The sequence below is a fragment of the Frigoriflavimonas asaccharolytica genome, assembly GCF_013294015.1.
Classification (GTDB): Bacteria; Bacteroidota; Bacteroidia; order Flavobacteriales; family Weeksellaceae; genus Frigoriflavimonas; species Frigoriflavimonas asaccharolytica.
The window spans coordinates 1-53422 of the sequence record NZ_JABSNO010000026.1 but is presented as its reverse complement, the minus strand read 5'-3'; the positions used below and the strand labels follow the sequence as shown (position 1 = coordinate 53422).

The 53422-nt window shown below is 33.1% G+C and carries 47 protein-coding genes and 2 pseudogenes; 33 read left to right on the top strand and 16 right to left on the bottom strand.

Features of this window, described 5'->3' with window-relative positions:
• The first annotated feature begins 171 nt into the window (after positions 1 to 171).
• Together HNQ03_RS13780 and HNQ03_RS13775 are read left to right on the top strand one after the other, a co-directional pair.
• Positions 172 to 705 carry a VanW family protein gene (locus HNQ03_RS13780; RefSeq protein WP_173780276.1) on the top strand — a complete coding sequence of 178 codons (534 nt, stop codon included), beginning with the start codon at positions 172 to 174 and terminating at the stop codon, positions 703 to 705.
• Positions 702 to 1289 (top strand): acyl carrier protein phosphodiesterase, encoded by a 588-nt coding sequence (locus tag HNQ03_RS13775; RefSeq protein WP_173780275.1) that lies wholly within the window; start codon positions 702 to 704, stop codon positions 1287 to 1289. The genes HNQ03_RS13780 and HNQ03_RS13775 overlap by 4 nt, the downstream gene beginning before the upstream one ends.
• Here HNQ03_RS13775 and HNQ03_RS13770 read toward each other — a convergent pair.
• Genes HNQ03_RS13770 through HNQ03_RS13760 form a run of 3 tightly spaced genes read right to left on the bottom strand, consistent with a single transcriptional unit; the run spans position 1273 to position 2296 of the window.
• Positions 1273 to 1773, bottom strand: coding sequence for a DUF6702 family protein (locus tag HNQ03_RS13770; protein ID WP_173780274.1), 501 nt, complete (start codon positions 1771 to 1773; stop codon positions 1273 to 1275). The genes HNQ03_RS13775 and HNQ03_RS13770 overlap by 17 nt on opposite strands.
• The gene (locus HNQ03_RS13765; protein ID WP_173780273.1) at positions 1770 to 2072 is read right to left on the bottom strand and encodes a hypothetical protein; all 303 of its coding nucleotides are present in this window, start codon (positions 2070 to 2072) and stop codon (positions 1770 to 1772) included. The genes HNQ03_RS13770 and HNQ03_RS13765 overlap by 4 nt, the downstream gene beginning before the upstream one ends.
• On the bottom strand, positions 2048 to 2296 hold the full coding sequence (locus HNQ03_RS13760) for a hypothetical protein (RefSeq protein WP_173780272.1): 249 nt from the start codon (positions 2294 to 2296) through the stop codon (positions 2048 to 2050). The genes HNQ03_RS13765 and HNQ03_RS13760 overlap by 25 nt, the downstream gene beginning before the upstream one ends.
• Positions 2297 to 2363: 67 nt before the next feature.
• On the opposite strand from HNQ03_RS13760, the gene HNQ03_RS13755 reads away from it, so the two are divergent.
• Entirely contained in the window at positions 2364 to 2942 is a 579-nt protein-coding gene (locus HNQ03_RS13755) for a HupE/UreJ family protein (protein ID WP_173780271.1), read from the top strand.
• Positions 2943 to 3008: 66 nt separating this feature from the next.
• Positions 3009 to 5381, top strand: coding sequence for a M1 family metallopeptidase (locus HNQ03_RS13750; protein WP_173780270.1), 2373 nt, complete (start codon positions 3009 to 3011; stop codon positions 5379 to 5381).
• A gap of 170 nt (positions 5382 to 5551) precedes the next feature.
• Here HNQ03_RS13750 and HNQ03_RS13745 read toward each other — a convergent pair whose 3' ends face one another.
• The 5 genes from HNQ03_RS13745 to ligA form a co-directional block, all read right to left on the bottom strand.
• The gene (locus HNQ03_RS13745; RefSeq protein WP_173780269.1) at positions 5552 to 7687 is read right to left on the bottom strand and encodes a S46 family peptidase; all 2136 of its coding nucleotides are present in this window, start codon (positions 7685 to 7687) and stop codon (positions 5552 to 5554) included.
• A gap of 359 nt (positions 7688 to 8046) precedes the next feature.
• Positions 8047 to 10002 (bottom strand): heavy metal translocating P-type ATPase, encoded by a 1956-nt coding sequence (locus HNQ03_RS13740; protein WP_173780268.1) that lies wholly within the window; start codon positions 10000 to 10002, stop codon positions 8047 to 8049.
• 10 nt (positions 10003 to 10012) lie between these two features.
• Complete coding sequence (locus HNQ03_RS13735) at positions 10013 to 11986, bottom strand: TonB-dependent receptor plug domain-containing protein (RefSeq protein ID WP_173780267.1); 1974 nt, start codon at positions 11984 to 11986, stop codon at positions 10013 to 10015.
• 45 nt (positions 11987 to 12031) lie between these two features.
• Positions 12032 to 12352, bottom strand: a complete 321-nt coding sequence (locus tag HNQ03_RS13730) for a hypothetical protein (protein WP_173780266.1) — start codon at positions 12350 to 12352, stop codon at positions 12032 to 12034.
• An 86-nt stretch (positions 12353 to 12438) separates the two neighbouring features.
• Positions 12439 to 14442: an NAD-dependent DNA ligase LigA gene (gene ligA, locus HNQ03_RS13725; RefSeq protein WP_173780265.1), complete on the bottom strand. Its 2004-nt coding sequence runs from the start codon at positions 14440 to 14442 to the stop codon at positions 12439 to 12441.
• A 173-nt stretch (positions 14443 to 14615) separates the two neighbouring features.
• Here ligA and HNQ03_RS13720 point away from each other — a divergent pair.
• The 4 genes and pseudogenes from HNQ03_RS13720 to miaE all read left to right on the top strand — a co-directional run bounded on the left by HNQ03_RS13720 (position 14616) and on the right by miaE (position 18576).
• A pseudogene (locus HNQ03_RS13720) lies at positions 14616 to 15963 on the top strand (ammonium transporter).
• Positions 15964 to 16015: 52 nt separating this feature from the next.
• Entirely contained in the window at positions 16016 to 16843 is an 828-nt protein-coding gene (prmA, locus tag HNQ03_RS13715; protein WP_173780264.1) for a 50S ribosomal protein L11 methyltransferase, read from the top strand.
• Positions 16844 to 16997: 154 nt separating this feature from the next.
• Positions 16998 to 17831: a BRO family protein gene (locus HNQ03_RS13710; protein ID WP_173780263.1), complete on the top strand. Its 834-nt coding sequence runs from the start codon at positions 16998 to 17000 to the stop codon at positions 17829 to 17831.
• Between the two features lie 157 nt (positions 17832 to 17988).
• Complete coding sequence (miaE, locus tag HNQ03_RS13705) at positions 17989 to 18576, top strand: tRNA-(ms[2]io[6]A)-hydroxylase (RefSeq protein WP_173780262.1); 588 nt, start codon at positions 17989 to 17991, stop codon at positions 18574 to 18576.
• Positions 18577 to 18650: 74 nt separating this feature from the next.
• On the opposite strand, the gene HNQ03_RS13700 is transcribed toward miaE, so the two are convergent.
• Entirely contained in the window at positions 18651 to 19874 is a 1224-nt protein-coding gene (locus tag HNQ03_RS13700) for a glycosyltransferase (RefSeq protein ID WP_317170379.1), read from the bottom strand.
• Positions 19875 to 20078: 204 nt separating this feature from the next.
• Between HNQ03_RS13700 and HNQ03_RS13695 the strand changes: the two genes are divergently transcribed.
• The 5 genes from HNQ03_RS13695 to HNQ03_RS13675 all read left to right on the top strand — a co-directional run bounded on the left by HNQ03_RS13695 (position 20079) and on the right by HNQ03_RS13675 (position 27191).
• Positions 20079 to 21662 carry an NAD(P)/FAD-dependent oxidoreductase gene (locus tag HNQ03_RS13695; protein ID WP_173780260.1) on the top strand — a complete coding sequence of 528 codons (1584 nt, stop codon included), beginning with the start codon at positions 20079 to 20081 and terminating at the stop codon, positions 21660 to 21662.
• A gap of 109 nt (positions 21663 to 21771) precedes the next feature.
• Positions 21772 to 22716, top strand: a complete 945-nt coding sequence (locus tag HNQ03_RS13690) for an endonuclease/exonuclease/phosphatase family protein (RefSeq protein WP_173780259.1) — start codon at positions 21772 to 21774, stop codon at positions 22714 to 22716.
• A gap of 80 nt (positions 22717 to 22796) precedes the next feature.
• A complete protein-coding gene (gene deoC, locus HNQ03_RS13685; RefSeq protein WP_173780258.1) occupies positions 22797 to 23783 on the top strand; it encodes a deoxyribose-phosphate aldolase in 987 nt (328 codons plus the stop codon).
• Between the two features lie 172 nt (positions 23784 to 23955).
• Positions 23956 to 24681 (top strand): ATP-grasp domain-containing protein, encoded by a 726-nt coding sequence (locus HNQ03_RS13680; RefSeq protein ID WP_173780257.1) that lies wholly within the window; start codon positions 23956 to 23958, stop codon positions 24679 to 24681.
• Positions 24682 to 24794: 113 nt separating this feature from the next.
• A complete protein-coding gene (locus HNQ03_RS13675) occupies positions 24795 to 27191 on the top strand; it encodes an aldehyde dehydrogenase family protein (protein WP_173780256.1) in 2397 nt (798 codons plus the stop codon).
• Positions 27192 to 27401: 210 nt separating this feature from the next.
• On the opposite strand, the gene dusB is transcribed toward HNQ03_RS13675, so the two are convergent.
• On the bottom strand, positions 27402 to 28394 hold the full coding sequence (dusB, locus tag HNQ03_RS13670) for a tRNA dihydrouridine synthase DusB (protein WP_173780255.1): 993 nt from the start codon (positions 28392 to 28394) through the stop codon (positions 27402 to 27404).
• 166 nt (positions 28395 to 28560) lie between these two features.
• Between dusB and HNQ03_RS13665 the strand changes: the two genes are divergently transcribed.
• Genes HNQ03_RS13665 through HNQ03_RS13655 form a run of 3 tightly spaced genes read left to right on the top strand, consistent with a single transcriptional unit; the run spans position 28561 to position 30454 of the window.
• A complete protein-coding gene (locus HNQ03_RS13665; RefSeq protein WP_173780254.1) occupies positions 28561 to 29391 on the top strand; it encodes a hypothetical protein in 831 nt (276 codons plus the stop codon).
• Between the two features lie 2 nt (positions 29392 to 29393).
• Complete coding sequence (locus tag HNQ03_RS13660) at positions 29394 to 29876, top strand: hypothetical protein (RefSeq protein ID WP_173780253.1); 483 nt, start codon at positions 29394 to 29396, stop codon at positions 29874 to 29876.
• On the top strand, positions 29873 to 30454 hold the full coding sequence (locus tag HNQ03_RS13655; RefSeq protein WP_173780252.1) for a hypothetical protein: 582 nt from the start codon (positions 29873 to 29875) through the stop codon (positions 30452 to 30454). Before HNQ03_RS13660 ends, HNQ03_RS13655 begins: the two co-directional genes overlap by 4 nt.
• Here the strand turns inward: HNQ03_RS13655 and HNQ03_RS13650 are convergent.
• A pseudogene (locus tag HNQ03_RS13650) lies at positions 30450 to 30581 on the bottom strand (tRNA dihydrouridine synthase DusB); the annotation flags it as partial. The gene HNQ03_RS13655 and the pseudogene HNQ03_RS13650 overlap by 5 nt on opposite strands.
• 206 nt (positions 30582 to 30787) lie before the next feature.
• Here HNQ03_RS13650 and yidC point away from each other — a divergent pair.
• Positions 30788 to 32605: a membrane protein insertase YidC gene (gene yidC / locus HNQ03_RS13645; RefSeq protein WP_173780251.1), complete on the top strand. Its 1818-nt coding sequence runs from the start codon at positions 30788 to 30790 to the stop codon at positions 32603 to 32605.
• A 99-nt stretch (positions 32606 to 32704) separates the two neighbouring features.
• On the opposite strand, the gene HNQ03_RS13640 is transcribed toward yidC, so the two are convergent.
• Entirely contained in the window at positions 32705 to 33289 is a 585-nt protein-coding gene (locus HNQ03_RS13640) for a ribonuclease HII (protein ID WP_173780250.1), read from the bottom strand.
• 129 nt (positions 33290 to 33418) lie between these two features.
• Here HNQ03_RS13640 and HNQ03_RS13635 point away from each other — a divergent pair, with 129 nt between their 5' ends.
• From HNQ03_RS13635 to argS, 3 genes are all read left to right on the top strand, one after another.
• On the top strand, positions 33419 to 36406 hold the full coding sequence (locus HNQ03_RS13635; protein ID WP_173780249.1) for a TonB-dependent receptor plug domain-containing protein: 2988 nt from the start codon (positions 33419 to 33421) through the stop codon (positions 36404 to 36406).
• A gap of 10 nt (positions 36407 to 36416) precedes the next feature.
• Positions 36417 to 38036 carry a SusD/RagB family nutrient-binding outer membrane lipoprotein gene (locus HNQ03_RS13630; RefSeq protein ID WP_173780248.1) on the top strand — a complete coding sequence of 540 codons (1620 nt, stop codon included), beginning with the start codon at positions 36417 to 36419 and terminating at the stop codon, positions 38034 to 38036.
• Between the two features lie 93 nt (positions 38037 to 38129).
• A complete protein-coding gene (gene argS / locus HNQ03_RS13625; protein ID WP_173780247.1) occupies positions 38130 to 39893 on the top strand; it encodes an arginine--tRNA ligase in 1764 nt (587 codons plus the stop codon).
• Positions 39894 to 39897: 4 nt separating this feature from the next.
• Here the strand turns inward: argS and nhaA are convergent, their stop codons facing one another.
• The 4 genes from nhaA to HNQ03_RS13605 form a co-directional block, all read right to left on the bottom strand.
• The gene (gene nhaA, locus HNQ03_RS13620; RefSeq protein ID WP_173780246.1) at positions 39898 to 41226 is read right to left on the bottom strand and encodes a Na+/H+ antiporter NhaA; all 1329 of its coding nucleotides are present in this window, start codon (positions 41224 to 41226) and stop codon (positions 39898 to 39900) included.
• A 103-nt stretch (positions 41227 to 41329) separates the two neighbouring features.
• On the bottom strand, positions 41330 to 41965 hold the full coding sequence (locus tag HNQ03_RS13615) for a carbonic anhydrase family protein (RefSeq protein WP_173780245.1): 636 nt from the start codon (positions 41963 to 41965) through the stop codon (positions 41330 to 41332).
• A gap of 46 nt (positions 41966 to 42011) precedes the next feature.
• Positions 42012 to 43610 carry a SulP family inorganic anion transporter gene (locus HNQ03_RS13610; RefSeq protein WP_173780244.1) on the bottom strand — a complete coding sequence of 533 codons (1599 nt, stop codon included), beginning with the start codon at positions 43608 to 43610 and terminating at the stop codon, positions 42012 to 42014.
• 140 nt (positions 43611 to 43750) lie between these two features.
• Positions 43751 to 44053: a hypothetical protein gene (locus HNQ03_RS13605; protein WP_226927523.1), complete on the bottom strand. Its 303-nt coding sequence runs from the start codon at positions 44051 to 44053 to the stop codon at positions 43751 to 43753.
• A gap of 297 nt (positions 44054 to 44350) precedes the next feature.
• On the opposite strand from HNQ03_RS13605, the gene HNQ03_RS13600 reads away from it, so the two are divergent.
• The 13 genes from HNQ03_RS13600 to HNQ03_RS13540 form a co-directional block, all read left to right on the top strand.
• Positions 44351 to 44680 (top strand): ArsR/SmtB family transcription factor, encoded by a 330-nt coding sequence (locus HNQ03_RS13600; protein WP_173780243.1) that lies wholly within the window; start codon positions 44351 to 44353, stop codon positions 44678 to 44680.
• Between the two features lie 40 nt (positions 44681 to 44720).
• Positions 44721 to 45185, top strand: a complete 465-nt coding sequence (locus tag HNQ03_RS13595; protein WP_173780242.1) for a DUF6428 family protein — start codon at positions 44721 to 44723, stop codon at positions 45183 to 45185.
• Positions 45186 to 45201: 16 nt separating this feature from the next.
• Positions 45202 to 45831, top strand: a complete 630-nt coding sequence (locus tag HNQ03_RS13590) for an arsenate-mycothiol transferase ArsC (protein ID WP_173780241.1) — start codon at positions 45202 to 45204, stop codon at positions 45829 to 45831.
• A gap of 1 nt (position 45832) precedes the next feature.
• On the top strand, positions 45833 to 46879 hold the full coding sequence (gene arsB / locus HNQ03_RS13585) for an ACR3 family arsenite efflux transporter (RefSeq protein ID WP_173780240.1): 1047 nt from the start codon (positions 45833 to 45835) through the stop codon (positions 46877 to 46879).
• Positions 46860 to 47918, top strand: a complete 1059-nt coding sequence (locus tag HNQ03_RS13580) for an ArsO family NAD(P)H-dependent flavin-containing monooxygenase (RefSeq protein WP_173780239.1) — start codon at positions 46860 to 46862, stop codon at positions 47916 to 47918. The genes arsB and HNQ03_RS13580 overlap by 20 nt, the downstream gene beginning before the upstream one ends.
• 113 nt (positions 47919 to 48031) lie before the next feature.
• Positions 48032 to 48595 carry a TetR/AcrR family transcriptional regulator gene (locus tag HNQ03_RS13575; protein ID WP_173780238.1) on the top strand — a complete coding sequence of 188 codons (564 nt, stop codon included), beginning with the start codon at positions 48032 to 48034 and terminating at the stop codon, positions 48593 to 48595.
• Positions 48596 to 48658: 63 nt separating this feature from the next.
• Positions 48659 to 49087, top strand: a complete 429-nt coding sequence (locus HNQ03_RS13570; RefSeq protein ID WP_226927522.1) for a hypothetical protein — start codon at positions 48659 to 48661, stop codon at positions 49085 to 49087.
• Positions 49088 to 49097: 10 nt separating this feature from the next.
• Positions 49098 to 49655, top strand: a complete 558-nt coding sequence (locus tag HNQ03_RS13565) for a carboxymuconolactone decarboxylase family protein (RefSeq protein ID WP_173780236.1) — start codon at positions 49098 to 49100, stop codon at positions 49653 to 49655.
• A gap of 64 nt (positions 49656 to 49719) precedes the next feature.
• The gene (locus HNQ03_RS13560) at positions 49720 to 50514 is read left to right on the top strand and encodes a haloacid dehalogenase type II (RefSeq protein WP_173780235.1); all 795 of its coding nucleotides are present in this window, start codon (positions 49720 to 49722) and stop codon (positions 50512 to 50514) included.
• A 142-nt stretch (positions 50515 to 50656) separates the two neighbouring features.
• Positions 50657 to 51976: an RHS repeat domain-containing protein gene (locus tag HNQ03_RS13555; protein WP_226927521.1), complete on the top strand. Its 1320-nt coding sequence runs from the start codon at positions 50657 to 50659 to the stop codon at positions 51974 to 51976.
• Positions 51963 to 52397 carry a hypothetical protein gene (locus HNQ03_RS13550; protein WP_173780234.1) on the top strand — a complete coding sequence of 145 codons (435 nt, stop codon included), beginning with the start codon at positions 51963 to 51965 and terminating at the stop codon, positions 52395 to 52397. The genes HNQ03_RS13555 and HNQ03_RS13550 overlap by 14 nt, the downstream gene beginning before the upstream one ends.
• A gap of 50 nt (positions 52398 to 52447) precedes the next feature.
• The gene (locus HNQ03_RS13545) at positions 52448 to 52735 is read left to right on the top strand and encodes a hypothetical protein (RefSeq protein WP_173780233.1); all 288 of its coding nucleotides are present in this window, start codon (positions 52448 to 52450) and stop codon (positions 52733 to 52735) included.
• A 116-nt stretch (positions 52736 to 52851) separates the two neighbouring features.
• Positions 52852 to 53422, top strand: a 571-nt coding sequence (locus tag HNQ03_RS13540) for an RHS repeat-associated core domain-containing protein (RefSeq protein ID WP_173780232.1), incomplete at its 3' end; no start/stop codon positions are given.

Genomic DNA, 53422 nt, shown 5'->3' with positions numbered 1-53422 from the left:
TGATAACTTTAACTTGGAATCAAAAATTCCAGAAAATATCAATATTAAAATTTTAGAAATTGAAAATCATAGTGTTTTTAAGCGCTGACTAATTATGCTAAAAATTATTCCGAAGAAGATTTGGGAATTTGTCAGTTTAAATTAATTCAGCCCATTAAAAAAGGACTTTTTTTGGAGAATAAAATTCATAATTTAAAATTGGTTGGAGAAAAAGTAAATAATTTAATCATAAAACCAAACGAAGTTTTTTCTTTTTGGAAATTAATAGGAAAACCGAATGACAAAAATGGTTTCAAAAAAGGCAGAAATTTAATCGATGGAAAAGTTTCTGATGATTTTGGTGGCGGCATTTGTCAGTTCTCATCTATTTTATATCATTTAGCTTTGCAAACGGGTTTTAAAATTATCGAAAGACATGCTCATTCTTTAGATATTTATGAGGAGCACGAAAGATTTACACCTTTAGGAGCATATGCTACCGTGGTTTTTGGGTACAAAGATCTTCAATTTCAAAATATTTATGATTTTCCGATACAATTTAAAAGTGAAATTTCGGAAGATGAAATTAAATTGAGTGCTTTTTCCGAAGATAAAATTCACATAAATGAAGTAAAATTTGATTATCACATTGTTGAAAATGGAGTAGAAGTACAAACTTTAGTTGATGACGAATTATTATTTAAAAATTATTATAAACGACTATGAATTACCTCGCACATTCTTATCTTAATTTTTCTGACGAACAAATTGTGGGGCAATTTTTAGAAGATTTTATTCCCAATAAAGACCGATTTTCCTACGATGAAAAGCTGCAGCAAGGCATCGTTTTGCACCGTGAAATTGATACCTTTACGGATGCTCATCCTGCAATTTCGGAAGCAAAGAAGATTTTTAGTCCTTTAGTAAGATTGTATTCTGGTGCTTTTGTAGATGTTTCTATGGATTACTTTTTGGCAAATTCTCTATCAGAAGAAGCCTTGAACAGGCATGCTTTGAATGTGTATAAGGCTTTGCGAAATTATGAACATATTTTGCCAGAAAGATTATTAAAAATGCTGAACGGCATGGAAAAAGACAATTGGCTGTGCAATTATAGAGCAGATTTTGGCATAAAATATTCTATGCAAAATGTCTTAAATAAAGCAAAATATTTAGAAAAAGACCTTCTGGTTTATGATGTTTTTTTGACAAATAAACCTCTGCTGCAAGATTGTTTTGATGTGTTTTTCCCAGAACTTTTGGCTTTTGCAAAATCTATCAACGCTCAATTTCCTAGAATTGATTCTTGAAATATTGATCTGGATAGGTAAGTTTTTGGCTTTTTCTAGTCCCATTTAGCACAAGATGAATAATGTTCATCTGATCATCATACAGATTGTAAAGCATGCTAACCGCAGTTTCTATTTTAGATGGATTGGTGATTTTTTCCGATTCTAAAAAGATGTTTACGCTTTCATTTTCTTCTTGATAGCCGATGTAATTTAGTTTTAAAATTTTACCATCTGCTTTTAATTTTACATTTTTCAAAGCATAATTTTTCAGAGCTTCATTCATTTCATTTTTAAATTTCGCATCTTGAAAGCGAACGATTTTTGAGTTGCCTTTATTCACAGCATTCTCTAAATCATCAATAAAAAATTTTTCAGAAATCTCAAAAGTCTGGGATTTTTTATTAAAATTAAATTCCACAGAACCTACATGGAAAGGATGAACTTCTTTGGTGAAAGAGGTTATTGTGAGGAATAGAATTAGTAGTAAGGATAGTTTTTTCATTTTAATAATTGAGCAATCTTTTTTGGGTCCTGCCTCATTTCAAAGAAAAGCAATACTCGAATCAGTTCTTCACTTTCTTTTCGAAAGTACATTTTTACATGTCGTTTTCCGATTAAAACAGAACAAATATTTTTCTTTTCAATTTTATAGTGTTGGAAATTTCCATTTTTCAAATTTTTCAAAACGATTTCAATATCAGATAAAAATATATCTAATTCAAAGGGTGTCCAAAGTCTTTTTAGAAATTTGATATTTTCTTTTAACGATGATTTTGCTATTTCACTGTAGATAACTTGCATCGTTCTTCTTTTATAAATTTTAAAAATTCATCATGTGATATACAATCTTCATCTTTCAAGGAATCTGCATAGTCACTCAATGCATCAAAAAATTCATCAGGCATTTCTACGTCTTCTACGGTTTCTATATTTTTCTCTAAAATCTTCACACCTTTTAAATTTTCTATTAGTTTTTTAATAAAAGGAAAATCTTCTTTATTTTCTATCTCAATCGTAATATTCATTTGGAGTGATTTTATACAAAGTTAAATTATTTTTCGTAAAATAGTGCATTCAAAAATTTAACCAAAAATGCAGGATTTTTTATTTTATTTTCAATTAGGTTGGGAGCACATCATTACAGATTTTGCCCTAGATCATTTGCTTTTTATATTAATTTTAGGAGTTGTTTTCAGCTTAAAAGATTATAAAAAATTGATGGTATTAATCACAGCTTTCACCATAGGACATTCTATTACTTTGATATTTAGTACTTTAAATTTATTGCAGATCAATAGCAAATTGGTAGAATTTTTAATTCCTTGCACAATTGCAATTACAGCTATTTCAAATTTTGTTTTAGTTGATAAGCCAAAAAAAGAAATAATTTACCAATATATATTTGCCTTATTTTTTGGGTTAATCCACGGTTTAGGTTTTGCAAATACATTGAAAATAATGATATCTAATGAGCAAGATTTGTTTTTACCCTTGCTCGGTTTCAATGTAGGGATAGAATTTGCACAAATAATGGTAATATTTTTTATTCTGTTGATTTTAGAGCTTATTATTAAATTTACTAGCATCACAAAAAAAAGCGTCGTCCTTTTTGTGTCTACTTTTGTTTTAATCATCGCAATTTACATGATGTGGATGAGATTTTATTTTTAAATTAATATTTCTCTGCGTTATTTTCTGTAAATTTGGGAACCTTTTATTATTAATTAACTTTATTTTATGAAAATCAAATTATCATTACTTTCGTTAATGGTTTCTTCCATTGCATTTGCACAAAATATTCAAAACAATCCGGAAAGTAATCACGGAAACAAATTTGAAATGCTTGGCACAATTCTTCCTACACCAAATGTGTATAGAACAGCTTCTGGTGCACCTGGACATCAATACTGGCAACAAAAAGCAGATTACAACATCAATGCTTATTTGGATGAAGATAAACTTAATTTAAAAGGATCAGAAACGATTACTTATCACAACAATTCTCCGGATGATTTAGAATATCTTTGGATGCAATTGGATGAAAATCAGCAATCTAATGTAAAAGATGCCAATTATCAATCTCCTTCATCTTTGCCAAATTCTAGCACAACAGATAGATTGAAAACAACCGATTTGCCTGAAAAAGACAATGGATTTGGTGTGAAAATAGAAAAAATTGTAGATGCAAATGGTAAAGCTTTACCGTACATCATCAATAAAACAATGATGCGCATAGATTTGCCACAAATATTGAAATCTGGCGAGAAAATTACCTTTAAAATAGATTGGAACTACAATATTCCTAATAGAATGAAGCAAGGTGGACGTGGCGGTTATGAATTTTTTCCAGAAGATGGTAATCATATTTTCACGATGACGCAATGGTATCCTAGAATGTGTGTTTATAGCGATTTCAAAGGTTGGCAAAACAATCAATTTACCGGAAGAGGCGAATTTGCTTTGGTTTTTGGAGATTTTAAGGTAAGTATGAATGTACCTGCAGATCATATTGTAGGTTCTACAGGAGAAAATGTAAATTATCAGTCGGTTTTGACGCCTGCACAATTTGCCAGATACAAAAGCTCAGAATCTTCTAAAGAACCCGTGGAAATTGTAACACTTGAAGAGGCAAAAAAATCTGAAAAGAATAAATCTAAAGAAAGGAAAACCTGGGTTTATGATGCCAAAAATGTGAGAGATTTCGCCTGGACATCTTCTAGAAAGTACGTTTGGGACGGAATGCAAACCGTAATTCCAGAAAATAAGCAGAAAGTAATGGCGATGAGTTTCTATCCAAAAGAAGCCTATGGTTTGTACAGAAAATATTCTACAAAAGCTATTGTACATACCATACAAACCTATTCAGATTTCACAATTCCCTATCCTTATCCAGTTGCACAGTCTGTAGAAGCTGCAAATGGAATGGAATATCCGATGATTTGCTTTAATTATGGAAGAACAGAAAAAGATGGAACCTATTCTGAAGCTACAAAAAACGGAATGTTAGGCGTTATCATTCACGAAGTTGGGCACAATTATTTTCCAATGATCATCAATTCAGACGAAAGACAATGGTCTTGGATGGATGAAGGTTTGAATACTTTCGTAGAATATCTAGCCGAAGAACTTTGGGATCCAAATTTCCCAAGCAAAAGAGGGCCAGCTCATACCATCGTAGATTATATGAAATTGCCAAAAGATCAATTGGAACCAATAATGACGAATTCTGAAAACATCAATCTATTTGGACCAAATGCTTATTCTAAACCTGCAACAGGCTTAAACATTTTGAGAGAAACCATAATGGGAAGAGAACTTTTTGATAAAGCTTTCAAAACTTATAGCAAAAGATGGGCATTTAAACATCCAGAACCTGCAGATTTTTTCCGCACAATGAATGATGCAAGTGGAGAAAATTTAGATTGGTTTTGGAGAGGTTGGTTCTACGGAACAGATCCTGTAGATATTGCTTTAACGAAAGTGAGTATCGCCGAAGCAGATTTTAATACAGATCCAAAACCTAGAGAAATAAGCTATACAGTAGATAAACCGCTGAAAAACGATTTTACAGATATTTCTAAAGTTAGAAACAAAGCCGACAAAAATATTACGTTCTACACAGATAAAGATAAAGAAACTCAAGATTTCTATTGGAGATACAATCGTGGTTTAGAAAAAGTAGATACCACTATCAAAAAATCTATCACCGTAGATAATTTTGAGAAAGCAAGCAAAAAAGACGAGGAAAGTTTAAAAAACATCAAAGCCTATCAATTAGATTTTGAGAATAAAGGTGGTTTGGTAATGCCAATCATTTTAGAATTTACCTTCGAAGATGGCAGCAAAAAAACGGATAAAATACCGGCTCAAATCTGGAGAAAAAATGAAAAACAAGTTTCCAAAACCTATTATTTCGACAAGAAATTAGTTTCCGTACAATTAGATCCAATGAAAGAAACTGCGGATATTGATACTACAAATAATTTCTGGGGAGGAACTTCTGAACCAGCTTCTAAATTTCAAGTATTTAAACAAAAAAATGGAGAAGTGAGTAGAGGTGCAAGTAAAGGAACTATAAACCCAATGCAAGCAGCTGGAAAAACAAAATAATATTTTAGACATTTCAAAATAAAAAGAGGAAACCGATTTGGTTTCCTCTTTTTTTTGTTGCTTTCATTATTGTAAGATTGCGCCTCAAAGCGCATTCTGTCAATCTATAGTGAAAAGACGCATTTAAATAAGTGTTTTTTTTCTCATAGAGTGCGCCTCTACACGCATTACTACTTCACAATCTTCATTTCATCAATAAGCCATTTACTATCGGCATATTTATCTATGATGAAAAGAATGTATTTAGTATCCACCATAATATTTCGACTGAAACGCGGGTCAAAATTAATGTCACTCATCGTTCCTTCCCATTGTCTATCGAAATTTAATCCAATTAAATTACCTTTTGCATCCAATGTTGGACTTCCAGAATTACCACCAGTTGTATGGTTGGTTGCAGTAAAATTTACTGGAACTTCACCGGTTGCATCTTTATAAATACCATAATCTTTAGCATTATACAAGTCCATTAGTTTTTTAGGAACATCAAATTCATAATCACCAGGAACGTATTTTTCCATTACGCCAGATAAAGTAGTTTGGTAGCCGTAATTTACTGCATCTCTAGGATTAGAACCTTTTACTTGTCCATAAGCTACACGTAATGTAGAATTGGCATCAGGAAAGAATTTTCTATCCTTATCTGTAGCCATCAGTTGCGCCATGTACGTTTTCTGTAGCACATCTATTTTGTCTTGGTAGTCATTGTATTTTCCATCCACATTTGTCATGTAAGATTTCTTTAAATCATTTGCTAAAATATAAAAAGGGTCTTTCTTTATTTCAGCTACAAATTTTGGATCATTCAAAATACCAGCCAGGTCTGTATAAGCCGTTTTTCCGTTTAGTTTTCCTCTACCAGAAATAATGGATTTTTTAGATAAAATTTCCATGCTTGCTAAATTCTTATTCGCATCAGAATATGCATTAAATTTAGCTGGAAGATAACTCGCGTTATTATTTTGCTGATATAAAGCTAAAACTTTTGCGGTTACTTTTGCATCTAATTCACCATCATAATCTTTGTAGAAATTAGATAAAATGTCTACATATCTTTTTTGTATGTCTGCAGTCATTTTGCCATCTTCTTTAGCTTCCACAAAGTTGATATAGTAATTTGCCAATCGCAATGTTTCTGCGTTTCTCGTTACTTCACCGTAGTAAGCATTATTTACAGCGTATGGCGATTGTGCTTCATACAAGCGATTCAATTCCGCCAAAGTAGCCTTCATCTCAGGATTTTTAGCTGTAAGCATTTGCTCATATTTTAGCTTTTTCCCAACTGCGTCAGATTTTTTCAAACCTTCCACTTCGCCAATCCATTTTTTCCAATAGTTGGCAACAGATGCATATTTAGACGCGTATTTTATTTTTGTTGCAGGATCTGCACGCATTTTTTCATCTAAAGTTTTTAGCGCAACATCTCTTACCGCAATTCTGGCAGGATCCGTATCTGTCATTACTTTATCAATCGCAATCGACGGCAAATATTCTGTAGTTCTACCTGGAAAACCGTAGATAAATGTGAAGTCATTTTCTTTTTTATCCTTCAAAGAAACCGGTAAGAAATGTTTTGGCGTGTAAGGCACATTATCTGGCGAATAGTCTGCGGGTTTATTATTTTTGTCTGCGTAAATTCTAAACATAGAGAAATCACCCGTGTGTCTTGGCCAAACCCAATTGTCTGTATCAGATCCAAATTTCCCGATGGATGTTGGCGGTGCACCAACCAAACGAATATCTTTAAAAGTTTCTATCACATAAGCGTAATATTTGTTGCCATAATAAACTGGCTTAATACTCACTTTTTGGTAAGATTCTGTTTTAAAGGATTTAGAAACAGCCTCAATATTACTTTTAATAACGTTTGCCATTTCCGCTTCAGTCATTCCAGCTGTATTTCCTAGAACTTCCTTGGTCACATCTTTTATATCCACTATAAAATCTACAGTAACACCTGGATTCGTTAATTCGCCTTGCATATTTTTCGCCCAAAAACCATCTGCTAAATAATCTTTTTCAACAGTAGAGTGAGATTGAATTTGCCCGTAACCACAATGGTGATTGGTCAATAAAAGCCCTTTTGGCGAAATGATTTCGGCTGTGCAACCACCGTTAAATTGAACCACCGCATCTTTAATGGATGGTTTATCTGTGCTCCAAATATCTTTTGCGGAAATTTTCATTCCCAGAGATTTCATTTCTTTCTCATTTATTTCTGTTGGAATCCACATGCCACCGTATTGTTGGGCGAATGCGAAAGCAGAATTAAAGAAAATTGCTGCGACTATAATCTGTCTTTTCATAAATTATTTTTGATTGGTCTAAAATAAGGAATTTTAAATTGTTGCTAAAATTTTAAATAAAAATCTGTATCTACAAATATTTTAGAGCTTATTTGGGCGCCATGAACTTCGTTCGTAAACTTCAATTAAAGCCTTCGCTTCAATTTCGTTTATGCCTTCCGTTCTCAAAACGAGGAACGAGTTTCGATGAATCAAATAAAAATTTATAAAAAAAACTGAATCAATCTTTTTTTTTCAAAATGTAAAAAAAAAGGATTTCCACTCAAGTCGGGGCGCAGATTTTCGCATATTTAAAGATTATTGATAAGTTCGAAGTAAATATAAATATTCTGTGATATCCGTGAGCTAAAATAGCAGAATTAAAACTTCATCTTCTGAATCCGCACAGCATTCAAAATCGCTAAAAGTGCCACACCAACATCCGCGAAAACCGCTTCCCACATAGTCGCCAAACCACCTGCACCAAGAATTAGGACAATGGCTTTTACGCCAAATGCAAGACCGATATTTTGCCAAACAATCTTTTTGGTTGCCTTTCCAATCTTAATTGCCATAGCAATTTTTGAAGGTCTATCGTCTTGAATTACAACATCTGCAGTTTCCACCGTGGCATCGCTTCCCAATCCGCCCATTGCAATTCCAACGTCAGAAAGTGCGACAACTGGCGCGTCATTTACACCATCACCAACAAATGCCACACTTTGTCCTGTAGCAATTATTTTCATCAATTCTGAAACTTTGTCTTCAGGTAAAAGACTTCCAAAAGCATTTGGAATTCCTAATATTTTAGCTACTTTTTCTACCACTGCAGTTTTGTCACCGCTCAACATGGTTACATTAATTCCTAGATTTTTTAGACTACTAATGGTTTCTTGCGCGTCTTCTTTTATCTGATCCGCAATCGTGATATAGCCGCTAAATTTCCCGTCAAAAGCTGTGGCAACAATTGTTTCGGGAATGTTTTCTAAATTTTTATCATAATCGATATTGAATTTTTCTAGTAATTTAAAATTACCCGCCAAAAATTCTTTTCCATCAAAAGTGGTTTGCAAACCATGTCCAGCAATTTCTGAAACTTCCCCGATATTTTGAGTATGATCAATTTCGCCGGCAAATTCATGAATTGCCGTTGCAATTGGATGGGTAGATTTACTTTCTATTAAATTTAATTTATTCAGAATATCTATTTGCTCAAAACCATCAGTAATTTTCACTTCCTGAACTTTGAAAACACCTTCCGTCATCGTTCCCGTTTTATCCATCACCACATGTTGAATATTTGCCAAAATATCCAAGAAATTGCCACCTTTAAATAAAATTCCATTCTTACTTGCCGCGCCAATTCCCCCAAAATAACCGAGCGGAATACTAATCACCAAAGCACATGGACAAGAAATTACGAGAAAAACTAATGCACGATACAACCAATCTCTAAACTGATAATCGGCCACAAAAAAGTAGGGTAGAAGCGTTATTAAAATTGCCAAGACAACTACAATTGGCGTATAAATTTTTGCAAATTTCGAAATAAAAAGTTCGGTTGGCGCTTTTTGCGATGAAGCATTTTGCACCATTTCCAAAATTTTTGAAAGCTTGCTATCACTATATTCTTTGGTAACTGCAACTTTGGAAACAGAATTCAAATTGATCATTCCGGCATAAACTGGATCGCCTTTTTTCTTAGAATCTGGTTTGCTTTCTCCCGTTAATGCAGCGGTATTGAATATCGCTTTTTCAGAAATTAATTCTCCGTCCAAAGCTAATTTTTCGCCTGGTTTTAATTGAATAAAATGACCAATTTTCGCATGTTCAGCTTTAATGACTTTAGGAATATCGTTTTCTAAAATAGTCACTTCATCTGGTCTTTGATCTAAAAGCGATTTAATATCTCCTTTTGCTCTTCGAACTGCTAGAATTTGAAAATTTTCACCAACGCTGTAAAAAAGCATTACTGCAACACCTTCTGGATACTCGCCAATAACAAAAGCACCAACAGTGGCAATCGTCATTAAGAAAAATTCTGAAAAGAAATTGCCTTTTCTAATGCTGAAAAAGGCTTCTTTTAAAACCGGAAAACCAACTGGAATATAGGCTATAGTGTAAAGAATTATTTTAAAGGTTTCTGTAAACCAGGCAGGTTTCATTACGTATTGTAAAAATAAACCGATTGCCAATAATACCGCGGAAATAATTGCAGGCAAAAATAATTGACCTAAACTACCATCTAAATTCTCGTGAGAATGATCGTGACCATCGTGGTTGTCGTGATTTTTATTTATTGGTTGCTCTTCTGTAGAGCAGCAAACTTGTGACATAATAACTGTTTTAAAATTTATATTTTATACCTCCATTTATAGTTCTGCCTTCTGTGTGAGTCCAAATATCATCAAATATTGGGCTAGAATGCGATCCTGAAACCACTGACTTGTATCTGCTTTGTCTCGTATCTGTGAAGTTTTCGAAATTAATAAATATAGAAAATTTATTAAAATATTTTTCAGCCATAAAACCCAATTCCCAAAAAGCTGGGCTTAAACTTCTATCGTTCAAAACTTGTTGATCCGTATAATAAGCTTCAAATCCTGCTTTAAATTTCCCTTCTTTTTCTGCAATTAGAGCTAAATTGACTTTACTTGTAGGTACAAAAGGAATTATTTGAGTGTCTGGCAAATATTCTGCCTGCGTATCTGTGTAGGTATAGCCCGCAAAAAGTTTAATAAAATCTTTATAAATAAATTTCGCATTAGTTTCAAATCCTTTGCTGAAAACATTTTTGTTGGTGTTCGTTAAAAATGGATTTGAAGAGGCATCAACATCCAAAACAATTGAATTTTTCAGCTGCGTATAATAAAACATTTGGTTAATACTAAAGTCGAAATTTTCTCCAATTTTTGTTTTAAAATTCACATCTCCAGTGGCGCCAATGCTTTTTTCTGAACTTACATTTTGCAAAGGTTTCAAATTTTGATATTGGAAAGTATCTGTCTGTTCCGTAAAAGACGTTGGTGTTTTATAGCCAAATCCACCCCCAATTCTACTGCTCCATTTAGAATCAAATCTATAAAGTAATGACGTCTTTGGAAGAAAAAATGCTTCAGATTTGCGGTAAAATTCATTTCCAAATTGCACAAAATCTGTACGTATTCCGTTTTCAATTTTAAAATTATCGGTAATATCTAAAGTATGCTGTAGATAAACACCAGAAGTTTCTGTAGAAAAACTTAGATCATTCTGCAGTTCAGAATTGTCTGCAAAATCATCTGCGATATAATTGGCGCCTGCCACAAATGATTGATTTTCTAAATTTTTGCTCCAAGATAAATCTGTATAAAAATTCTTGCTAAATCCTTCAAATTGATAACTCGGAATGCCTATTTTTCTATCAAAAAGTGACAAAGAACTGCGAAGATTAATTTTAGATTCATCTAGAAAAGTATAATCAAACTCAAGAGTTGTGGTATTTCTTACTGAATTATTTTTTTCAAAATATTCGTGGAATTGATCCGCATTTCCAGCAATTACATTTAAATCTCCGCCAGTTCTTTCCCCAGATGTGAAGGAATTTCCCAAAACAATTTTGGATTGATCAGAAAAATAGAAAAATAATTTTGGATGAATTGTGAAATCTAACGAACGTGGCAATTCCGTGAAATCATCATTATCTACATCATATTCCTTCTGAGAATTGAAAAGTCCTGTTATGGTATATCCGAAATTACGGTACTTTTTTGCCGCAAACATCCCAACGTTGACTAAATTGGTGTTGGCATAATTGGTAATAATATCAAAATTTTGCTGCTCTCTCGGTTCTCTGGAAATAAAATTAATCACACCCGCAATTGCGCCTGCACCATACAAAGTAGAAGATGGACCTTTTATAATTTCTACCTGTTTTAAATCTATTGGTGGAATTTCTAAAATACTCAAACCATTGGCAAAATTGCCAAAACTTGGAAAGCCATCTTTTAGAATTTGGGTGTATCGCCCGTCCAAACCTTGGATTCTTATACTTGGATTTCCAGAAGTAGCAGAGGTTTGCTGCACGGCAATTCCGGTACTTTCGTGCAAAATCATCGCTACATTGGCGGGTCGCATATTGGCTTTTTCGTCTATCTCTTCCAAACCAATTGTTTCTACACGAGTTGGCGTATTGGCAATGCTGCGGCTGGTTCTTGTAGATTTTAAAATCACTTCTTCTATTTCGCCTTCTTTTTCAGCTTCTATTTTTATGGTATCTTTTTGCGCAGATACAAGCGAACACAGCATCATGAATAATGCTGAAAATATTAATTTTTTCATTGAATTTTTATTTGTTAAACTATTGTTTTTGAACGGTCAAAAAGTCTAACAAATCTGTGGCGGTTGCCAAATACTTCCAAAATAATTGAAGTAGAAACTAGGGGTAAAATTGAATTTTAAAGCGACAAGTGCTTTTGGAAAAGTTTCAAAAGTGAAAATAGGTGCTAATTTTTCCAGCATAACAATTCTGCCGCAGCAATTGCAAATACAAAAAGATGAACAATCCTCATCTTGATGATTTTGATGATTGTCTTGTTGCCCAATTGTAGTATTTGTAAATTCTATATTATTTATTTCTACATCAGAACAAGACATGCACATAAGCACGATAAGGTAGAAAGTAAATATATAATTGAATAGTTTCACTCGTGCAAATGTAAGAATTTCCTTGATTAGAGTATTTTATTTAAAAGTGATTTTTACCACTTTATGGTGAAAATATAAATGAAATTCTATTTCAATAAATCCAAAAACTCTTGCTCATCTAAAATAGTAATACTTTCAATCGCTTGTGCTTTTTTCAATTTGCTGCCGGCTTTTTCGCCAACTACCAGATAATTCAAGTTTTTAGAAACCGCAGAGATGTTCTTTCCACCGTTTTTTTCTACCATTTCTTCTGCTGCTTCTCTGGTGAAAAGTGATAATTTTCCTGTGAAAAGAAAAGTTTTTTCGGCTAAAATGTTAGAATCTTTTTCTTCAAAATTTTCTGCTTTTTCCAATTGAATACCATATTCTTTCAAACGATTTATCATTAATAAATTCTCATCGTTTGCAAAAAATTCATGGATGCTTTCGGCTATTTTTATCCCAATATCTTCTACTTGAACTAATTCTTCTAAAGTGGCTTTTTGCAATTCTTCAATGGTGTTAAAATTCTTCACCAATTTCTTCGCAACAGTTTCGCCCACATGTTTTATCCCAATCCCAAACAATACTTTTTCAAAAGGAATAGTCTTAGATTTTGTGATGCTTTCTATGATGTTATTCGCAGATTTTTCCGCCATTCTTTCTAATGGTAAAAGCTGCTCTTTTGTTAATGTGTAGAAATCTGCAGGGTTTTCTACTAATTTTGCCTTATATAATTGTTCAATAGTTTCGCTTCCCAAATTCTCTATATCCAATGCTTTCCTGGAAACATAATGAATCATTCTTCCTACAACTTGCGGCGGACAATGCAGTTCATTTGGACAAAAATGATTCGCTTGGTCTTCAATTTTCACCAATTCTGTTCCACATTCTGGGCAATTTTTGATGTATTCTATTTCTCGTGAATTGCTCTCTCTTTTTTCTTCATTAATACCTACAATTTTCGGGATTATTTCGCCACCTTTTTCTACAAAAACAAAATCATGTTCATGCAAACCCAATTTTTTTATTTGATCTTCATTGTGCAAGGTTGCCCTTTTTACGGTAGTTCCAGCCAATAAAACAGGTTTCAAATTGGCGACTGGCGTTATTGCGCCTGTTCTTCCAACTTGATAAACTACGCTTTCTAATTTGGTTTCAACTTTTTCTGCCTTAAATTTATAAGCCATTGCCCAACGTGGCGATTTTGCAGTATAACCTAATTCTTGCTGTTGATTGAGGTTATTGATTTTCAAAACAATACCATCAATTTCAAAAGGTAAGTCATGGCGATTTTTGTCCCAATAGTTGATGAATTCTTTTACTTCTTCCAAATTTTTACAAACTTTTGCCTGGTCTGAAATATTGAAACCCCATGCTTTTGCCTTTTGAAATAATTCCCAATGGCTTTCTACAGGATAGTCTTCTGATATAAATTGATACAAAACTGCAGATAAACGACGTTTTCGAACTTCGCCAGAATCCTGCATTTTTAAACTTCCACTAGCGGTATTTCTTGGGTTCATAAAAAGATCCAATCCTTCTTCTTCGCGTTTTTCGTTGATGGAATTAAAGTTTTTTCGGGATAAATAAATTTCGCCACGCATGAAAAAACGTTCCGGAAAATCACCTTTTAAAGTTAACGGAATATCTGAAATCGTACGGATATTATTGGTGATTTCATCGCCTTGAAAGCCATCGCCACGAGTTACAGCTTGTATTAATTTTCCATTTTCATATAAAATAGAAATTGATGCGCCATCATATTTTAATTCAGCTACAAACTCTACATCTTCTTTTTCAAAACTTTTTTCAATCCGTTTTTCCCAATCTTCAAGATCGTCAAAATCGTAGGAATTATCCAAAGAATACATTCTAAACTGATGTTGAACTGTAGGGAAATTTTTAGTAATTCCACCACCAACTCTCAGAGTAGGGGAATTGGCATCAAAAAATTCAGGATTTTCTGTTTCTATTTTTTTTAATTCTTCTAATTTTTGGTCAAACTCAAAATCAGACATCAAAGATTCATCGTTTAAATAGTAGGCTTCATTTAATTGATGAAGTTCTTTTCGTAGATTTTCTATTTTGTGTTGAATGTTTTCAGACATTATTTTAAGTAATTTTTACAAAAATACGAAGTCGAATTTAAATAATATTATTTTTTTTATTTAAAAAATATTAAAATACTAAAAAAAGGTTGAATAATATGGGGGTGTTAACCAAAAAACAACAATTATTTAAAGATTTTACTTAATTTTGTGGGGGTAAAAAATAAAAAACTATGAAAATTGAAAAAAGATGGTTGTTTTCGTTTATGATTATTACCTGTATTGCAATTTTAGGATTATTTTGGAAATCTGAGATTGATCCAATAATCGCGAAAAATTTTTTAACTGAAAATGATATTGTTGGAGCAGATGTAGCGTGGATTTTGGCTGCAGCAGGTTTAGTTTTATTAATGACGCCAGGTTTATCATTTTTTTATGGGGGAATGGTAGGTAAAAAAAAACGTAATTTCCACAATGTTGCAGAGTTTTGTGGCTTTAGGAGTGATTTCAATTCTGTGGGTGGTCGTAGGTTTTAGTCTATCTTTTGGGACGCCTATCGGAATACAGGTTGATGGCGAAAAGTACGGAATTATTGGCAATCCATTAGATTATTTATTTTTTAATAATGTAAGCGTTTTGCCACATAAAGATTTAGCGAGCACTATTCCTTTTGTGCTTTTTGCTTTATTTCAAATGAAATTTGCTGTCATCACACCAGCTCTAATCACAGGTTCTTTTGCAGAAAGAGTTCGATTTATTTCTTATCTGGTATTCATGGTATTGTTTTCTTTGTTTATTTATATGCCGCTTTGCCACATGGTTTGGCATCCAGATGGATTACTAAATAAATATTTTGGTGTAAAAGATTTCGCGGGTGGAACTGTAGTACATATGAGTGCAGGTTTTGCAGCACTTGCAGGAGCATTATTTTTAGGAAAAAGGAAAAAACCACACCACGAACCTTCCAATATTTCTTATGTAATTTTAGGAACAGGTATGCTTTGGTTTGGCTGGTTTGGGTTTAATGCTGGTTCTGCTTTAGCTGCAAATGCAACTGCAGCGATGGCTTTTGGAACTACGACCATCGCTTCTGCATCTGCAATGATGACTTGGATTTTCTTTGATCGTATCAACGGAAGAAAAGTTTCTGCAATGGGAGCTTGTATTGGCGCTGTAGTCGGTTTGGTTGCAATTACACCTGGAGCAGGTTTTATAAGCATTGCAGAAAGTATATTTGTAGGATTTATTTCTGCAATTGTATCAAATCTCATGTTGAATTGGAAAAAATTAAAGAAAATTGATGATACTTTAGATGTTTTTGCTTGCCATGGAGTTGGTGGAATTATGGGAATGATTCTCACTGCTATTTTAGCACATGGTGAAAATGCCAGCCTATTGCATGGTGGGTTTGAAGTCTTTGCGCATCACATGATGGCTTTAGTTTTAGTTTGCATATTTTCATTTTTTGGTTCTCTACTATTATTTAAAATTACAAATTCAATCATTGAACTTCGTGTATCAGAAAATTCTGAAGAAATAGGTTTAGATGCTTCTCAACATGATGAAAGTTTGAATTGGTAAACATATTGAAGTCCAAAGTCTAAAATTTCGCTATTTTTGCAAAAATTTTACAATGCAAAATTATCTGGAATTCAATTTTAAAATAAATCCGCCAAAGCCTTGGAGTGAAATCTTAATGGCTGTTTTAATAGAAGTCGGGTTTGATAGTTTCACCGAAGAAACAGATGGGATTTTAGGGTATATTCAAAAAGATATTTTCAATGAAGAAGATCTAAAAAATTTAGAGATTTTCCATAATGAAGAAATCAACATAGAATATTCTTTCAGCGAAATGCCCAATATCAACTGGAATGAAGAATGGGAAAAGAATTTTGATCCCATCAATATAGAAGATAAAGTTTTGATACGTGCAGAATTTCATGAAAGCGGAGATTTTGAGCACGAAATCATCATTCAACCAAAAATGTCTTTCGGAACTGGCCATCATGCGACCACTTATTTGATGATTCAGCAAATGTTGGATATGGATTTGAAAAATAAAAAAGTTTTGGATATGGGTTGTGGAACTTCCGTTCTCGCCATATTTGCCAAACAAAACGGAGCTGCAGAAACTTTGGCAATAGATATAGACGAATGGTCTGTAGAAAATTCAATTGAAAATGCTGCCAGAAACGAGGTTGAATTAATAATTGAACAAGGAACTGCAGAAAATTTAGGCAAAGAAAACTTCGATATCATTCTCGCCAACATCAATAGAAATATTTTAATTTCGGATATTCCCACTTATGTTTCTGTATTAAATGCAGGTGGAAAATTGCTGCTTTCTGGTCTTTGCTTTTTTGATGTGGATGATATTTTGGAAGTTTGCACAGAAAACAATTTGACATTAGAAAAGAAAATTCAACGAGAAGAATGGGTTTCTTTGCTTTTGAGTAAGTAGTTTTTTTACAGTTATTTTTGTTGAAAACTGAAGGTGAATATTGATAAATTATTAAATTTTGTGCCTTAAATTTTGTAAATTGTAGGGGTGTTAATCGTTCAAATTCTCGTAAGAAGTTTGAAGATTATTTACTTTTAAATTTAATAAAACACAGATGAAAGCACAAAACGAAATAAAATTATTTGAATCTAAAAAAGTACGTACTTCTTGGAATGAAGATCAGGAAGAATGGTATTTTTCGATAATAGACATCATTGATACTTTGACAGAAAGTAGTATTCCAAAAAGATATTGGTCAGATTTAAAAAAGAAACTTCTAAAAGAAGGAAGTCAGTTGTACGAAAAAATCGTACAACTGAAATTTGAAGCAGCAGACGGAAAAAAGTATGCGACAGATTGTTTGAAAACCGAGGAGGTTTTCCGCTTAATACAATCCATTCCGTCGCCGAAAGCAGAACCGTTTAAACTATGGCTTGCAAAAATTGCAAATGATCGGATGAACGAAATGCAAGATCCAGAATTGACCATTGATCGTGCTTTGCAACAATATTTGAATCTTGGTTACAGCGAAAATTGGATCAATCAACGATTAAAAAGCATAGAAATTCGCAAAGAATTGACTGATGAACGGAAAAGATTGGGCTTGAAAGAAGGTCAACAATTTGCAAGTCTTACAGATATCATCACCAAAACTTGGAGCGGAAATACGACGAAAGAATATAAAATGCTGAAAGGTCTGAAGAAAGAGAACTTGCGGGATAATATGACCAATACGGAATTGATATTAAATATGCTTGCAGAAGCTTCTACAAAAGATATTTCTGAAGCCGTGAATCCGAAAAATTTTGATGAAAGTAAAAATATCGCAAAACAAGGTGGCAATATCGCAGGAAATGCAAGAAAAGAATTAGAATTAAAGACAGGTAAAAAAGTAGTTACAGAATTAAATGCGAAGACTTTTTTAAATGAAAGTAAAAAATTAAAATAGGCTTTTTAAACTTGAAATAGAAAGTAAATCAAAGCGAAACATTGCGCCCCGACTTGAACGGAAATCCTTTTTTTTGGTGGCTGAGCTTGTCGAAGCCAACAAAAAAAAGATTGGAAGTGGAAGGCGGAAATTGGCGCCCAAAAAATAAATTAAAATTATGTTCAAATTAAAACTACCCACAGATCCGAGATGGGCAAATATAGCAGAAGGAAATTTGGAAGAAATACTTTCTGATCATGCGTGGTGCGAGCAAAAAGCCGCCACAAATGCTACACATCTCATCATTCAAAATTCTGAAAAACCAGAGTTGGTTTCGGCAATGCTAGAAATTTCTATTGAAGAAATGGAACATTTCAAAATGGTGCACGATATCATTTTGGAGCGTGGCTACGAATTTAAACGAGAAAGAAAAGACGATTACGTAGGAGAATTGGCGAGATATATGAAGCAAAATTCCGATGGTAGCCGAGAATCTGGTTTGATAGAAAGATTGCTATTCGCTGCGATGATAGAAGCCAGAAGTTGCGAAAGATTTCGCGTACTTTCTGATAATATTGAAGATCAAAAATTGGCAAAATTTTACCGAGATTTAATGGAAAGCGAAGCGCAACATTACACAGTTTTCATAGGATTTGCAAGAAAATATGCAGAAACTATAGACGTAGAAAAACGCTGGGAAGAATGGCTAGAATTTGAAGCAGGCGTGATAAAAGGTTACGGAAACAAGGAAACAATTCACGGATAAATTTCCATTTCAAACCTTCAAGGATTTGGAATCCTTGAAGGTTTTTAAAAGGCATTTTTAATCACTTCCAACCTCTAATTCTTATTCTTTTCCGTAATCCACAAACTCATATATTTTGTGCTTTGCAAACTTTGATGTTGAAAAATTTGACCGAGGAAATTTCTGTCTCGGTGAGGTTTTAAATTTTTAGAAATTTCTTCAATTTTTTCTTTAAAACTTGCAGCAAATTCTACTTTCTGAAATCTGTTTTCCAAAAGTTTGTAGCCGTTTTCTTGTGCAATATTCCAACGGTTTTCATTTTTATATAAATCTATCGCTGCTACGCCAAATTGCTGAAAATCATCGGTGATTTCGCCATTCCACGGTAGAGTTCCATGCATTCCTTCTGCGCCAATTTCAGAGGTCACATTTGGCAAACCATACATCATGCTATCCAAAAGTTTTCCTTTTATTCCGGCACCAAAAGGAATCGGTGCTAGTAGAATTCTGCTTTTTTCAAAAATTTCTTGCACAGAATTTGCTCTGCCTTTTATCAGAAAACCTTCCTTTTCATTGTGCAATTGTTTGGCTTTTTCAGGAAGATAGGCGCCATAAATATTCAGCTTTGCTTCGGGAATTTTTGATTTTATACTGGGCCATATTTTCTTTAATTGTAAGACGGTTTGCCAATTCGGTTCGTGCAGAAAATTACCGATAGATACAAAATCTCTTCTTTCTGAAAATGGAATTGTAGATTTGTTTATTTCAGATACAAACATGGGAATATAATGCAGAATAGAAGCATCAAGCTTGAATTTTTCTGTTAAAAGTGTCATTTCGTAATCAGAAATTATCAAAGATAAATCACACCTAAAAATAGAAGCCATTTCTCTCTTAAAAACATCTGTAATGAATTCTACATGCTCTAAATTTCCATTTTTTTTGATTGAATTTTCTCTTGCTTTTCTTAAAAAATGCAGATCCACAGTTTCTAAAATCGTCATCGCTTCCGGACAAGATTTCGCAACGCGCCAACCGAATTGTTCTTCGGAAATATAACGATCGTACACAACGATTTCTGGCGAAATTTCTTTTAATAAATTATCAAAAGAATCATCATTCAATTTTATTGGAAGATACTCTACATCGTCATCATCAAACGGATGCGAAAATTCTGAAAGCGATGCAGCCGACAAAAATTTAATTTTAAAATCCATTTCCAGAAATAGATCAATCAGTTGCAACATTCTTGTTCCTGCTGCAGTAGAATTTGGTTCGGGAAATACAGTGCCGATTATTACTAAATTTTTCAACTTCATTTATTTCTGCTAAAATAAAAATTTAAATCTCAAAGTAACAAAAGTAGGGACTTAAATAATGATTTACTAAGAGAAAATAAGGTTAAAATCCATTATTTTTACTTAAAAGCGAATTTAGTTGCCTTATACTTTTGTTTCTCTCGTGCTTAAAAAATATTGGCAATTTCAAAATATTTTTTTTCATTTTAAACTATCTTTGCATTCATGAGCCAACTCGTTCAAATATCTATCCTACCCAATCAGCAAGATGATGAAGTTTTCATTTTAAAAACGGCTTTGAAAAAAGCAAATTTAAAAGAAACAGAAATCAGCGATTGGAGAATCCGCAAACGTTCAATTGATGCACGCCAATCTTACGTAAAACTCAATTTACAAGTAGAATTTTGGTCAACTACGGAAAAACGCGAAAAAATTTCCCCTTTCATTCCACAAAATGTAGAAAATAAAGAAAAAATATACATTATTGGAGCTGGTCCAGCTGGATATTATGCAGCTTTGAGAGCCATAGAAGCCGGATTGAAACCCATTGTTTTCGAGCGTGGAAAAGAAGTGCGAGACAGAAGAAGAGATCTTGCAAAAATAAATAAAGAACACATCGTAAATCCAGAATCCAACTATTGTTTTGGCGAAGGTGGAGCCGGAACTTACAGTGATGGGAAATTATATACCCGTTCCAAAAAACGTGGTAATGTGCTAAAAGCTTTAGAATGGTTTGTGCATTTTGGTGCAGATGAAGATATTTTGGTAGACGCTCATCCGCATATCGGAACCAATAAATTGCCACAAATTATCATCGCAATGCGAGAAGAAATTTTAAAATTTGGCGGAGAAATTCATTTTGATAGCAAACTGACCGATTTTAAAATAGAAAATAATGCCATTTCTGGAATTCAAATCAATAATGAAAATTGGATAGCTGCTGAAAATGTGATTTTAGCAACCGGACATTCTGCAAGAGATATATTTTATTTATTGCATGAAAGAAATGTAAAAATAGAAGCAAAAGCTTTTGCAATTGGCGTTCGTGTAGAGCATCCTCAAGAATATATCAATAAAATTCAATACCAAAAAGACGGAGGAAACCCATATTTGCCACCTGCTTCTTATGCCTTAGTTGAGCAAGTAGACGAAATGGGTGTTTATTCTTTTTGCATGTGTCCGGGTGGAATTATTGCGCCTTGTGCAACAGCGCAAGAAGAAGTGGTAACCAATGGATGGAGTCCCAGCAAACGCAATAATCCTTTTGCAAATTCTGGAATTGTAGTAAGTGTAGAACCCAAAGATTTACCCAATTATTCTGCAAATAATCCTTTCGTTTGCTTAGATTTTCAGGCAAAAGTAGAAAGAGATTGTTGGGAAGCAGCGGGAAGTACACAAAAGGTTCCAGCGCAAAGAATGATAGATTTTGTGGAAGAAAAAATTTCTAAAAACTTCCCGAAAACATCTTATTTACCAGGAATTTCTGCGGTAAATTTGCATGAAGTTTTACCAAAATTATTGAGTAAAAGATTACAAAAAGCCTTTGTAGAATTTGGAAAGAAAATGCCCGGATTTTATACCAATGAAGCTGTTTTGCACGCGCCAGAAAGCAGAACCTCTTCACCAATCAGCATCCCAAGAAATTCTGAAACCTTGGAGCACGTAGAAATTTCTGGTTTGTATCCGTGTGGAGAAGGTGCAGGTTATGCAGGTGGAATTATTTCTGCAGCCATAGATGGAATTAATTGTGTGGATGCTATTTTTTCGAAACTAGAACTTAATGCTCAGAAATCGCAAGTTAAAAATTAAGATTTTGTATTAGATCGTATTCAAAGTGTTAACATTTAAATTATTTTAATTACTTTAACCAACTCAAACAAAATTAAAGGATTTTAAACAAAATCAAACCAAATTTAAAATGACCAACCGTTCCGATTCTGAACTCATCTTTTTCTACAACACCGAGAATTTTTTTCTTCCAGATAATGATACTGCAATTTCTAAAGGTTCAAAGAATTCTGGGTTGCAAAATTGGGACGAAAGAAAATTTATACATAAATTAAACAGAATTGCCCGAGTTTTTCAAATGGTAGAAAATCAAGAAGGCAAACTTCCTATGCTTATTGGTGTAGCTGAGATTCAAGGCGAAAAAGTGCTGCAAGAATTGATAAAACTACCCCCATTTTTTGATAAATTTAAATACATACATTACGAATCTTTAGACGAACGTGGAGTAGATGTCGCGCTTTTGTATGATCCCGAAAAAATAAAAATCACCCATTCCGAACCTATCAGTTATCTGTTTGAAATTAATGAAAATAAAGACGAATATATAGATACCACCAGAGATATTTTGTATTGTCAGGCAGAATTTTCTGGAGAAAACTTACACCTTTTTGTTTGTCATCTTCCTTCAAAACGTGAAAAAGATGTGAACAAACCGAAACGCGATTACATCATCAACGATTTAAAAAAGAAAATTTCTGAAATTCCAAAAGATGAATTTATTCTGATAATAGGAGATTTTAATGAAAATCCAGATGACCTAAATCTCTTGAAACTTACCGAAAATGAAGGAGAAAATAATGCGCTGAAAAATGTATTTTCACCCTTATTTCAGCACAAAGAATTTTCTACTTATCATATCAAAGAAGGTTTGCTTTTTGATCAGTTGATCATTTCCGATGCATTTTTCAAAAGCGATTCTGCCCTTCGGTTTTCAAAAGCAAAAATTTTTAATCCACCAGAAATGTGCGATACGGAAAATAGTTCCATCAAAAAACCCTACCGTACTTTTGCTGGCAGAAGATATTTAGGCGGTTATAGTGATCATTTTCCCGTTTTTATTTCTTTAAAAAAGTAAAGTATTCTATAATTTTATTAATTCCGAATTCATTAATTTTGCAAATTATTATTAAAATACAATTCTGAAATTATCTATATATGTCAAAAAAATCAGAAACTATTATACAAACTGAAATTCACCCCCGAAACGAAGGTTTGCCTTTCAATACACAATATTTTGATGAAATATTGGTCAATAGAAGTGCGGTAGAAAGACGCGTAAAATCTCTTGGAGGAAGAAGAAGCGTGAAAAAAGAATATCAAGCAGCATGGCTTTTGAAGGCAATTTCTATGATCGATCTCACCACTTTGGCAGGAGATGATACCCAAGGAAATGTTCAAAGATTGTGCATGAAAGCCAGAAATCCAGTGCGCAAAGATCTATTGGAAAAATTAGGCGTTTCAGAATTAAACCTTACAACAGGTGCAGTTTGCGTCTATCACAGCTTAATTCCATTTGCAAAAGAAGCATTGAAAGGAACAAATATTCCAATTGCAGCAGTTTCTACAGGATTTCCGGCAGGAAAAAATTCATTAGAAGAAAAAATTGCCGAAATAAAAAAATCTGTAGCAGCAGGAGCAACAGAAATTGATATTGTAATAAGCCGAGCGTTGGTTTTAGAAAATAAATGGGAAGAACTCTACAACGAAATAAAATTGTGCAGAGAAGCTTGCGGAGATGCACACATGAAAACCATTCTCGCAACAGGAGAAATTCCAACCTACACCAAAGTTGCAAAAGCAAGTTGGGTAGCCATGTTGGCAGGATCTGATTTTATCAAAACATCCACCGGAAAAGAATCTGTAAATGCAACATTAGAAGTAAGTTTGGTAATGATGCGTTGCATCCGAGATTATTACGAATTAACCGGCGTAAAAGTGGGCTACAAACCAGCTGGAGGAATACAAAAAGCAAAACAAGCTGTAGAATTTCTCATATTATTAAAAGAAGAATTGGGCAACGATTGGCTTACACCAGATTTATTCCGTTTCGGTGCAAGTTCACTTTTGGGAGATATAGAAAGACAGTTAGAGCATTACGTTACAGGAAGTTACAGCGCGAGTTTCCGTCATCCAATGGCGTAAAAGAAACAAGAGTCGAGAAACAAGAGCCAAAATGAGGATGTCTTGTCTATTGAGCTTGTCGAAATATGGGCGCCAATTTCCGCCTTCCGTTCCCAATCTTTTTTTTGCAAAAAAAGGATTTCCACTCAAGTCGGGGCGCAGATTTTAGAATAAATGAAAGATTTATAAATTTATGAAAGCATATATTCAAATAGATGAAAATGGAGAATATCTTAATGTAAATACATATACAGCATCTGTAGGTTATAAAGCATTAGGTTTTCAGGTTTTCAAATATTTTGATGCTAATCAAGTTGAAGAAACAGAAAGAGAGGCAATTTTTGTAGGCGGAATTGGAAGTGTAAGAAAACGTTTGAAAAATCTCGGAATTCACGTAGAATATGAAATCGAGTATCCGCAAGAATTAAAAGAATATCTAAATAGAAATGTTTGGAATTCTACTTTAAAAGAAATTATAGCAAAAGAACAAACTAATATTTTTATAAAACCTGTTCAGACCAAATTATTTCAAGGAAAAGTTATTCATTCTTTTAAAGATTTAATAAGCTTAAATTATCAAGAAGAAGTTGATGTTTGGTGTTCCGAAGTTGTAGATGTGGTTACAGAATGGAGATGCTTTGTGAGATATGGAGTTTTATTTGACGTTCGATATTACAAAGGAAATTGGGATAGTAAACTTGATATCAATATTGTAAACGAGGCAATTTCGAAATTTAAAACTCAACCAGCATCATATAGTTTAGATTTTGGTGTAGATATTAATGGAAAACATTATTTAATAGAAGTAAATGATGGTCATAGTATAGGTTGTTATGGAATGGGACCTATTTCTTATGCGAAATTTATTTCTGCAAGATGGAGCGAATTAACAGAAACAGAAGACTTGCTTAATTTTTAAAATATAGTCAAACTCTATGCTCTTTAAAAATTTAAAATAAAAAACTTTTGTGACTTTGCGGTTTAAAAAAAGCAAAATAACAAATCAATTATCATTCAACAATCATAGAAATTATGGACATCAAAGAAATATACAACACCATGGAATACGGAACTGCACCAGAAAGCGCTTCTGCAGCTATAGAATATTTAGAAAATCATCAAAAAAAATTTAATCTTTTCATTGATGGAGAATGGCAAAAACCAATTTCTGAAAAATTTGAAAAAACCTATAATCCTGCCAATCAAGAATTTCTTGCAGAAATTGCAGAAGCAGGAGAAGCAGATGTAGATCTCGCCGTGAAAGCTGCCAACAAAGCTCTTCCAGAATGGGTGAAAATCGGTGGTTTTGAACGTGCAAAATATTTGTACGCAATTGCGCGTCAATTGCAAAAACATTCCAGATTGTTTGCGGTTTTAGAAACTTTAGACAACGGAAAACCCATCCGCGAAACCCGTGATATAGATATTCCAATTGCTATTCGTCATTTTTATCATCATGCAGGTTGGGCAAGATTGATGGATACAGAAATGAAAGATTATCAAGAAGTTGGCGTCATCGGACAAATAATACCATGGAATTTTCCATTGATGATGCTCGCTTGGAAAATAGCACCAGCTTTGGCAATGGGAAATACTGTTGTTCTAAAACCTGCAGAATTAACATCACTTTCGGCACTTCTTTTTGCAGAAATTTGCGAAAAAGTTGGTTTGCCAAAAGGTGTTGTCAATATTGTAACCGGAAGTGGAACTGTTGCAGGTTCAGCTTTGGTCAATCATGCTGATGTTCATAAAGTTGCGTTCACAGGTTCTACCAATGTTGGTAAAATTTTGAGAAGAGAAACTGCTGGTTCTGGAAAGAAAATTTCATTAGAATTGGGCGGAAAATCCCCATTCATCGTTTTTGAAGATGCGGATCTTGACGCTGCGGTAGAAGGTGTTGTAGATGCAATTTGGTTCAACCAAGGTGAAGTTTGTTGTGCTGGTTCTAGATTGTTGGTTCAAGAATCTGTTGCAGAGAAATTTTATGCAAAATTAAAAACGAGAATGGCGAAATTGAGAATCGGAAATCCTATGGATAAATCGATTGATATGGGAGCTATCGTTTCTAAAAATCAAATAGAATCCATTAAAAATTTAGTAAAAATAGGTGTAGAAGAAGGTTGCGAATTGTTTCAATGTGAAAACGAAATGCCAGAAAACGGCTATTTCTATCCACCCACTTTATTTACGAATGTTTCTACAACTTCCACGATTGCCCAAGAAGAAATTTTCGGACCTGTTTTGGTAGCGATGACTTTTCGTTCACATAATGAAGCAGTTGCGTTGGCAAACAATACAAAATATGGTTTGGCTGCAAGTATTTGGACAGAAAATATCAATATCGCTTTAGATATTGCACCAAAAATAAAAGCGGGAAGTATTTGGATCAATTGCACCAATCAATTTGATGCAAGTTCTGGATTTGGTGGTTACAGAGAATCTGGTTTCGGAAGAGAAGGCGGAAAAGAAGGTTTGTACGAATATGTGAAACCAAAATTGAATAAAGAATTTGCAGATCAACCGATTTTAGAAGCAAGAACGGAGAATCAAGAGCCAAGAGTTGAGAACCAAGACTCAAGATTTGAGGGTATTGATAAAACTGCAAAAATGTACATCAACGGAAAACAAGCGCGACCAGATGGTGGATATAGTTTGGATGTGATGGATTTTTACGGAAATAAAATTGGAGAAGTTGGCGAAGGAAACCGAAAAGATTTGAGAAATGCTGTAGAAGCTGCGAGAAATGAAAAATCTTGGAGCGGAATGACGGGACATTCTCGTGCGCAAGTTTTGTATTATTTAGCAGAAAATCTTTCTTATCGTGCTGAAGAATTTGCAAAAAGAATCGCTTCACAAACCAATCAAAGTTTGAAATCTGCGGAAGATGAGGTAGAAAAATCTATAGAAAGAATTTATTATTACGCTGCAATGGCAGATAAATACGATGGAAAAGCGCATTCTACCGTACAAAGAATGACAACGTTAGCAATGCCAGAAGCAATTGGAGTGATGGCAATTATTTGTCCAGATGAAAATCCGTTGTTAGGTTTTATTTCGGCAATAATTCCTGCAATTTCTATGGGAAATACAGTTGTAGTTGTGCCTTCGGAGAAATCTCCACTTTCTGCGACAGATTTTTATCAAATTTTAGAAACTTCTGATGTTCCAGCTGGAACGGTGAATATTGTTACAGGAAATCAAGTAGAATTAAGTACAGAATTGGCGAAACATTATGATGTAGATGGCATTTGGAATTTCGGAAATGGAGATTGCAAAACCATAGAGACTCTTGCCGCAGATTCTATGAAAAGATCTTGGTGCATGTACGGAAAATACCGAAACTGGATGCTTGCAGAACAAGGAGAAGGCGAAGAATTTTTGAGACACGCCACAGAAATTAAAAATATTTGGATTCCTTATGGAGCTTAAAAAATTCAATATATAAAGCAAAACCACTGAAAATTTCAGTGGTTTTTGTATTTGAAAAATACCATTATGCTGTAATTTAACCATTAAGAACAATGAAGAAATTAAGATCATTAAGAAAAAAAATCGAAGATTTTTTAAAATAAATTAGAAAAGATTGCTTAAAAAATTCTTAATACTCTTAATTCCTTAAAAAACTTAATGGTAAATTTTTTAGTGCATTTCAAACTCCCGATAAAATTCCATCGTTTCCCCAATCAAATCATTTATTTCATTTAAAGTCATCACTTCCAGAAATTTTCTGCGGTGATCTTTAAAATGCGGAATCCCACGGAAATAATTGCTGTAATGTTGACGCATTTCTATCAATCCTAATTTTTCGCCTTTCCAATCTGCACTCCATTCTGCATGTTGTTTCACGGCTTCCAAACGCATTTCTACAGTTGGTTCTGCTAATTTTTCACCAGTTTTGAAGAAGTGTTTTATTTCATTAAAAATCCAAGGATAGCCAATTGCAGCGCGACCAATCATAATTCCATCGCAAGCATATTTATTTTTGTATTCCAGGGCTTTTTCGGCAGAATTGATATCGCCATTGCCAAAAATTGGAATTTCGATGTTTGGGTTTTGCTTCACGGCAGAAATATAATTCCAATCTGCTTCTCCTTTGTACATTTGTGCACGCGTTCTTGCATGAATCGTCAATGCTTTTATCCCGCAATCTTGCAATCTTTCTGCAACTTCCATTATGTTGATAGAATCATTGTCCCAACCTAATCTGGTTTTCACCGTAACTGGTAAATGCGTGGAATTTACAACCGCTTTTGTCAAGCGAATCATCAAATCTATATCTTTCAAAACGCCTGCTCCAGCTCCTTTGCAAACCACTTTTTTTACTGGGCAACCAAAATTGATATCTACTAAATCTGGATTTACGGTTTCTACAATTTTTGCAGAAAGCGCCATCGCTTCTTCATCTCCACCAAAAATTTGAATTCCAACCGGACGTTCATAATCGAAAATATCCAATTTTTGTTTAGATTTCATGGCATCCCGAATCAGACCTTCCGAAGAAATAAATTCAGAATACATCATATCTGCTCCATGCATTTTGCACAATCTGCGATACGGCGGATCGCTCACATCTTCCATTGGTGCAAGCAAAAGTGGAAATTCTGGCAATTCTATGTTACCGATTTTTATCATGGGGCAAAAATAAACAATTTTGAATAAAAAGAAAAAGTAGATTTCATAGTGCTTTACGTTAGATTTAAAATTTTTTGGAAAAATTATTAAAAAAACTTGCATAATTTTAATTTTAATTATAATTTTAATTTTAATTTTATCTCAATAATTTTAAAAACAAAATATTATGAAAAATTTAATTGTAAAAGTTGGGTTAGTTTCTATGTTTTTAATTTCTTTAAATTGCAGTAGAAATGAAGTAGTTGCAGAACCGGAACATTTTGGTAAAAATTCGATTGAAAATTTTCAATCTAAACCTGAATGTGAAATAACTGTCAATCAAGATAATCCTTATAATTTTGTTGGGCAAATTCACAACGAAATTTTATATGATTATCTTGTTGAAAATGATGACAATGTAGAGAATGTTGACAGTTTAATATTTAAAGTCGAAAAAATAGCATTTGATAATAGTAATTTTCAAAATTACAATAATTCAAATTATACTTCACCAAATTCTGCAGCTTTAACTTACGGAGCAAGTGATTTCGTAAATGGATATTCTAACGTTATAGGTAATATGGCGATATCTTCTGCGGCAAAAACAAAAATGAGTGAATTAGTGGATTATTTTTTTGATAAAGTTAATAATAACACTGAACCGTCTTATGCAGATGTTAATTTATTTCTTAATAATTTTGAAAACAGTATAATAGTTGGTCCTAATAGTTTTACAACAGAAGAGAAAAAGGTTTTGTTTTCTGCAGTAGCAACAGCAAAATATTCTAATTGTTTTTGGTATAATTATTTAAATATTGCAAGTCAGAGTGAAGCAAAAGGTGAAGGTGGAAGAAAATGGTTTCATTGGTTGATAATTGGAGTATCTGATGCTTTGGGTGCGGCTGTTGCAGCAATCCCTGCTGCTGGTGCGCCTCCTGTAGGTGGTGCAATTATCGTTTCAGGTGCAGTTGCTGCAAGTGGATTAGCATATACAATGACATCACCAAAAAATAAGTAAATATGAATAAAATAGCGATATTATTTATATTTATATTTTCTATTAATATAAATAGTCAAGAGAAATTTATTTTAGATGCTGGAACGGGAATTTTAAGTGTGCAAAGAAATTCAGCTGCCTTATTCAATGTAGGGATGCATTACGATGTTTCTCAAAAAATAAGTATAAGTGGAAATACTGGTTATTCGCATTTTAATTTAAATAATAACGACGAAACTGATATATCAAAATATGATTTGGGAATAAATTATAAAATTTTAAACAGCAATACAGAAATTGCGTCCATTGCAAATTTTAATTACATTACAGATAAAAATGCTATTCTGTTCGAAAGAAAAAATAATTTCGGAATGGATTTAGGAATTTTAATAATGTTTAATCAAGAAAATAGATTCCAATACGGAATTAAGTGGTACAATACTTTCAGTACAACAGCAAGAGGAAGTATCATGTATAGTGGAGCTCAATTTTCTTATAGATTGTGAAAATATTATTTTCTTTTATATGTATCTTATGTTTGTTTTCATGTTCGCAAGAAAAAGAAAAATATATTTACATTTTAAGTCGATACTCTCAAAGTAAAGAAGGTGATTTGGTGTTAAAGTTTAACAATAATAATTTAAAAATTTCTCACATCGGACTTTCTTTGGATAACACTATTGATTCAAGAATTTACAATATTAGTTATAATGAAAAAAATAGTGAAGGATCATCATTACTACAAGAAAATCGAAAAAAATTTTGGAATTCACCAGATGTAAAAGATAATCGAATTTGGAAATTGAAAGTTAGTGCTACTGAATATAATAAGATTAAGATACGCCTTGATAGTATGACGCAAGTAAAGTATTATTTTGACTTAAATCCTAAAACATTTAATGGTTTGTATTGTTCAGAATTTGTTTATCAAGTTTTGGAGAATGCAAACCATTTAAAATTTAATCAAAATAAAAAATGTGTAAAATTGAATGTAATTGAAAGAATATTCGTTCAAGATTCAACTTTATGTTATTACGCCGCAGATTTTTTTCTTAAATATCAGTTAAAAGAAATCAAAAAATAAATTCATAATACATCATATCTGCACCATGCATATTACACAATCTTCGATAGGGTGGATCGCTCACATCTTCCATTGGTGCAAGCACAAGTGGAAATTCTGGCAATTCTATGTTACCGATTTTTATCATGCTGCAAATTTAAGGAAAATTAATTTTTGATCATTTTATATTTATCAGCTTTCATCTATATATAAGATCGCTATATTATTTATAATTAAAGTATCCTCAAAATTTCCAATGGATTCCAAAAATTTCAGTATTTTTGTCAACTGAAAATTCAAAGGTAGATATCAATTAAAATTAGTTTTACTTATTTTCATTATTAAAAATATAACATGCAGCAAAACAACGGATTAGATAAAAGTCAGATTATTAGTTTTATGCTTTTCACCATTATTATGGTTGGAGCGATGATCTACTTTCAAAGCAAAACGCAGAAAGAAGATGCACTTAAGCAGAAAGAAGTAGCCAAAACGGAACAAGTTTCTGCTAATAATACAAAAATTGCATCTGTAGAAAACGTGAATCCCAACATCAATGCTGCTTCTATACAAACGGTTCCTTTGCAAAATGAACAATTAAAATTAGAAGTTTCCACTTTGGGTGCGCAAATTTCTAATGTAGAATTGCCAGAATATAAAGCATACGATGCAAAGAGAGACGAATCTGATTTGCCATTATTATTAATTCATAAAAATTCTGCGAATTATGGTTTTGAATTTAAAGACAAAACCGGGAAAATTATTAAAACAAAAGATCTTGTATTTACGCCTTCCGTAAAAGGAAATGTAGTTACGATGACGCATCAATTAAATGGTGCAGTTATCCAATTTGTGTATACTTTGATGCCTAAATATACGGTAGATTTTAAAATCAGAACCAAAGGTTTGTCCCAAATTACAAGTGATAATGCTGCGAAATTTGCGTGGAATTATAACGTAAGAAATTTGGAGAAAGGTAGATCTCAAGAGCAAACGCATTCTGAGTTTTCTTATGCTTTTAATAATTACAAAGATTACGATTATGATGGCAACAAAGCCATGGACGAACCAGATGAAACTCTAAACTGGATAGGTGTAAAGCAACAATTTTTTAGTTCTGTGATAGAAGCAAAAAATGGTTTCACACAATCGAAAGGTAGTCAAGTAACTGTAGATGAGGGAGAGTATTTGAAAACCCTAGAGTTTTCTGGAAATGTAGCCATGAATGGTGCAGAATTAAACCAAGATTTCACATGGTATTTCATGCCATTGGACTTGCCATTATTAAAAGAATATAACAAGAATTTTGATGAAATTTTACCATTGGGTTGGTCTTTTATTGGCGCATTGAACCGTTGGTTTTTCATGCCAATGTACAATCTTATTGCAGGATGGGGAATTGCTGCTGGTTGGGTAATATTTTTGATGACGGTGGTTGTAAAATTAATTTTATCGCCAGTGATGTTTAAACAACATAAGTTGAGTGCGATGATGCGCGTTATCCGTCCGGAAATAGACGAAGTAAACGAGAAGTATAAAGATGGAGATGCAATGAAGAAACAGCAAGAAACAATGGCTGTTTATAGGAAAGCTGGCGTTAATCAGATGGCAGGATGTTTACCCGCCGTTTTGCAAGTTCCGATTTTCTATGCATTATTCAGATTTTTCCCAAATTTTATAGATTTACGAGGGAAGAGTTTTTGGTTTGCAAAAGATTTAACAGCTTATGATGATTTAATTAAATTGCCATTTCACGTTCCATTGTTAGGTGAGCATTTAAGTGTATTTGCTATTGCTTGTACGGCGGTTATTCTTATATATACAATACTTACAGCAGGAAATATGCAACAGCCAACTGCGCCAGGAATGCCAAATATGAAAGTGTTGATGTATATATTCCCAGTTACGTTCCTATTTTTCTTAAATACTTCTGCATCTGGTTTATCTTGGTATTATTTCGTTTCAAATGCGATTAATATTATCATTATTCTTGTGATTAAATATTTAATTTTAGACGAGAAAAAAATTCATGCTCAAATACAATCCAATAAAGAAAAACCGGCTAAAAAAGAAGGTAAATTTGGCAAAAGAATGAGAGAGATGATGGAAACAGCACAAGCGCAACAAGCAGCGCAAAAAGGAAATACTAAAAATATTAACAAAAAGAAATAATTTTTTAGATTTGAAGTCTGAAATCTCAAGTTAAAAAAAGTGGAAGTTGCAGCTTCCACTTTTTTTATTTTTTATTTTTAAAAATTATTGAAGAAAATCTTAATCTTCATATTTCAATCGAAAGGATTTCCGATGGTGCTTTGTAATTCCGAAGTTCTTTAAGGCTAATCTATGCGTTTTTGTAGCATATCCCATATTGGTATTCCAGCCATAATTGGGGAATTCCTCGTGCAATTTGAGCATCAATCTATCTCTATGGTTTTTTGCTAAAATGGAAGCTGCAGCTATAGAAAGGAATTTTTCGTCACCTTTTACGATGCATTGATGTGGAATTTCTGGGTAAGGATGAAATCTATTGCCATCTACTAAAATAAATTCTGGACGAATCTTTAATTGATCTACAGCCAAGTGCATCGCGTGAATACTTGCATTTAATATATTGTGCTCATCGATTAATTTTGGAGAAACTTCTGCAATTGCATACTCGATTGCGTTTTCTTTTATGAAAATTTCTAATTCTAATCTCGTTTTTTTGGTTAATTTTTTAGAATCATCAATTAATTCATGCATAAATTTCTCATTTATGATCACTGCGGCGGCAACCACTGGTCCGCAAAGACAACCTCTTCCAGCTTCGTCACAGCCCGCTTCTACTAGGTTTTTTGTAAATTTATTCTTTAACATTTAAGTATATCTCAATTATTTTTAACAACTAATGCCATATCTTATGTTGCAATTAACTTTTATTTAACAAAAGTATTGTTTTATTTAAGAAACTTTTGCAAATTTGTCTATTGAAAAATTAAAATTAATATGAAAAAATTAACAACTAGTATTTTGGCTGTTGTTCTTACCGCATCTTTTTCTATGCTTAGTGCACAAGTGAAAGATACTGTGAAAACCCAAAATATAGAGGAGGTAGTAATTACTGGAGCTCTCGGAATTAAAAAAAACTTGAACGCTGTTACAGCTGCAAGTCAGGTAGTAGGTACGAAAGAACTTACACAAGCGGTAAATCCTGATGCAATACAAGCCTTAACGGGTAAAGTATCTGGTTTGACGATTACAAATACTGATGTTGGAGTAAATGGAAGTAGCAGGATTGTTTTAAGAGGTTCAAGATCTCTTACGGGAGATGGACAAGCATTAATCGTAATTGATAATGTAATTTCTTCTACAGCAGTGCTGCAACAACTGCCACCAGATGCCATTGATAACATAAACGTAATTAAAGGATTGCAAGGATCTGCACTTTACGGTTCTCAAGGTGTGAATGGTGTAGTAATTGTGACTACAAAAAAAGGAACTGGAAGCGAAAAAATTCAGTTTAATCTTGTTTCATCTGTAGATATTTCTTCAGTGTACAAATTACCAGAAATTCAGACGAAATATGGACAAGGTGTACAAGATACTTCTTTCAGCAGTGTAGATTACAACGGGACAAATTTTGTGCCTTGGGAAAATACTTCATGGGGACCAGCTTACAATGATCCAACTATTGGTGGTACTTTAGTTCCTACTGGTTTGCCACAAGCTGATGGTAACTTTCTTCTAGCGCCTTATTCACCAGTGAAAGATCACTTTAAAAATTTCTTTAAAGAAGGTGTAATCTATCAAAATGGAATTTCTATGAATGTGGGTGGTGCAGATAGTTATGCATACCTTAATTTAAATAGAACTACCAATGAATTTATCGTAGAAGGAGATCAATCTTTGAAAAACTCTTTCTTATTTAAAGCAGGTAAGCGTTATGGAAAATTTAAAATAGATGGAGATTTTAATTATATCTTCAAAAATTCTACAGAAACAAGCCATGATCTCTACAGTGAGATGATACAAATGCCTTCTAATATCGATATTAGAAATTATAGAAACAGCCAACTTGAAGGAAATTATTCTATATACGCTTTAAATCCATATTGGACTACAGATAATGAAAGATACAACAACAAGAGTAACTTTTTATCAGCAGTTATAGGATTACAATATGATTTGACGAAAAACATTAACTTCACGTATCGTGGAAGTTTGCAAAATACTCAGACAACATCTTTAAGCTATAATAACGGATTTCAATTTTCAAGAGTTTATCCAAATGGAACTGGTTTAGATGGTACTATCTTTTCTGATTATGGAACAGGTGATGTAGTTTCATTTTTTAATCAAAGTACAAGTAGATCTAGCAACTTCTATGGTGATTTTCTTACCAACTTTAATTTTGACTTAACAAGTGATATTAACTTGAAAGCAAATGTTGGTTTTAACAATCAAGATCGTGATTTCAACATTAATTCTGTAGGTGGAGAGCAATTGAAAACTCCAGGTTTCTACAATATAAACAATGTTTTAAGTCCATATCCAGCTTACCAACTTAATAATACGACGATAAGATCTAGAAGTTTCTCTCTTTTAGGAAACGTAGATTTATCTTACAAAAATTATTTGTACGTAAATGGTACTTACCGTAAAGAATACAATTCTGTATTGTCTGTAAGACCTACAGATACAGGAATACAAGAAGTTAGAGATTACGATTATTTCTCTGCAGGTATGAACTTTATACCTACAAACGCTTTTGCTAGTTTGAAAGGAGATATTTTGAATTATGCAAAATTATCTATTTCTTATGCTAATATTGGTAATGCACCATTAAATCCGTATGCTACAGATCAAATTGGAGTATTTCCAACAGGATTTCCATTCGGTTCAAATTCTTCTTATATAGCAAACCAATCTCCTACATCTGAAAACATCCAAAGAGAAAAAGTAATAAGTAAAGAAGCATCTATTGCCTTAGGATTTTTCAGAGATAGAATTACCCTTGGTGGTAGCTACTCTCGTGTAGATACAAAAGATTTAATTACAAGAGCTACTGCATCTTCAGCTTCAGGTTTATCTAGTTTGCAAAATAATTTTGGTGAACTTAGAAATAATACCTACGAAGCAGATTTGGGAATTACACCAATAAAAAGTAGAGATTTTGAAGTAAACATGAGAGGTTTCTACTCCAGATCAGAAACTATCGTTGAAGATTTACCAGAAGGAATAGATGAAATAAACTTGTTGAGTTATTCTACACCTGCAGTTGGTATTTTTGCGATAAAAGGAGAAAGATTTCCAAAAATAAAAGGAACAAAATTCCAAAGAGATCCTAATGGGAACATTATTGTAGATGCTTCTGGAAATCCACTTTCTACTTCTACATTAGAAGTATTAGGAAATGCAACACCAGATTATACATTGGGCTTTAATATGAGTGTAAGAGTGAAAAACTTTACATTTGCAGGTACTGCAGATTACAGACATGGTTCTAGTTTTATCTCTTTAACTAAAAGATTACTTTTATTCACAGGTGCAGCAAACGAAACTGCAGATTACGACAGAAGCCAAGGATATGTAATCCCAGGATCTGTACAAAATGTAGGTACAGCAGCCAACCCAGTTTATGTAGCAAATACTACAGCTACAGGAAATAGTCCAGATTATAGTGGTGCTACTTCTTATTGGACTGGATCTGGTAGAAATGCTCCAGAAAATTTATTAGTAGACGGAACAGCATTCAAAATTAGAGAACTTTCTATGACGTACTCTGTGCCAAAAACAGTATTGAGCAGCACATTCATTACCTCTGCAAGTTTTGGAGTATATGCTAGAAATCCATTCTTTTTCTATGCAGATAATAACGAAAACTATAACGATCCCGAAACAGCAAGCTCTAACGGTCAAGCTGGTGGTGTAGCTGGAGATGGACAATATCCAAATTACAGAAGTTTCGGATTTAACGTAAACTTAACTTTCTAATAAAATTACAATGAAAAATAAATATTATAAAACTTTAAGAAATACACTACTGCTTGGTTCAGTATTGTTGCTTGCATCTTGCGATAGATATCTTGATATTAATGAGAACCCAAACAATATTCATATTGAAGAGGTAAGTCCAGATTTGCTTTTTTTAGGAGCAACTACACAATTGTATAGAACACAAGCAAACAACTTGAACATCTTTGGAAACTTGATGATGAATGGTTGGGCAGGAAATTCTTATGTATATGGCTCTCCTTATGTGAGAGAATTTAATCTTAATTCTGTAGACAACTCTTTCTACAATGCAATTTGGGATGGATTATATAGAAGTATGGGTAACTACAAATTAATTGAAGAATATCCTAATGCAAATGGTGCTCAAGATAACTATGTAGCGACATCAAAGATCATGAAAGCATTCTACATGCAGACAATTGTAGATCTTTATGGAGATGCACCATTATCAGATGCATTTAAATATCAAACGAATCTAACTCCAAAATATGATGATGATGTAGCAATATACCATACAGAAATTGAAGATCTAGAAAAAGCAATTGCGCTTATTGATGGTGTAAATGCTAATGCAATAGCACTTACTGCAGGTACAGATCCTGTGTTTAGTGGTGTAATGGCAGACTGGAGAAGTTTTGCAAATACCGTTAAATTAAGATATTTAATGAGAATGAGCAAACTTACTGGAGCGGAAGCAACATACAGAAATGCTAAATTGGCGGGACTTTCTAGTGCTACCTTTATCAGTGCAGACGTAAAAATAAACCCAGGTTACAATAGTTCTACAGATACGCAACAAAATCCATTTTATGGTACGTACATCAGAACTTCTGCGGGAAGTAGAGTTGGTCAAGCAGTTACAGTTTCTGAGCATCAAGCAAACGCTTTGAACGGAAATCCAGGAGCTGGACTTGTTCTTCCAGGAAATCCTACAAATATCTATGATAAATATACAGGATTGGTAGATCCTAGAAGATCTAGATTATGGACTACCGTAAGTGGTGCTCTAAAAGGTGTAAGACAAGGTGCTTTATCTGGTGAGCCAGGTGCTCCTCAATCGGGAAGTAATCCTGTTTCAAGAATTGGACTAGGTATTACTGGTGAACCTAATACAGGTAGCAGTGCAGCTACTGTAGCAGCGGGTTCGTCTAAATCCGGAGTTATTATGTCTCTTTCAGAGATTAAATTTATGCTAGCAGAAGCAGCGCTTACATTCCCAACATATTTCTCTAATGCACAAGGGAATTTTGAATCTGGTATTACCGCAAGTTTTACTTATCTTGGAGCTACAGGATCTGCAGCTTATATTACATCTGCTAATACAAGAGCAGGTCTTGGTTGGACAGGTTCTAATGCTCAAAAATTAGAAGCTATCATGACGCAAGCTTGGATTGCTAATACAAGCATCAATCCAATTCAGTCTTTTATTAATTATAATAAAACAGGATATCCTTATACTCCCTTGGCTGTTACAACTACCAAAGCAAATAAACCTTACAGATTGGTTTACCCAGTTTCTGAGTTTGTAGCCAATTCTTCCAATGTACCGAATGTTACAAGTGCAGATGTATTTGTTAAGAATGCATTCACGCCATTCTGGAATCAATAAATCATTAGATTTTAATTAATTATCAAACCGCCTGTATTTATTTACGGGCGGTTTTTTTTATTCCTTATATTTGCAAATTAATTACCGACTATCATGAACATTAAGCAAAATATACAGCAGTTAATTCAAGAAATAATTCTTACTCAATATCAAATTCCAGAAGTAATTTTGGAAATTCAAGATAATAAGACCGAGTTTGAAGGAGATTTTACCATCGTTACGTTTCCTTTGGTGAAGTTATTAAAGAAAAATCCAGAGTTGATTGGCCAAGAATTGGGAGCTGCACTTACAACGCACGGTAATTTTGTACAAAGCTACAATGTGGTAAAAGGTTTTTTGAATATTATTATCAACAGTCAATTTTTTGTTGATAATTTAAAACATTCCGAAGAGCAATTAAATAAGATTGAAGACAAAAAGGAATCTGTAATGGTAGAATATTGCTCACCAAATACCAACAAACCTTTACATCTTGGGCATGTGAGAAACAATCTACTTGGATTTTCTATCGCAAAAATTTTGAAAGAAGCTGGTTATGATGTTGTGAAAACTCAAATCATCAACGATAGAGGTATTCATATCTGTAAATCTATGGTTGCTTGGCAAAAATTTGGAAATGGAGAAACACCACAATCTACCGGCGAAAAAGGAGATCATTTGGTGGGAAAATATTATGTGAAATTCGACCAAGAATATAAGAAAGAAATTGCTGATCTTATTGCAAATGGTAAAGATGAGGAAACTGCAAAGAAAGAAGCACCGATTTTTTTAGAAGCTCAAAAAATGCTTTTAGATTGGGAAAAAGGAGATGCGGAAGTTCGCCTACTTTGGGAAACCATGAACTCTTGGGTTTATGCAGGTTTCCAAGAGACTTTTGATACAATGGGTGTTGATTTTGATGAGGTTTTGTACGAAAGTGATACCTATATTCTAGGAAAAGATATCATTCAAAAAGGTTTAGCCGATAAAATTCTCTACCGAAAAGAAGATGGTTCCATCTGGTGCGATCTTACGGAAGAAGGTTTGGATCAAAAATTATTGCTGCGTTCAGACGGAACATCGGTTTACATGACGCAAGATTTGGGAACTGCCGTAGAACGTTTTAACAGTAAAATTTATAAAAAATTAATCTATACCGTTGGAAACGAGCAAGAATATCACTTCCAAGTTTTGTTTTTGATCTTGAAAAAATTAGGTTATTCTTGGGCAGAAAATCTTTTTCACCTTTCCTACGGAATGGTAGAATTGCCAGAAGGAAAAATGAAAAGCCGAGAAGGAACTGTAGTAGATGCAGACGATTTGATGCAAGAAATGGTGCAAACTGCAAAAGAAAAAGCCGAAGAACTAGGAAAACTAGATACTTTGGAAATTGCTGACAAAGAAAAATCTTACGAAAGAGTAGGTTTGGGAGCGTTGAAATATTTTATATTAAAAATAGATCCAAAGAAAAAAATTCTCTTTAATCCTGCGGAAAGTGTAGATTTTAATGGTAATACAGGTCCTTTTGTGCAATATACATTTGCGAGAATACAATCTTTACTGAAAAAATCTGACAGAGAAATCACGGCTTTTCCAGAAAATTATCAATTGAATATTTTCGAGAAAAATTTAGCCATATTACTTTCCAACTATAAAGAAGTTTTGGAGAAAGCTGCAGAAAATCTTAGTCCAGCATTGGTGGCAAATTATATATATGAAGTGGTGAAAACGTATAATGCATTCTATCAAAACAATCCTATTTTGAATCAAGAAGATGAAAACATCATCAATTTCCGTCTTCATATTTCTAAATTGACAGCAGAAACCATCAAGAAATGTTTAGATCTTTTAGGAATTCAAACCGTAGACAGAATGTAAGATTCTAGTTTTTTTCTTTAGAAATAATTTCAGAATTTGCGCCAAATCTCAGAAATAAATATCCAGCAATACCTGCAATTGTAGAACCTACCAGAATGCCAATTTTGCTTCCTGACTGCAATGCAATATCATCAAAAGCGAGTGTGCTGATAAATATGGACATGGTGAAACCAACTCCGCCCAGAAAACTGACGCCTATTATATGTTTGAAGCTTACGTTTTCTGGCAGACTTGCCCAGCCAAATTTTAGAGCCAACCAAGAAAAAAGCATTATTCCCGCAGAAGCTCCAATTAAAAGTGAAGCCGCAATACTAAAACTTAATTGCGTGAAGGAAAACTCGCCGATTTCATTTAAAACAGGAACTCCGGCATTTGCTAACGCGAAAATGGGCAAAATAACGTAGGCGACAATGCCATGCAAACGATGCTCCCAATTTTGCAAAGGTGGTTGCACTTTTTTTGTGATTTCAGAAATGGCATCAATTTCTTCATATTGAACGGGATTTAAAATATCAGATCCATTATTTTCTTGGTTAAAATCATTTACATTAATTGCAATTTCTTTTAAATAATTTTTCACATCTAAAGAAGAATAAGCAGGTACACAAAATGCAAGCAAAACTCCCGCAATAGTAGGATGGATGTGCGCTTTCACAAATAAAACCCAAACAACTACAGAAACAAATGCGAAAATATATTTATTGAAAAATTTATATTTCATCATTATAAAAAGCAGTAATAAAAGTGGAATAGCATAGTACAAATAGCTGATGGAAATATTTTCACTATAGAAAAGCGCGATTACCAGAATAGCTCCGATATCATCTATAATGGCAAATGCTACAAGAAATACCTTTAAACCTTGTGGAATTTTATTGCCCAATAATTTCAAAATTCCGATTGCCAAAGCAATGTCTGTAGCCATCACAATTCCCCATCCATTGTATTCTACGTCGCCTTTTATCAAAAATAAAAAACATACAACAGGAACTACAATACCACCAATGGCTGCAAAAATAGGAAGTGCAGCTTGTTTGATGCTTTGCAATTCGCCAATCAGCATTTCTCTGCGTATTTCTAAACCAATCAAGAAAAAAAAGACGGCCATCAATCCATCATTGATCCAAAGTTGTAATGGTTTTTTTAATTGAAAATCTTCCAAACCAATCGTTAAATCTTTTTGCCAAAAATTTAGGTATTCTGTGGAGTACGCTGTATTTGCAAATATCATAGCAATGAGAACCGCAAAAATTAGGAGCAAACCTCCTGCAGCTTCCAATTGAAAAAACTTATTGAAGGGTTTTTGTACGAGTTTTATTATTTTTGGTTCCATAACTTTATTTTTTGCGATTGAAATTACGATAGGATAGATAAAAAATTACCAAACTTTAATTAAAAAATTTGGTAATGTATTTTTAATGAAGAAAAAATTTAAATTAAATCCAATCAACTTCGCCAGTTTCTACATCGTAATTGGCTCCTGCGATTATTATTTCTCCATCTTGTTCCATTTTATTTAAAACTGGGCTATTTTTTCGGATGTCTTCTTTAGTTTTCATGATGTTTTTCACTGTTAATCTATCCAATAAAGATTCGTTGGATGAAGATCTTTCTTCACCATCTTTAATAATTTCTTTTATGCAAGGATCAAAATGATGAACTAATCTAGAAAGATTCGCTAAACCTAAAGTATCTACTGCAGAAGCATCCAAACCACCTTTTAAAGCTCCACATTTTGTGTGGCCCAAAACTAAAACCAATTTAGAACCTGCTACTTTACATGCAAATTCCATAGATCCAAGAATATCTTCATTAGAAAAATTTCCAGCAATTCTTACGCTGAAAATATCTCCCAAACCTTGATCAAAAATCAACTCTGCAGAAGTTCTGCTGTCGATACAACTTAAAATCACTGCAAAAGGAAACTGCCCTGCTCTTGTGTCATTCACTTGTTCCAGCAAATTTCTGTTCATTTTTAGGTTATTTACAAATCTTTCATTTCCTTCTTTTAAAAATTGAAGGGCTTTCTGTGGAGAGATGGTAGATTGTGTTTCTAAAGTATGTGCTTTCATATAAATTTATTTTATTATTAATTGAATTATTTTAATTTGTTTAAGGTTACATTGCTCTTCTGTGATCAATGCTAATGTGTGAATGCTGATCTGTTTCATAATCTCTGTACGAGGTTTTAAAACCTATCAATTCTACATCAATATCCTCTTCTTTTGCCCTCATATTGGCAAAATCTTGTATCATTTCCAAAACATCCTGCGTAATGTAGGAAGTGCCTTTTGCATCAATAGTAACTTTGGAATTTGGTTTTATGTTTTTCAAGGTTTTCTTGATGGCTGCTTTATTTAAGAAAGAAACTTCCTCAGATAATTTGATGTTTATTTCGTCTGCATCATCCAATTCTTCTTTACTGAAATAATAGGCACGCTTCATATTCCCTTGCAAAATATACAAAATAGAAATGGCTAATCCTATTCCTACACCTTTTAAAAGGTCTAAACCAACAACAGCTACTACCGTTGCAATAAATGGAATAAATTGATACTTACCTTTTGCCCAGAATTTTTTTAATTTAGCTGGACTTGCCAATTTGTACCCAACTACCAATAAAACTGCTGCCAATGTTGCCAATGGAACCATATTGATAATGAACGGTATAGACAATACGCAAATTAACAAAAGAGCACCGTGGATAATAGCAGATAATTTTGTAGTTGCACCAGCAGAAGCATTTGCAGAAGATCTTACGACCACAGATGTTATTGGCAAACCACCAATCATTGCGCTTATTAAATTCCCAATACCTTGTGCTTTTAATTCTAAATTGGTATCCGTAATTCTTCTTCTTTCGTCTAATTTATCAGATGCTTCAATACATAAAAGAGTTTCTATTGATGCTACAATTGCAATAGTACCTCCAATCACCCATACTTTTGGATTTAAAAACCCTGCAAAATCTGGAAAAACGATCAAATTTTTGAAATCTTCTGCACTTTGAGGTACTGGTAATTTCACCAAATGCTCTGCAGAAATGGCCAAACTACTTCCAGTTGATATAAAAACTTGATTGATTGCAATTCCTAAAATTACAGCAACCAAAGCTGAAGGTAGTAATTTTAATTTTTTGAGCTGAGGAATTTTATCCCAACCAATTAATATGATCAAGGAAATTGCAGTTATGATGATGGCCCCAAAACTCACAGAATTTGAAAGTGTTGTGAGGTATTCACCAAGATTAAAACTTTCTCCAAAAAGATTTGTGCTTCCTTCAAAATCTGCATCATATCCTAATGCATGCGGTATTTGTTTTAAAATAATTATGACGCCAATTCCGGCAAGCATTCCCTCTATTACATTATTTGGGAAATAATTGGATAAACTTCCGGCGCGTATAAAGCCTAATATTATTTGTAAAACACCGGCAATTAATCCTGCGGCTAAAAATAATTCAAAACTACCTAAATCTGCTATTCCTACTAATACAATTGCTGCTAAACCAGCTGCAGGACCAGAAACTGAAATGGCAGAGTTGGATAAATAACCGATGACTAAACCACCGACTATTCCAGCTATAATACCCGATAATGGTGGTGCTCCAGATGCCAAAGCAATACCTAAACATAGCGGTAATGCTACTAAAAATACAACGACACCAGATGGGAAATTTTCCTGAATATTTGAAAATAATGATTTTACTTTTTTCACTTTTTTATAAGATTTTTTTTGTAAAACGCCAGCATTTATTTGCAATGGATATTTTACATTGTTTAAAATTTAATATTTAAATCAGCACTAGAGCACAATTTTTCTATAAAAATTGTGAATAGGTAGATTTTCTTCAATAATTAAATTAAAAAATCTGGAGGGGGAGAAGGTACTTTAAAGTAAATAGGAAGATGATTGGAATCATCTATGACGAAAGAAATTTTTCTTTCGGATTCAAAAGCCAAAAAATTTATAAAATCGTGAACATTTATAATTTTTGGTAAAGATTTTTCGTTGATTACTAATGGAGCATGAGAAGTTTCTTCTTCACTTATTATCAAATTGCTTGATGGTAAATCCCACGAGAAAAAACCAGCAATTGTAGGCAAAGCTGTAAAATTTAAAAAAATTAAAAGAGAAATAAGACTCCCTATTTTCATCATACCTTGCAAAAATAAGTATTTTTAATTAAATATATGTTAAATATATTGTAATTAAGCAATAATAAACTGTTAATAAATAAAGTAACTTTGATTTAAGTTCAGAGAATAACTTAATAAATGTAGAATCAATAAGCGATTTATCAGGTGCGAAAAGTAAACATTATATTTTTATTTCTCCACATGACGTTCATTATTACGTAATTTTGTTGTGAGTAAATCATTAATTCTAATAATATTATAGTTTTATTTTTATATCAAATTTATTAATCGTAATATTGCAATAAACAAATCAAAAGCATGGGTTTATCTAAGACTGAAATATTTACTGAAGAACAAAACGAAATTTCGCAATACGCCAAAGTTTTAGGCAATCCCGCCAGAGTTGCTATTTTGCAGCATCTTTTTAAAATTAATACTTGCATTTGTGGCGATTTGGTAAGTGAGATAGGACTGGCTCAGCCAACTATTTCACAACATTTAAAAGAATTAAAAAATTTAGGTTTAATAAAAGGAAATGTAGAAGGAACAAGCGTTTGCTATTGCATTGATGCGGAAAAATGGACCGAAATGAAACTTTTAATGACTCAATTTTTAAATCAAGATATATCTGCAAAAGAGTGTTGCTAAAATAGCTGCTTAAAATTAACCACAAAAAAATATACATATTATGACATTATCAAATGTAAAAGATCAATTAATAGGCTTAAAAAATATTGCCTTCAAATTACCAAATGGAAGTTTGGTACCCAATCATTTTCATGTGACGGAAGTGGGTAAAATCACCAAGCATTTTATCGATTGTGGTGGCACAGAAAGAAAAGAAGAAGTTGTGAATTTCCAATTGTGGAATGCAAATGATTACGATCACAGACTTCATCCAGAAAAATTATTAAAAATTATTGAACTTTCTGAAAAAGTTTTAGATATTAAAAATAGCGAAATTGAAGTGGAATATCAAGGCGAAACCATTCAGAAATTCGGGTTAGAGTTTGATGGGCAAAACTTTCTTTTAATTAATAAACAGACAGATTGTTTAGCAAAAGACCAATGCGGAATTCCGACAGAAACGGAAGGATTTGTCACTTTAGCACCACAAGGGCAAAGTTGTGAGCGTGCAAGCGGATGTTGCTAACTAAATACTTGTAAAGATGAATTTTAATATAAATGGTTTTCCAGAAATTAGTAGCGTAATTCAAAGTTTAAATGTTGAGTTGATTTCTACAGAAAGAAAATTAATTCTTCAAGATTTAGTAGATTTCATTCAACTAAAACAAGACGATGAAGAACAAATTCGGTTAAATTTTATTTGTACACATAATTCGCGTAGAAGTCATTTAGCACAGGTTTGGGCACAAACGATGGCGTATTATTTCAAACTCAATAATGTGACATGCTATTCTGGCGGTACAGAAGAGACAGCGCTTTTTCCTACGATAGTAGAAAGGTTGAGAAATTCAGGGTTTAAAATTGAAAAACTTTCAAATCAAAATAATCCTGTCTACAGTATTAAGTTTGGCCAGAACGAACATCCAATCATAGGTTTTTCAAAAAAATTTAATGATGATTTTAATCCTAAAACTGCTTTTGCCGCTATATTGACTTGTAATTCTGCAGACGAAGCATGCCCCAATGTAGCTGGTGCAGAAAAACGAATTGCTATTACCTATGAAGATCCAAAATTATTTGATGGTACTTCCCAGCAAACCGAAAAGTACGAAGAGAGAAGTTTGCAAATCGCAACCGAAATGAAGTATGTATTTTCTAAAATTAAATTCTAAAATGGCTACAAAAAAATTAAGTTTCCTTGATAAAAATCTTACGTTATGGATTTTAGTAGCCATGGCAATCGGCATCGGGATTGGATATTTTATTCCTTCATTTCCAAGCGTAATTAATACTTTTAGCACAGGAACCACCAATATTCCTATCGCAATTGGTTTAATTTTAATGATGTATCCGCCTTTAGCAAAAGTGAATTTCGCGCTTTTACCAAAGGTATTCAAGAACACAAAAATACTTTCCATCTCTTTAGTTTTAAATTGGATAGTTGGTCCCATTTTAATGTTTTTTTTAGCCATTATATTTCTACGGGATTACCCCGAATATATGGTTGGTTTAATTTTGATTGGCTTAGCACGTTGCATTGCAATGGTTTTAGTCTGGAATGATTTGGCGGATGGTAGCAAAGAATACGGCGCAGGTCTAGTTGCATTAAATAGTATTTTTCAAGTTTTTGCGTACAGTTTTTACGCCTGGATTTTCATCACTGTTTTGCCACCTTATTTTGGATTTGAAGGCGCTATTGTGGATATTTCTATCGGAACAATTGCTGAAAGTGTAGCTATTTATTTAGGAATTCCTTTTGCTTTGGGAATTTTAAGCCGATTAATTTTAGTTAGGTTAAAAGGTGAAAAATGGTATACAGAAAAATTTATTCCAGCAATTTCGCCCATTACTTTAATTGCTCTTTTATTTACAATCGTAATTATGTTTTCTTTAAAAGGGGAATTGATCGTAGAAATTCCAATGGATGTTCTCATTATTGCGGTACCTCTTTTAATTTATTTTTCACTAATGTTTATCATTGGGTTTTTCGTTACCAAAGCCAGTGGTGCAGAATACGATAAAACTGCAGCTGTAGCTTTTACTGCTGCTGGAAACAATTTTGAATTGGCAATTGCTGTAGCTATCGCAGTTTTTGGGTTAAATTCTGGGCAGGCTTTCGCTGGTGTGATTGGTCCGTTGGTAGAAGTTCCAGCCTTAATACTTTTAGTGCGCGTTTCATTTTGGTTAAAAAATAAATACTATGGAAAAGAAAGTTTATGATGTTATAGTTATTGGTGGCGGACAGGCAGGTTTGTCTATGGGTTATTTTCTTCGACGGAGTAAAATTGATTTTTTAATTTTAGATGATCAAAAAAATGCAGGAGGTTCTTGGCAGCAAACTTGGGATAGTTTAAAATTATTTTCGCCTGCTGATTACAGCTCATTATCTGGCTGGAGAATGCCTAAAACAGCGGCAGAATATCCTACAAAAACTGAATTTATTAGCTATTTATTTAATTATGAATTGCGGTATGATTTTCCGATAAAGAGGAACACTACGGTTTTTAATGTTGAAAAGGAAAATCAATTATTTAAAATCGAAAGTTCTGAAGGTGTCTTTTATTCCCGAACACTAGCAAGTGCTACAGGAACAGCCAAAAATCCATTTATTCCTGCATATCCAAGCCAAGAAAAGTACACAGGAATACAGATGCATTCTTCTGAGTATAAAAATTCAAATGATTTAATAGGTAAAAAGGTTTTAATTGTGGGCGGTGGCAATTCTGGGGCACAGTTATTAGCGGAAGTTTCTAAAGTTGCAGATGCTAAATGGGTAACATTAGAAGAACCTCACTATTTGCCAGATGAAATAGATGGGCGCTACCTTTTTAATGAAGCTACTCAGAAATATCTTGGCAAAGCAGACGAGCAACCCAACCCAAATTTTAGCGTTTCTTTATCTAATGTTGTGATGATTGAAAGCGTACGAGAGGCGAGAAGTAGAGGTGTGCTTCACGCTAAAAGACCTTTTAAAGAATTTTATGATGAAGGCGTAATTTGGATGGATGCTACCAAAGAAAATTTTGATGCTATAATTTGGTGTACAGGATTTCGTGCCAATTTAAAACATTTAGAATATTTAAATATCGTAGAAAATGGTAAAATTGATACCATAGAAACACGATCAAAAAAAGAACCCAATCTATGGTTGATTGGTTATGGTAATTGGACAGGTTTTGCCTCGGCAACTATTTATGGCGTAGGAAAAACCGCGAGAGATGCTGTAAAAGAAATTATTGTTGCGCTTTCCGAAAACTAAATTTAATTAAATATTATCATTCAGCTGCTTGAAATAGGCTTTTTGAATAATAAGTAAAAATAAGTTTGCGTATATCTAACCGATTGTTTAGTTTTGCATAGTAATTAATTTAAATGGCTCGCCAAAAAGAATATATTGAAGAAGAAGTAGTAGAGAAAGCAATGCATGTTTTTTGGAAAAATGGGTACGAAGCGACTTCTATGCAAATGCTTGAAAAAGAAATGGGCATTAATAAATTCTCTATATATTCTAGTTTTGGAAATAAAAACGGACTTTTTTTAGAAAGCATAAAATGCTATCAAAAGAAAACGAGTTCGATGTTTCAAAAGTTTCAAGCAGGAAAAAATGGCATTGCAGACATCAAGCAATTTTTTTACGATTCGGTGAATATCAGTTTAGAAATTGGTAATCAGAAAGGTTGTTTAGTCACGAATACTTACAACGAGTTTTCTAAAAAAGAAGAAAAAAGCATCAATGAACAAATGAATGCTTTTATGGCCAATGTAAAAGATCAATTTATAGAAAAACTTAAAATAGATACCTTAAAGGACGAAGAAACAATCATCAAAGAAGCCAATTTTCTTTTGTTAGCAAAACATGGTCTTGCTGCGGCTTCACAAGTAAATAGTCCGAAAGAAATAGAAGACTATATAGAAATGGTGTTTAAAAATCTTTAAACCTTTTTTTTAACAAATAACTAAACGATAGTTTAGATTAATAATGCAATACAATAAAACATGATGAAAAAATTCTTATTTACCAGCAACTTACTAATGGGATTAGTGCTCTCAAGATTTGCAATATCGAAATTGGCCTCTTGGGAAATTTCTGTAAAAGCTTTTATTGAAATGGCGAAACCTTTGGGCATAGATCCTACATTTTTTAGAGTTTCAACTGGCTTTCTTATTTCGGCTGTAGTAATCGCTTACATTTTAACGGCCATTTATAGTTTAAAAACAAATAATACCCTATTTCAAATGCCATTCAGAAAATGGGCAACGCTAACGAATTTATTTGGCCTACTCACAATGGCCGGCGCATTGGTAGCTGAACATGTATTGCGTGTAGAGCCAAAAATGCTATTAGTCTATATCGCAATCGCGATTATTCTATTTTCAGCCATTAATATTATCATCTTAAATAAAAACAAACAAATTATAAATCTTTAAAATAAATATTATGACAAATTTAAAAGTTCACACTTTAGAAACTGCACCAGAAGAAAGTAAACCATTTTTGGAAGGTTCGTTGAAATCTAACGGAATGATTCCCGGTTTGCACGGCGTTTTAGCTGGTTCACCACAGTTGTTTGAAGCTTACCAAACCTTGCACAAATTATTTACAGAAACTTCTTTTGATAAAGAAGAATTAACTGTAGTTTGGCAGACAATCAACGTAGAGCACGGTTGTACTTATTGCGTTCCAGCACACACTGCTATTGCTAAAGGGATGAAAGTAGACCCAATTTTAACGGAAGCTTTAAGAAATAGTACCGCAATGACGACGGATAAATTACAAGCCTTGCATGATTTTACATTAAAAATGGTTCGCGAACGTGGCAATGTATCAGAACAAGATCTTCAGGCATTTTATGCTGCAGGATATGATGAGAAAAATGTATTAGAAATTATCTTAGGATTATCGCAAAAAGTGATCAGCAACTATACTAATCATATTGCGAAAACACCTGTAGACAAACCATTTGAAAAATTTGCATGGTCTGCAGACAATGTATAATTAAAAATTAATTTAAAAAATCTTCTGAAAATTGATCAGCATAGATTAACTTTAATACATAATAATGGAAAAGTCCCGAAGGAATTTTATTAAGAAATTCGGAATTTTAAGTGCATCTGGAATTATTCTTCCAGATGCGCTTTTTGGTAACAATAAAAAAGAAGCAATGATAAATGAACAAACTACCCGACCGAAAGTTTTATTTTTTGATGTAAATGAAACATTACTAGATCTTTCACCAGTAAAAAAGCCAATTGGAGAAGCATTAAATGGCAGAGAAGATTTGCTCACGCTTTGGTTCACTACGATGCTACAATATTCTTTAGTAATGTCTGCTGGTGGACAATACGAAGGATTTGGAAACATTGGAGCGGCAGCCTTGCAGATGGTAGCGGCAAATAATAATATCACAATTTCAGAAGAACAGGCGCGCGAAACAGTGCTAAATGCACTGCATGGCTTGCCGGCTCATCCAGAGGTGAAAAATGCTTTAAAGCAATTAAAAGAAAATGGTTATAAATTAGTTTCCTTCACCAATTCATCCAACGAAGGCGTGAAAAAACAATTTGAAAGTGCTGGTCTTACGGATTATTTTGATGAAAGATTAAGTGTAGAAGATGTCGGCAAATTCAAACCCTTCCGCGACACTTATGATTTTGCAGCAAGAAAAATGGGAATAAAACCCAATGAAGCCATGCTAATTGCAGCCCATGGTTGGGATGTTGCTGGTGCAATGTGGGCAGGTTGGCGTGCAGCCTTTGTAAGCAGGCCAGGTCAGCAAATATTTCCATTAGCACCAAAAACTGAAATTTCCACATCAGATTTGCAAAAGGTAGCAGATATTTTAGTGAAATATTAGTTCATTTGTAAGAATAGATCTTAAATTAATTGACCAAATTGTAGAATTATTTTGTTAAAATTCAACAACTTACAAAATTTTTATGATTTAATAAAAATCTCTAAGTTAATTATCTAACGTTCTGATTACCAAATTCCGATAATTGATTTTTTGTTTTAAGAAATTTCTCTATCGAGCAGATGGCACAAAACTGCGTAAGATTTATAATGATGCAAATGCTAACAATGAAACATTTGCAAGCGTCACAGAATATTTAGATGGTTTTCATTATTTAAAATCTCAAGGAACACCATTTTATGATGCACTAGATCCTATGGAGTTTTCTTATGAACAAGAAGCCTTTATCTACGATATGTTGCAAATAGAACCCAACGCTGCTTTACAATTTTTCCCCACCGCCGAAGGTTTTTATGATTTTAAAAATAATGAGTATATTTATCAATACAAAGATCATTTAGGAAATGTAAGAGTAAGCTATAGAAAAGACGGGAATTCTACAGAAATTACAGATCAAAATGATTACTATCCATTTGGGATGAACATCCCGAGAGATGAAGAAAGCATTGTGGGAACTGCGAGTTTATATAACTATAAGTACAATGGCAAAGAGCTTCAAGAGACAGGAATGTACGACTACGGCGCAAGATTCTACATGAGTGATATCGGAAGATGGGGCGTTGTGGATCCGTTGGCAATTATATATCATTATGCGACACCATATAACTACACTTTAAATAATCCAATTTACTATAAAGATCCAGACGGCAAAAGAGTTATTGCAACAGATGAGGAAACTCAAAATACAATCCTTGGATATATAACGGAACAATTCGGTGAAAATAATGGATTTTATTTTAATAAAAAAGGTGAACTAGGATATAAAAACTCATTACTAAAAAAACTTTCAAAAAAATTTAATAATGAACAATTATCAATGATAAACGGTTTGAAAGAGCTTGTAAATGATGAGAATAAAACCATAGAAGTAAAGATTAATGAAAAATCAGATTCATTTACGGTAGACTATAATATGCCAGGTTTTGTAATGGGGAAAGATGAGAAAGGAAATGAGTATTATGTTCAAGAAAATGGTGTAAACAAAAGAGAAGGGTGGGAAAAGATGTATGACGTAGAATTAGATGTAAGTAATTCAGGAGGAGCATTTTTTTGGTCACCAGGTAAATTTGATTCAACTGATATGGGTTATGGATATGTAGTTATGAACAAATCAACTATCGGTTCTCTTCAATTAGAAAGTGAAAAGGGTAAATTTACAGTTCCTTCAGCAAGTTCAGTTTTTTTTCACGAAATGCTAGACCATGGCTTAGATTTTTTAAAAAATAATAATGTAAATAAATCTATTGGTTCTGGCATTGAAAATGTATATTATCACAACCAAGCATTAAAAAATATTAGCAATGGGCAAAGTCCAATAAGAAATTCACATTATGACAAAAAATAATAAGATTTTAATTATCATGTTTTCATTAATATCTTTAGTATTAAAAAGTCAAGATGTAAAAATTGTTGTTAATGGTACGAATTTTGAAAACATTAAAATAGGTGATACAATAATGAAAAGCTCTTTCAACAGAGAATATTTATATCATAGAAAAGAATGTGAAAAAGATTTATTAATAATTATTTCTAATAAAAGTTATTTAATAAAAGATTTGTCTAAGCAAATTAAATTAATTTTGTTTGATGTTGATAACGATGCAGAAAATGGTTGTTATGTTATTAATGAGTTCAATTACGATATAGTTCAATCATCTAATATAGAAAATCTAAAAAAATGTTCAAATTTAACAAATATTGGACTATTTGATAATTTTAATCAAAATAGTAACTCTAATATCAAAATAAAAGCTAAAAAACACTAATTAATTTGATCGTTCCCGCTGCCCATTGTATGATAAAAAGGAATTAAAAAATGTTAACCAAGCTTCGCAAATCCTATATAACCAATTCAAGTGGAACTATGTATCTTTCATCCACAGAATATCTAGACGGTTTTCATTATGCTTCCTCTAATGGTGCAGATTTGGGAGCTGTATATCAAGAGTCTGGTGGTACTGCTTACGAACCAGAAGCATTTACAGAACTTCTGGAGGCAATAAATTACCAAAATATACTTAAGTTCTTTCCAACGGCAGAAGGATTTTACGATTACGAAAATTCTGAGTATATTTACCAGTATAAAGATCATTTTGACAAATGAGAAAAAGCGAAGGCTTTTTAGAAATTTGCGAATGAAGTTCAGTAAGTTTAGGCTACAAAAAAGATGGAAACAACCCATTAGTAATAACCGACAGCAACGATTATTATCCTTTCGGAATGAGTTTCCTTCGAAATGAAGATGAAGATGCCTACTTTGGAAATGGAAGTTATACTAATTATAAATACAACGGCAAGGAATTACAAGAAACCGGGATGTATGATTACGGCGCAAGAATGTATATGCCCGATATCGGACGGTGGGGAGTGGTGGATCCGCTCGCGGAAACTTCTCGCCGTTGGTCGCCTTATACTTATGCATACAATAACCCGATTAGATTTATTGATCCTGATGGGAGAGAAAATCAAGATTGGTTTAAGAATTCTTTAGGTAACATGGAATATCGCGATGACATTCATAGTCAACAAGATTTAAATGATAAGGGAATACAAGGAGAATGTAAGTACGAAAGTGGCACAGAAGGGAGTTTGACCTATGCAGCAGATGGAAATATTTATGACGACTCTTCATCAGGAGGTGGAATGCCACTTGAAAGTGGTAGAGTTGGCGATATTGCTGAAGTCGCTATAAAAGCACCCGAGAGCACAATTTCGAAGATTTTGAAATCTGATGCCTGGAATAGTAGCATTGCCAGAAAAATTGTTCCTGACGTAATTAATTTAAATATTA

What these genes read in the sequence shown, in the direction of transcription:
- deoC (WP_173780258.1), top strand. Translation starts at nt 22,797, where the DNA reads ATGTCAAAAAAATCAGAAACTATTATACAAACTGAAATTCACCCCCGA.
- ligA (WP_173780265.1), bottom strand. Translation starts at nt 14,442, where the DNA reads ATGTCTGAAAACATTCAACACAAAATAGAAAATCTACGAAAAGAACTT.
- HNQ03_RS13590 (WP_173780241.1), top strand. Translation starts at nt 45,202, where the DNA reads ATGAATTTTAATATAAATGGTTTTCCAGAAATTAGTAGCGTAATTCAA.
- prmA (WP_173780264.1), top strand. Translation starts at nt 16,016, where the DNA reads ATGCAAAATTATCTGGAATTCAATTTTAAAATAAATCCGCCAAAGCCT.
- miaE (WP_173780262.1), top strand. Translation starts at nt 17,989, where the DNA reads ATGTTCAAATTAAAACTACCCACAGATCCGAGATGGGCAAATATAGCA.
- dusB (WP_173780255.1), bottom strand. Translation starts at nt 28,394, where the DNA reads ATGATAAAAATCGGTAACATAGAATTGCCAGAATTTCCACTTTTGCTT.
- HNQ03_RS13765 (WP_173780273.1), bottom strand. Translation starts at nt 2,072, where the DNA reads ATGCAAGTTATCTACAGTGAAATAGCAAAATCATCGTTAAAAGAAAAT.
- argS (WP_173780247.1), top strand. Translation starts at nt 38,130, where the DNA reads ATGAACATTAAGCAAAATATACAGCAGTTAATTCAAGAAATAATTCTT.
- HNQ03_RS13565 (WP_173780236.1), top strand. Translation starts at nt 49,098, where the DNA reads ATGACAAATTTAAAAGTTCACACTTTAGAAACTGCACCAGAAGAAAGT.
- HNQ03_RS13775 (WP_173780275.1), top strand. Translation starts at nt 702, where the DNA reads ATGAATTACCTCGCACATTCTTATCTTAATTTTTCTGACGAACAAATT.
- HNQ03_RS13740 (WP_173780268.1), bottom strand. Translation starts at nt 10,002, where the DNA reads ATGTCACAAGTTTGCTGCTCTACAGAAGAGCAACCAATAAATAAAAAT.
- HNQ03_RS13575 (WP_173780238.1), top strand. Translation starts at nt 48,032, where the DNA reads ATGGCTCGCCAAAAAGAATATATTGAAGAAGAAGTAGTAGAGAAAGCA.
- HNQ03_RS13660 (WP_173780253.1), top strand. Translation starts at nt 29,394, where the DNA reads ATGAATAAAATAGCGATATTATTTATATTTATATTTTCTATTAATATA.
- HNQ03_RS13745 (WP_173780269.1), bottom strand. Translation starts at nt 7,687, where the DNA reads ATGAAAAGACAGATTATAGTCGCAGCAATTTTCTTTAATTCTGCTTTC.
- HNQ03_RS13595 (WP_173780242.1), top strand. Translation starts at nt 44,721, where the DNA reads ATGACATTATCAAATGTAAAAGATCAATTAATAGGCTTAAAAAATATT.
- HNQ03_RS13630 (WP_173780248.1), top strand. Translation starts at nt 36,417, where the DNA reads ATGAAAAATAAATATTATAAAACTTTAAGAAATACACTACTGCTTGGT.
- HNQ03_RS13580 (WP_173780239.1), top strand. Translation starts at nt 46,860, where the DNA reads ATGGAAAAGAAAGTTTATGATGTTATAGTTATTGGTGGCGGACAGGCA.
- HNQ03_RS13570 (WP_226927522.1), top strand. Translation starts at nt 48,659, where the DNA reads ATGAAAAAATTCTTATTTACCAGCAACTTACTAATGGGATTAGTGCTC.
- HNQ03_RS13640 (WP_173780250.1), bottom strand. Translation starts at nt 33,289, where the DNA reads ATGTTAAAGAATAAATTTACAAAAAACCTAGTAGAAGCGGGCTGTGAC.
- HNQ03_RS13710 (WP_173780263.1), top strand. Translation starts at nt 16,998, where the DNA reads ATGAAAGCACAAAACGAAATAAAATTATTTGAATCTAAAAAAGTACGT.
- HNQ03_RS13665 (WP_173780254.1), top strand. Translation starts at nt 28,561, where the DNA reads ATGAAAAATTTAATTGTAAAAGTTGGGTTAGTTTCTATGTTTTTAATT.
- HNQ03_RS13700 (WP_317170379.1), bottom strand. Translation starts at nt 19,874, where the DNA reads ATGAAGTTGAAAAATTTAGTAATAATCGGCACTGTATTTCCCGAACCA.
- HNQ03_RS13695 (WP_173780260.1), top strand. Translation starts at nt 20,079, where the DNA reads ATGAGCCAACTCGTTCAAATATCTATCCTACCCAATCAGCAAGATGAT.
- HNQ03_RS13635 (WP_173780249.1), top strand. Translation starts at nt 33,419, where the DNA reads ATGAAAAAATTAACAACTAGTATTTTGGCTGTTGTTCTTACCGCATCT.
- HNQ03_RS13750 (WP_173780270.1), top strand. Translation starts at nt 3,009, where the DNA reads ATGAAAATCAAATTATCATTACTTTCGTTAATGGTTTCTTCCATTGCA.
- nhaA (WP_173780246.1), bottom strand. Translation starts at nt 41,226, where the DNA reads ATGGAACCAAAAATAATAAAACTCGTACAAAAACCCTTCAATAAGTTT.
- HNQ03_RS13680 (WP_173780257.1), top strand. Translation starts at nt 23,956, where the DNA reads ATGAAAGCATATATTCAAATAGATGAAAATGGAGAATATCTTAATGTA.
- HNQ03_RS13675 (WP_173780256.1), top strand. Translation starts at nt 24,795, where the DNA reads ATGGACATCAAAGAAATATACAACACCATGGAATACGGAACTGCACCA.
- HNQ03_RS13755 (WP_173780271.1), top strand. Translation starts at nt 2,364, where the DNA reads ATGCAGGATTTTTTATTTTATTTTCAATTAGGTTGGGAGCACATCATT.
- HNQ03_RS13605 (WP_226927523.1), bottom strand. Translation starts at nt 44,053, where the DNA reads ATGATGAAAATAGGGAGTCTTATTTCTCTTTTAATTTTTTTAAATTTT.
- HNQ03_RS13600 (WP_173780243.1), top strand. Translation starts at nt 44,351, where the DNA reads ATGGGTTTATCTAAGACTGAAATATTTACTGAAGAACAAAACGAAATT.
- HNQ03_RS13770 (WP_173780274.1), bottom strand. Translation starts at nt 1,773, where the DNA reads ATGAAAAAACTATCCTTACTACTAATTCTATTCCTCACAATAACCTCT.
- HNQ03_RS13615 (WP_173780245.1), bottom strand. Translation starts at nt 41,965, where the DNA reads ATGAAAGCACATACTTTAGAAACACAATCTACCATCTCTCCACAGAAA.
- HNQ03_RS13560 (WP_173780235.1), top strand. Translation starts at nt 49,720, where the DNA reads ATGGAAAAGTCCCGAAGGAATTTTATTAAGAAATTCGGAATTTTAAGT.
- arsB (WP_173780240.1), top strand. Translation starts at nt 45,833, where the DNA reads ATGGCTACAAAAAAATTAAGTTTCCTTGATAAAAATCTTACGTTATGG.
- yidC (WP_173780251.1), top strand. Translation starts at nt 30,788, where the DNA reads ATGCAGCAAAACAACGGATTAGATAAAAGTCAGATTATTAGTTTTATG.
- HNQ03_RS13545 (WP_173780233.1), top strand. Translation starts at nt 52,448, where the DNA reads ATGTTAACCAAGCTTCGCAAATCCTATATAACCAATTCAAGTGGAACT.
- HNQ03_RS13550 (WP_173780234.1), top strand. Translation starts at nt 51,963, where the DNA reads ATGACAAAAAATAATAAGATTTTAATTATCATGTTTTCATTAATATCT.
- HNQ03_RS13760 (WP_173780272.1), bottom strand. Translation starts at nt 2,296, where the DNA reads ATGAATATTACGATTGAGATAGAAAATAAAGAAGATTTTCCTTTTATT.
- HNQ03_RS13735 (WP_173780267.1), bottom strand. Translation starts at nt 11,986, where the DNA reads ATGAAAAAATTAATATTTTCAGCATTATTCATGATGCTGTGTTCGCTT.
- HNQ03_RS13690 (WP_173780259.1), top strand. Translation starts at nt 21,772, where the DNA reads ATGACCAACCGTTCCGATTCTGAACTCATCTTTTTCTACAACACCGAG.